Origin of the sequence: Streptococcus ovuberis (assembly GCF_012396585.1) — a bacterium.
Classification (GTDB): Bacteria; Bacillota; Bacilli; order Lactobacillales; family Streptococcaceae; genus Streptococcus; species Streptococcus ovuberis.
This window is the reverse complement of sequence record NZ_JAAXPR010000010.1, coordinates 1-57,671: the sequence shown is the minus strand read 5'-3', so window position 1 is coordinate 57,671 and position 57,671 is coordinate 1. Positions and strand designations below refer to the sequence as shown.

The following is a 57,671-nucleotide window of genomic DNA, read 5'->3' as shown; positions in this document are numbered from 1 at the left end:
TGCCCCGACCAAATTAGCCTCATTCTTGAGTGTCGTTGGAAGGATAGTCAGTTCTGGAAGGTTCATTTTAAGGACGGGATTAGCTTCTAAGATGGCAAGGTATTGATTTTTAATTTCTTCAATGACAATTGGTTGGGAACTAATTCCACCGCCGATAGCATAGGTTGTTAAATCCAAAAAAGCTTGTAGATTTAAGATGAGATAAGCGATCTGTTGACAATAGTCCCTAAATATGGCAAGAGCCTGCTCGTTTCCAGATAGAATTGCATCAAACGCTAATCGTCCATCTTTGATGTCTTGATTACCCAAAGTTTTATTGATTGTTTCGATCATTCTAACGGCAGAACCAGCCATACCTATCATTTTCTCAAAACCAGGCTTACTCAGATCGAGGGTTCCAAGACTAAGTTCGCCGGCTTGAAAATGTGGCCCCATGCGGAGCTTGCCATTTAAGACAACACCACCTCCAACACCTGTCCCTAGGACAATGACGGCACCGTCATGAACCCCTTTGAGGCTACCTAGCCAAACTTCGGCTAAAGCTGCAGCTTTGGCATCATTTTGAAGAGCTACTTTTATGCCGTAACGCTCTTGGATAATTTGTTTCAAAGGAAGTTGATCCAGATAAGTCAGTGCTCCTCCGAAATAAATCACGCCAGCCTCTGTATCGACCTTGCCAGGAATACTAAAAGCAATCCCTTGGATAGTTGTTTTTAAAGACTCTATAATGGCAAAAATAACCTCCAAAAATGCGTCTAACGATCCTTGAGGGGTTGGGCAAGTACTGGTCTCTCCAATAGACCCATTTTCCTGGATTAAGGCATATTTGATCTGGGTACCACCAACATCAATGGTTAAATAGTGAGACATAGTCTACTCCTTTGTATTTCTGTTTTTGTGTATCTGGTAATGAATTTAAATGACTGCTCTTTTAAGCACTTATTCTGTTTCTTTGAGATAACTTCAATAGGTTTCTATCAATCGTTTTTCTGACTAAATTGACTTATGAGAGGAATATATCCACGAACATAAAGCCTCACTGGCATTCGTCTTAGCGTAATCTTGATGAGACTTTAGGGTCTGGTGCCTCTTAACTATAGATTGGTTACCACTCCTTTCTCTACTTTTGATAAATCTATTATAGCAAAAATAGAAATTATTTTTGCTATAAGTTAAATCAGATTGCCTTGTTTTTCCTTTGCACGAAAATAGAGAAGTAGGCCTTTTATGAATTGCCTACTTCTCTATTTTTTAATAAGACCAAATTTTCCGAGCTAGTACCACTTTATTCTTTCTTTCTCTTTGGGAGAAAGAAGGTTAAGCTAGCTGTAAAAATGCCTAAAACTAAAGAAATTAAATGATTACGATCACCTGTTTTAGGAAGAGACTTAACTTCTTCTTTAGCTTCAGTTTTGGTGCAATTCTCTTCGTTTATAAGAAGAGAATTTGATTTTTTAGGCACCGGTAACGGTTTAAGGACATTTAAAGCAGACTTGCTCTCTACCTCCAACGTTTGTTCTACGAGAGCATCCGTTTTAGGGTGTGTGGTTTCCGTTGGTATAGTTATTTCTCTTTTTGGCGTCATCTTTTGGTCAGCTTCTTTGGGGATTCTATCTTGCTTAATCTTGCTTGAAGACCATGTCAAGTCCAATTGCTGATAACGATTCCCTTTTTGAACCTGCAATCGTGCAAAATGCATACCATCTGGTTGATTCCCTAATACGAAGTCCACGAGCTGAATGCTGTAATTTGGAATGAGACGAGTCAACTCTTTCATGAGTGCTGTTTCACTTGTAATGCCTTCTCCGTTAAAGTTTTCAAAGAGCGAGCGGACATCTAAGGTGCTGGTCACTAAGGTAGTCGCTTTAGTTTTTGGCTTGTCAGGATGTGATTGTGTCAGGTCTTGGTCTTCCTGTTTAACAGATGGATCAATTTTAACCTTAAAGTTATAAGTTTTAGTATTTTTGAGGTGATCAGAGACTTTAATGTTCACATAATCTCCATCTGTAAGTTGCTTTTCGTAGACCCATTGACGCTTATTATGGTGATAAAAGTCTCCAAATTCTCCAGGTTTGAGTACACTGTCTACCATATCACCATTGATATACAGTTTCCATCCTTCTTGTCCATCCTCTATTGTTCCAGATAACTTGACCTTACCATCTGGTGTCAAAATGGTACCATCGCGGTCGTCATCATCTGGAAGAGTAATGTTTTGAGTATTAAAAGTGAGTTTAGGGATCTGGCTATCCAGCTTCACAGCATAACCACGAGAAAAAATTCTTTTATCCCCGTTATAAACGGTCACATTTATTTGATTTGACCCATCAAACACTGGAACCTTAACTTCTCTAAGGTAGCGCTGTTGCTTCGGATCATATTCGTAAGTCTTAGACCAAGTTGGGTCAGTAAATCCGATACCTTTAGTAGCGTTATTCAATGGATTGGTATTGGTGACATTAACGCGCTGACCTTTTTTGATATGAAGTCTGTAAATCCGATAATATTGTCCTTCTTCTTCATGCCAAATTTTACCACTACGATTTCCTTCTAAATAACCGAGTGTATTATCGTCGTCATGAAAATCAGAACCACTCTCGAATTCGTTTGGGTCTTCTTGCTCTACTTCCTCTTCAACTTCGTCCTCTTCTTCAAAGTCAATTTTATCTTCTAAATCGCTATCCTCCTTTTTATCTAGTGTAGCCAGACCATACCGACGTCTACGCCATTTCCTTGGTCTAGAAGATTTGCTAAAATCTTCTTTAATGTCTTCTGCTGCTGTGCTGTAAGATACTTCCAACTTTGTCAAGTCAAAGGTTGTTTTATTGTCACCATAATCCACAGCGGTTAATTCGACATTGTCATTAATATCACTTTTATCAATATGATAATAACCATCTGAAGAAGGTTCAATCACCTTAATAGTATCTCCGTCTTTTTCTAAGGTCACTCGCTGAAGATTTGGGTCTGTGATTTTCAAAATCACTTTATCTTTTACGTCATCTTTAACAGCAACAGCTGGCGAGGTATTGTCAATCTTAAACGGAATGTAAGTATACTGCCAAGGTCGACCTTCTTCTAAGCGCGCTCTGACACGAATATAGTATTGTCCTTCTTCTAGAGGGATCTCATCGTTTGTTTTGGGATCAAAGACCGTCCCTGTCCATTCTAAATCAGGATCAGGCTCATTATAAGGTTCTAAGTAATGTTGAAGCTTTTCTTTATGAGCGCTGTTTAAAAATTTTAGCGGGTAGTGACTCCTTTTTAAAACCTTCAAAATCTTGGCTGAGGACTCGTCATTAGAATCGACAATCTCAACAACAGTCTCTTGTGCATGACGCATAGCCATCAATCTCAGGCGCATTTTAGCTTGATCGCTGATACCACCTCGCGATTGCAGGACATAAAGCTTAGAATCGGAGGTGATTTGAGAGGGATCTTTTTTCCATTGCTCATAATCAGTTCCTAAAGGTACATAGTCAAAAACCTCATGGCGACCTGTCGGATAGCCTTTGACAAAACCAGTCATCTTAGTTTTACTATCTTTTTCCCAAGCTGGAGGATCAATAATTTTTTCATCATTCCAATTGCCAAAAAATCCTGTATAAGGAATATTGAGGTCAGGTTGTCCTGAATTTAGGGATTGGAAATAGATATATCCCTCAACAAACTCATTTTTTTCTGCTTTGCCAACTTCTAGCGTCATTGGTAGTGTCACCTGACTATTTGGAGCGATTGTAATCATTCTAGCCGTTTTGAGATTGGCCCCCTCAATCCTACGTGAATGAATTGTTTCTATTGCTTGCGTTTGACCATACATTTGACGACTATGAGGATAAAGAACACTTCCTAAAACATGACCTGGTTTGATAAGGAAGGTCTGTGTCTCATTAGACAAATTTTTCATGACTAATGAGAAGTCTTTTTTAGTTGTTTCAAAGTCTTTTAGAGAAACAGCGCCTTTATTATTGTCAAACGTAACTAAAACATTAGTTTTAAGAGCTTTTTCCACATTGACAGCTCCCGCACCTTGCCGTCTTGGTGAGTATTCCAAGATGTCCTTTCCTTCTGGGACAGTATAATCTTGAAGGACATCTGTTGTGTTCTGGAATAAAATTTTATTTAATTCTGGTAATGATAGACCTTCGATCAATTGGCCACCAGTTTTTAGCAAGGTTTTGGTATGAGGAAGTAGCATAGCGCTGGCTCCGGCGACATAAGGAGAAGCCATGGATGTGCCACTAAGATTAAAGTAACTGTTTCCGTTACCGGTCGAGTAAATATTTTCGCCAGGAGCAACCACGTCTGGTTTCATCTCTAGTGTCCCTGCCACTCCCCATGAGCTAAAACCGGAAATACCTGGATGATCGAATACTTTTGTAAGAATTGGCTGAGTCTGGAAAATTAGTTCTTCTTTTTTGGGCTGTTCCTGTTTTTTTAGGTAATCCTTCAAAAGGGCTCCATCTTTTTCAGAGATACTCACTGCCCATGTTTTTTGAAATTGTCCCTTATAGTCATCTAGAAGAGTACTCCTGATTTCGGGAACAGTCTGATAGTTCCCCAGAGTGGTTGGGCTAGCTGCATTAATTAGAATAATGCCTTTAACATTTTTGCGCATCAAATCGGTTAGCTTGGTGAATAAATTCTCCTGATCCCTCCGAACGATAACAATTTTATCGGCTAGGTCTGGGAGGTTTGGAGATGCTTCTAAATCATATAATTCTTCTTGAATTTTAAATTCGTTGCTTTTCTTTTTGTCGAATAAGCTATAGTTATGCCAGTTAATATCTTCATAGGGGAGATCTAAATCACCGATCTTTAAATGAGGGAGATGCATATGGGTGTGATAATATGAGCCGACACCAATGACATGAGGGTTTGCTGCTACGGCAACAATAGCAGAATCATCTTTTTGTGGATAGGCAGAATCAACACGTCTATCAAAGGTATTGCTTGTATTAGATGATCCTGCATTTCCCATTGATGCTGTGATAATAATTCCTTTTTCCGCAGCTCTTTTAAAGGCTTCATACCAAACATCATCTTTTTGGCCGGTACCATCGCTACCGATACTTAGACTAACAATGTCAGCTCCTCTTTTAATAGCATCTTCTAAAGCAAAAAATTGATGATCTTCTTGAAAACCTTCAACATTAGAGTAACTCCAAGTTCTGTACGCTAAAAGTTGAGCGTTAGGTGCCATTCCTTTAAAACCATCCAGTTTGTTCCCAGCAAGTATGCCCGCAATGTGCATCCCATGCTCAGATGAATTATCTAATAAGTCATTGTCTCCGCCCATAAAGTCAAAGGCAAAGGGGACCTTACGGTTAAACCCAGGTGCTACTTCTTTTATCTTTAAGTCTTGATCAGTGACATCATCGTCTATTCGCATGATTTCATGATTTTTATCAATCCCGGTATCAATTGTTGCAATCACAACACCACGCCCATCTAAGGGAAGAGCACCTTGTGTTGCTTGTTGTTGACGAATCGTTTGAGCTTGATCACTCAAATGCTTCAGCTCCTTAGTACCCTGGGTGTTAGGATGCATTTCATTAGAGTGTTCAAAAGATAGCTCATCCCTCAATGTGTTTTCGTCTGATGGTGACAATTTTCCTTGTTCATGGCTCCTTTCAACTGAGAATAAAGCTTGGTCCGTTTTAGAAATCGAATCATTAACAGAATCCTCTCTTGTTGAAGAAAGTTCTTTAAGCACAGACAGTTTCTCTGTGCTGACTTCAGATACATCTTCTGGACGGCTATTGTAGCTAGCAACGATTTCAGCTTCTTCATTTAAAGTGTCAGCCTGAACCCGATGGTCTGTTAGGGCAGTGGTTAATAAGACCATTGCGGAAGTTGTTAATAGTACTGTTTGTTTTCTCGTTTTTGGGATATGTTTATCCATAATTCCTCCTATTGATTTTAATCGTTATTAATAACATTTTTTCTGATTGTTTTACGGTTTCTTTCTCCTCCTCACTAGTTAATCACTAAAAGTATATAGCTAAAGAAGCTAATCTATCTACTCTTTAACTATCATATCGCGAACTCGCTAAAATTTCAAGAAAAAATTAACCTAGGTTAATAAAAAAATTAAACAAACAAAATGGATGTGAAATTTCTGTAGATTGCTTCAGATTAGTGACGTTAAAAAAGCCTTACCACCTTGGGCAAAGCTTTTTGTCAAAAGGTTATGGTTGAGGTTGGTCCACTGCTACTGCTCCTTCAGAAACAGTTGTAGCTGGTACTGGTCCTTCTGTAATAGGGTCTTGTTGCTGACCGGTAGTTGGTATATGATTTGACCAGGCACCATTACTCACGCCAAGATAGACATGATAAGCCATTGGAATAGGAGTTTCATACTCACTTTGTTCAACCACTGTGCCACGTGGCTGGGCAGAATCAACCCAATAAGTCTCATAAGTCACTTCTGCAGAACGTGATTGAAATTCGTCGAAGAAATATTTGGCTAGTTCGCTGGCATTTTTTCCACGTAAATCTTTGAGATATGGGGTCCCTTGAGAATAAATAACCACGACATTTTTACTTTCTTTTTCTGTCAATTGCTTGCCCGCTTCAATGCTCTGAGAAATAAGAGTACCGTAACGGAGATTGGGATTGAACTGGTATTTGACCGTAACAGTCAGACCAGGTGCATTGCCAGCAACATCTGGCGATAATGTCGCAAAATCTGGGACAGCAACCCCCTTGCCTGCCGAAACAAAGACCTCAAAGGCATCCTTTTTAGAAATCTTATCTCCCGGCTTTAGAGACTGGGACAGAACATTTCCGATAGTTGCTGTCTCATTAGCCTGATCTGTATAGGTGACTTTAAGCTCATTTTTCTTGGCCCAAGCTTCAACATCTGTCTTGGTCTTACCTGCAAAGTCTGGAATTTCGATATTTTTTTCGAGCTTTTCTTGACCGCGAGAATAGTATAGAGTTGCTTTGTTTCCACGTTTGTAGTCTTGGCGAGTCACGCCTGATGAGGTGATGTCTAAGCGGATAAAGTGATCAGCATCAACCGTTTCATCAAATTCTCGCTTAAGAATTAAGTTTTCAGCTTTATGCTCTGAAATCCATTTTTCAGCTTGAGAAGTGGTCATCTTGGCGAAGTCCGGTAAGGAAAGAATCTCATCAGGATCCGCTCCGAGTGACACCACCAGGTTGATTGTTCCACCTTTTTTGACAGATTTTCCAGGTTTAACAGCTTGGGAAATAACCTGATTGACATCTTGTTCCAGACTAAATTTCTGTTCTAAAGAAAAGTCAACGTTATGCTTGACACCCCAAGCCCTAGCATCTGTTACAGGTTTACCAGTAAAGTCAGGCATAGTCACACGAGTCATTTTAAAATAAAGAAAGACGCAGGCTAAGAGGCCCAGCAAGCCCAAACCGCTCCAAATCAGGTACTTTCTTTTCTGACGCTTGTGATAAGTTGGGTCAAGTTCATAGTCATCACTGACTTCATATCGCTTTGTGGCGCGCGTCGGACGTGGTGGTCGAGAGGGACTGATTTTTGACGGAGCATCCGATACAGGTTGATCTGCTCCACTCATAAGGCTATTGAGTGCACCTGTTGTTGGATGAGTTGGTTCTGCTGATTTGGTTTCTGGTTTCGCTTTTGCCCCCTCTACTGGAAATGCCTTTGGAACGACAGGCTTAGCTTCTTCATTTGAGTGTTCTTTTTGATCATTTTCTAGCAGCTCATCGTAATTCTGACCAGAAAATTTGGATAGAAAATCACTCATGCCTACTTAGTTTTCCTTTATGTAAATAAAGAATTTGATCGCTTTGATCCGCGATTTCCTTGGCATGGGTCACGACGATGACGCACTTTTGATGCTCGTGAGCTAGTTTTTTGAAAATGTTGACAATTTCAGCTTCCATTTCTTCGTCCAAGTTCCCCGTCGGTTCGTCGGCTAGGATAATGTCGACATTGGTCGCTAAAGCGCGTGCAATAGCGACCCGCTGCTGTTCTCCCCCTGATAGCTGATTAACCAAGCGATTAGCCTTAGTCTTATCAAGGCCAATATAGCCCAAAAGATTATAAGCCACATTTTCCTTGTCCGCTGGTAGGGAATTAGCTGTGATAGCCATCGGCACCAGGACATTCTCAACAGCTGTCATATAGGGAATGAGATTATATTGCTGGAAGATAATTCCGATTTTATCCCTTCTAAAGGATTGGTAGCCAATTTCCTTGATATCTTTGCCGTCATAGAGCACTTTTCCTTCTTTGGGTTCATCGAGAGCGCTCAGTAAGGAAAGAAAGGTTGTTTTACCAGAACCCGATTGCCCCAAAATGGTGTAGAAGACGCCTTTTTCAAAAGTGACAGAGGTATCCTTTAAAATAGTCCGACGTTGTTCACCGTCTTGGTAATAATAACTCAGTTGTTTCGCTTCTAATAGAGCCACAAGCAGGTCCTCCTTACATCATGATTTTCTTTGGATTGAGTCTGAGAATATAGGCCAGAGGAGCCAGGGTTGCCAAGAGAGTCGTCCCTAGACCGACAGCATACATCAAGACAATATAAAGTGGCGTTAGCGTTACCTTATAGGCGGCGATGACATCCTCAGTTGTGTAATTGGTTTGTGCGAGTGGTCCAAACATGTAATAAGTCATCCCACCATCGTTCATTGCTTGGTTCTCTAACTGCTGTTGAATCAGACTGCCAGATAGGCTATTGGCTAAAAGATTTCCGGTCAATACAGCTAAACTAACAGCTACAAATGAAATCAGGAGAACTTCAACTAGGATTTGACCAAATACTTTGCCCTTTTGTTCTCCAAAGGATAGGTAAATGCCTAATTCATGCTTACGATCACGCAGGAAGAGCAAAACGACTAATGTGATGATCAAAATCGCTGCTAAAATGGCCACCCAGAGAACGTATCCTGCCATTTTAGACATGGCCTGAACAGGAGCGGCAATTGTATCATACTGGTCAGACGAAGCCATGATGGTATAGTATTTGGGCACCAGTGGCATGTTCTCTTCTTTAAATTTAGATACATCTTCTGGTTTTTTCAACACATATACCGGGCTGTAATAGGGTGAAGTGTCTATTTCTTCACCTTGTTCTGCGATGATAGAGGATTTTTCAAAGAAAACTTGCATAATATCAACAGCTATCTGATTCGGTGCATAGATAGTGTTAGCCTGCATTTGCTCAGACATAGCTTGACTAAATTGATCAGGATTCTGTTGAGCGTTTCCAGTATTTTCCTTAGCTGCTGCTTCAGAGGACTTGCTGTCGAAGATCCCCACAATTTCGATAGGGAATTCTCCTAATAGAGTAGCGCTTGACTGGGAACTTTCCCCACTGGTGCCATAGTTAACCTCAAAATTGCCAAAATTAACGGTATCACCCACTTTAATGTTGTTCAGTTCAGCAACTTTCTTGGAAATCAGACCAACATGCTTGCCACTGTCTACTTCTTCCTGGGTCAGGACACGCCCGTCTACAAGGCTAATTTTCTTTTCCTCAATATCAAGAATATTAGGGTATTGGACACCGTGAACCGTAAAGGCGTAATATTTCTGCTCGGGAGAATTAAATCCGCCCGCACTGCCACTTTCCTCCTGCTCCTTGATAAAATCTGGAACAAAGTACTGGACTTCTTCTGAGCCAAGACTGGCTGAAGCGCTGTAATCATAGTATTTGACGTATGAAGACTGGGCAATCTGCTGAATAATGTCAGGTGTTATGCGAGAATCAAAGCTAAAGTTACTGTCTTTCGTATACTCCTTTTGCAAGGCCTCTCCATCAACTTCAATCGTCGCAACAGCTCCCATACTGTACTTGATTTTCTCCTCAACCCTTTTACTAGCTTGCTGAATGGAAATGGCACCAGCAATCACATTAGCGATGATAAACACAATAGCAAAGAGTAAGAGCGACTTGGTTTTTCGCCTACTAACACTGAGCCAGGCACGTTTTAAAAAGTTCATGATTTGTCCTCCTTATTAAGATAGGGAAATGGAAACCGGTTACAATAATTTTACACCTTTTTCGGTTGAATATCAAGGGCTCGTCTCATTTTTATGAATCAGGGGCAAATAAAACGAATAATCTGACATAATTTATTTTATGTCGTCAAAGAAACACTTATTTACCCATTTCTGATCATAAGGGCTGTCAGTAAGAAGCTCACAAGCTTTATCCAGTGATAACCAGTCGATCCTCTCCACTTCAATCCTTTGGATTGAGATGGTTTCTTTAGCCATATCTGGAATCAAAGCTTTGTAGTAATGCATGATGCACTTGATATCTGGTCTAGCCTCATAACCTAGATAGGTAAAGTCGAGTCGAAAAAGAGATAGCTCTTCAGCTACTTCTCTTGAAATCGCCTGTTCAGGAGTTTCACCAGCCAGCATGGATCCACCTGTGAAAATGTCCCAAACTCCAGGATTAGTTTCTTTGCAAAAGGAACGCTGTTGGACTAAAACCTGCCCAGTTTGGTCATAGAGCAAGGCATTGACACAACCATGGTATTGGCCGGGTTTTAACGCATTGACCCGACTTCGTTCTATTAATTGTCCTGTTTTACGGTTCTGTTGATCATAAATATCCCAGATTTCCATTAGGTTCTCCATTCATCATAGATTTGTCCAGATAAGGCTTTTTGAACAGCAATTTTCCGATCAGAGATCATATTTGTAGGCAACTTGTCAGGAAAAAACCAAGCTAGTTCGGCATTTTTGCGAGCTTCCATGATTCTTGGCTGCCCTGTGAATTGTTTAACCATAAAATAAAGATAGAGATAAGGAAAAGCATCCTCTTGCCCGACTCTGTGGACTGTATGAACAAGTTGAAGCGCCTCTGGGGTTATGTCTATGCCTAACTCCTCAAGGCATTCGCGAATGACGGCTTCCCTTGCTGTCTCCCCAGCGTCAAGATGTCCAGTACCAGCTAGATCCCAATACCCATCCATGTAGCCAGTATTTTGTCTCTTATGAAGGAGAATTTGTCCCTCCGAGTTGAAAATCATCGGAAAGATGGCAGCATAGAGTTTAAAATGGTCTTTTCTCATCTTGAATTCCTCTCTTTGGCGACAGGGTAACGGTGGTCCCCTGTTCGACCTCACTTTCGACAGTGATAGCCAGTTCTAAATCATCTAGAACCTTTTTAGCCATAAAAAGTCCTAGACCTGTTGACTTGTGGTATTTATGCCCATTAAAACCGGTGAACCCTTCGTCAAAGAGTCTGGGCAAATCTTCTGCGAGAATCCCGATTCCATGGTCCTTAATCCGAATCCCTTTCTCATAAAGTGAGATTGTAATCTTACCTCCGCGTTTGCTGTATTTGATCGCATTATCAATGAATTGACTGAGGGCAAAGGAAAGCCATTTGGCGTCTGAATTGAGGATACAGTCTCCTTCTATGTGCACAGATAAGTCCTTGGTTAGACATTGGACCCGATAATCTTTGATGATTTGGCTCACTATTGGTCTCACGTGCAAACGTTCAAAGCGAAAATCATCGGTCTTGTCTTGAAACTTGAGGTAAGTTAGTAAGATGGTCAGATAATGGTCAATAGTTTGGACCTGACTGGCTACTTGCTGAGGGTTCAATTTCTCTGTTTGAACCAAGAGATCCAAGCTGGCCAGAGGAACCTTTATCTGATGCCCCCACATCTTAATCAAGGATTTAAGCTGATTAAGTTCTTGTAAGAGCGTTTCTGTTTGTTCCTGGTTCTTTTGTCGCTCTAGTTGAAGGGCTTCTTGAGCAGCTGTGACCAAGGGACTAAACGAAGATGGTCTTTCATTGTTGGGGTTGGGATGTCTTAAAGAGTACCATTCTTTCCTAAAACGCATCAGGGCACCTAACGCGAAAAAAACGAAAAGTGTCAAAGCGAAGATTAGGGCATTGGCAAAATAAGCCATAGGAAGGCGATAGAGCCAAAAAGTGGTGAGAAAAAGACAGGCTAAGGCGACATAGAGCAGTAACCAAGCCATATATTCCTTTAGAAACTTACCAATCACGGAATCAAAAAACCTACCCCTCTAATGGTGTGAATCTCTTCAAATGCCACTTGACGCAACTTTTTACGCAATCGAGTCATGTTGACATTAAGTGTGTTTTGATCAATAAAATCATCGTTTTCCCAAAGCTTATCTAGCAATTTTTCCTTAGAAACCAATTGTCCTTTCTGGCTAAGAAGAATGTGAAGAATCTTATTTTCGGTCGGAGAAAGCTGGACGCTTCCAGCTAATCCAGAAAATTCCCCATCAAGGCTGAGCCGATAGTCGCCAAAAACCAACTCTGTTTCACTATAATCTTGGCTACGGCGTAAAAAAGCCGCAATCTTAGCCTCTAATACCGACAAGGAAAAAGGTTTAGCGATGAAGTCATCCGCCCCCATATTAAGGGCCATGATAGCGTTCATCTCCTCATTAGCACTGGAGATAAATATGACAGGAACTTTGGTAAATTGGCGAATTTCAGTCGTCCAGTAAAACCCATTAAAGTAGGGTAAGGTAATATCCATCAAAATCAAATCAGGAGCTGCTTCTTCAACTTCTTGTTTGACAGAGCGAAAATTAAGTACACTAATGACTTGATAACTAGATTTAAAATGGTCTTTTAATGATTGGACGATAACAGGATCATCTTCTACTACAAAAATCGTTTTCATACTCTTATTTTACAAAAAAGTGGCATCCTCTGCCACTTTTTGCCTACCTTTCAATGATTTTGTAATAGGCACGACTGGTTAACCGGTAAATGATGAAATAAAGGAAAATAAAGCTAGCCATCGTGATGCCTGTCATTTGCAATAAAATCTGATTGTCCAAAATACCCATTTCCCTGATAATGCGGCCAATCAGAAAGAGGGCAAAGGATACATGAGAAACACTGACGATTAACGGAAGGAAGAAGATGATCCAGACCTGGCTACTGATGGTCTTTTTGACCATTTTAGGGCTCATTCCAATCTCCTGCAAGACCTTATAGGCTTTTTTATCTTCGTAGCCCTCAGAGATTTGCTTGAAGTACATGATGAGACAGGCACCCAGCAGGAAGGACATGCCAATGATAAACCCAATGAAGATAAAGGTTCCAGTAAAGGAGAGGTTATCTTGAATACTTTCTTCTCTATTGTTCAGAATATAAGAGTAGTCTTTATCTTGGTACGTTAGGTTTTGCAACTGCTGGTACTGATCAGAGGTGAGCTGGACAGTTGTGCTATAAGAGAGGGGAAAATTTTGCTCAGCATTGGAAGCAGGAGCATAGCCCTTACTGATGGCATAATGCATTGCAAATTCGGCAAGCCTCTCCATATCCTTAACCACTATCAGAGCATAAGGCCTTGGCTCCATATAGAGGTTTTGACGAATCGAGGTCGCTGCCGTAATGGGCTTGACTGCATAAACGGTTTCTGTGCCGATAGCGATGGTTTTAGTTTTCAAATCTTTAGAAAAGGTTTGATGATAGTAGCCTACTGTATGCTCGTCTAAATCCAATTCAATCCCTTCAAGTCGCTTGTATTCTTCTGCTGTAATGATTATTAACTGCACTCGATTAACGGCCCTATAATCCTCAGCAGTTGCCAAATCTAGCACTTCCGTATTTGTAAGCGACGGATACTCGTCATAATGCAGGATACTAGACCAGCTATCAGGTTGGGGCTCTAATTTTGTTAAAAGAGCCTCTATCCCTTGAGCAGCTTTTTCCTTATCAGTGATAAAAATCTGCCGAATGACCGTATTTTTGTCCTTAGGGTACTGCTGATCAACACTAGCAGACACCATGAAGTAGATGGTGCTGGTTGCGATGAGGGTCACCATAACCATAGTGGCCAAGATAGTGATATTGCCTAAACCAAAAGCGTTTTGCTTCATTCGGTAAAGCATCTGCGAGACAGGGATAAAATGCTGGCGCTTGTAAAAATAAGCCTTGTTTTGCTTTTGCTTTTTCAAAAACCAAGTGGTGAAGCTGACAAAGAAGAGATAAGTGCCAAAGATAACCGCTAAAACGGCTAAAAAAATTAGCTTTAGATAGGCTTCATTGAAATTAACGGGTTCTTTGACTGCAAAGACATAAGCTGTCACAATGAGGATTATCCCAAGTAATCCTAAAATGACATTGCCCTTAGGCTCTTTTTCCCCTTTACGGCTAGTAGAGAGCATATCAAGAGACGACAGTTGGCCAATCTGCCATCCTGTCAGGGCGATCAATCCGCTAAAGAGCGTTACAAATAAAAGGATAGACAGATGGTAGCCGCTCGGTTGAATGACTAGATCAAAACCCTCCATTTGTAGGAGATTGACTAGAATCAGATAAAGAAACTTGGCCAAGACAGTAGCCAGTACTATACCAGAAAGAATAACGCCAAAGCCAACCAGAGCTAGCTCAATACTGGCAATCGTTGCGATCCGCTTACGGTTCATACCAAGAACATTGTAAAGGCCGAATTCCTTGAAGCGCTGTTTAATCAAAAACCGATGACTATAGGTCACAATGATAGCAGAAAATATCGCAATGACCCAAAAGGCAAACTGCAATAAAACCGGTGTGGTCCGTCTCGCCTGAACTTCTGGCGATAACCAAATCAAGTTAATGGTGTTTAGCAAAACAAAGAGCGTAACACTGGATAAAATAAACGGAGCATAAGTTTGGTAGGATTTTTTCAAATTCCCCAAGGCAAGTTTTAGGAAGAACATTTACTCACCTCCTAAAAGACTGGTCATAGCGAGTGAAATGGTCTTGTAAAATTCCGTCTGCGTCTGGCTACCACGGTAGAGTTGATGGAAAATCCTGCCATCTTTAATAAAGAGAACACGCCCAGCGTGACTAGCTGCCATACTAGAATGCGTCACCATGAGAATAGTCTGCCCTCCAGTATTGATGGCCTCAAAGATCCGCATTAAGTCTTCTGAATTGCGATAGTCCAAGGCGGCTGTCGGCTCATCAGCTAGAATCAGTTGCGGATTGGTAATCAGAGCTCTGGCAATGGCTACGCGCTGTTGCTGACCACCAGAAAGCTCAAAAGGACGCTGATCTAATAAAGCTTCAATCCCTAGTTTACGAGCTAAGTCTGGCAGGCGCGCTTCCATTTCTTGGGGAGGCTGATTACTCAAGACTAGAGGCAAGAAAATATTATCTCGGATAGTCAGATTATCCAGCAAGTTGAAATCCTGAAAGACGAAGCCTAGGTTGTTAAGGCGAAAATCAGCTAACTCGCCTTCCTTGATATGGCTAATGCTCTGACCATCGAGAATGACCGTCCCTGAACTCGGCCGATCCAAGGTGGCTAAAATGTTGAGCAGGGTCGTCTTCCCTGATCCAGACTCTCCCATGATGGCGACAAATTCGCCTTTTTCGACCTGAAAATGAACATCCTGTAAGGCCTGAACCTCCGTCTTAGAAAATCGTGTCTTGAAAACCCGTTTCAGGTGTTTGGCTTGTAAAAACATGTCACTTCCTCCTTAGCTAGTCCTTCTTTTACTTATTGTAGCAAATTTATAGTTCTATTGTAAGGGATTTCGGTGACTATTGCACTTACAGCTTCTGTCTGTTGACTTACAAAATTGTAAGAATAAAGTATTTAGGAAACATGTTAGATAGATTGATGGGTGAAGGAAACTTTAGCTTTGTAACCGATTGCCATTTTGGGTATTTTATGTTATTCTTATGAAAGAAGACATTGTTTTACAATATACTAGGAAGGGAATTGAAGCGAAGATGAATGATAATCGAAAATTTCTAATTACCGCCATAACCTATTTTCTCCTTATGGCCATGATAAAGCATCTTTTTCACTTAGAAAATCGCTGGTGGATTTCCATTGGTCTTCTGATTGGGACTTATCTGGGTCACAAATGGTTTAGCAAGAAATAAGACCATCCAATACTAAAACACAAGGAACGGTTGACTTGATACATGACAAGCCTACTGCTTCCTTGTGTTTTTTCTTGTTTATAAATTCTGTCTCGCTTAACCTCTTTTCACAGAATAGCCTGAGAAATCCCAAACCTCACTAACGAGTCCCTCGTAAAATTCTGGCTCGTGGCAAACCATGAGAATACTTCCCTTATAGGCTTTTAAGGCGCGTTTGAGTTCATCCTTGGCATCCACATCCAAGTGATTGGTTGGCTCATCCAAAATAAGAACGTTACTTTCCTTGTTTTGGAGTTTACAGAGGCGAACCTTGGCCTGCTCACCTCCACTTAACACGCGGACATTGCTTTCGATATGCTTTGTGGTCAGACCACACTTGGCAAGAGCTGCGCGGACTTCAGCCTGATTCATGTAGGGGAAAGTGTCCCAGATCTCATTGAGGCAAGACTTATCAATATCACCAGACATCTCCTGCTCAAAGTAACCAATTTCGAGAAACTCTCCGCGTTCAACCTGACCCTCTAGAGGCTTTATTAGTCCCAACAAACTCTTGAGCAGAGTCGTTTTCCCGATACCATTTGATCCTGTAATAGCAATTTTTTGCCCGCGCTGCATTTCTAGGCTCATGGGCTGAGTTAGCGCCTGATCATACCCAATCACCAGATTATCCGTTTTGAAAATGTAGCGCCCTGGTGTCCTCGCTGGTAAGAAATGAAATTCTGGCTTCGGACGTTCTTGCACCAATTCAATCATTTCCATCTTGTCTAGTTTCTTTTGGCGAGACATGGCCATGTTACGAGTAGCAACCCGTGCTTTATTTCTAGCAACGAAATCTTTGAGATCTGCAATCTCCTTTTGTTGGCGATTGTAAGCCGCCTCTATCTGAGCCTTTTTCATCGCATAGACTTCCTGGAACTTGTCATAGTCTCCAACATAGCGGTTGAGTTGCTGGTTATCCATATGGTAAATCAGGTTAATCACACTATTGAGGAAAGGAATATCGTGGGAAATCAAAATAAAGGCATTTTCATAGTCATTGAGGTAACGGCGGAGCCATTCAATATGTTCAGCATCCAGGTAGTTCGTTGGCTCATCGAGAAGCAAGATATCAGGCTTTTCCAACAAGAGCTTAGCCAGCAAAATCTTAGTCCGCTGTCCTCCGGATAGTTCTGTGACATCTGAATCAAGGCCAAAAGCCATAATTCCTAAGGCGCGTGCAACTTCCTCAACCTTGCTATCAACGATGTAAAAATCGTTTGTTTCCAAAAGATCCTGTAATTCGCCGGTCTCTTCCATCAACTCAGCCATTTGAGCATCATCAGCCTCTGCCATTTCCATATAGACTTCTCCGAGGCGTGCTTCATATTCGTAAAGATAGGCAAACGCGCTACGCAAGACATCACGGATGGTCATCCCTGGTTCCAAAACGGTATGTTGGTCTAAGTAGCCAACACGTACACGCTTGCTCCACTCGACCTTGCCTTCGTCTGGTTGGAGTTTACCTGTGATGATGTTCATAAAGGTAGACTTTCCTTCGCCATTGGCACCAATAAGGCCAATATGCTCCCCTTTTAAGAGACGGAAAGATACATCATCAAAAATCGCACGCTCTCCAAAACCGTGGGTTAAATGTTCAACTGTTAAAATACTCATAATCTCTACAATCCTTCTGATAATCTGGCTAGTCAATCTAGCAACCTCTACTATTTTACCCTATTTTACTAGTTTTGTCTGGACAAATTTTCAAAAATGTTTCCCTAAATTAAGAAAAACCTTCCACTGGGAAAGGTTTTTCTTATAAGAATCACTCCGCCATGATAATGGCAAGAACGATATAAATACCAATTGCCGTTCCTCCAAAAAAAGCACCGATGATAAAACCAAGACGAACATTTTCTGATTTCATTCCGAAATACTCTGCTAGCCCACCACAAACCCCTAAAAATCTCCTATCGGTACGCGAAACAACTAATTTTTTGTTCATGTCAATTCTCCTTTTCTTTTTGTATCATTATTAAAACACAACGATATTCAAAAGCAAGTCAAAACTAGACTGCAAAGCTTACACTTTTGCAAGGTTACCAAAGTCCTTTAAATGCGTATGTCCCCTTATGATGATTGAGAAACATGGCCAGTTCCCCAAGGGAATTAGGCGCTCGTGTCCCTACCCCGAAAGCTAATAATTCGATGTTGACATAGTAAGCAAGGCGTGCCACGATAAGAGTCGGTTCTTCTCCTTTTTCGAGCGCCTTGGCTGCCTCAAACAGAGCTTCTTGGCAGTTCTGCGTCAGTTGATGACGGTCATGGTTGTAGACTGTGGCGACCAATTGGAAGAAACGTTTGCGATCAATGGGAATCACCTTGAACACCCCCCTTAAATAGAATAGTTTTCTATAAAGTTAGTCAAATCTCCCAATGCTCGTTCTGCAATGGCTTCGTAGCGTTCTTTTTTATCCCGAATCCGTGGCCCTTCTAGCTCTTTGATAATGCCAAAGTTAACGTTCATCGGCTGGAAGTGCTTGCTCTCAGCATGGGTCACATAATAAGGCAAGCTGCCGATGGCAGTTGTCTCTGGGAAGAAGGCGGGTTCTTCTCCTTTGAAAAGGCGAACGGCATTGATGCCAGCCACTAGACCACTCGCTGCTGATTCAACGTAACCTTCTACCCCTGTCATCTGGCCAGCAAAGAAGAGATTTGGTTGCTTGGTTGATTGGAAGGCTTGGTTAAGAAGGTTTGGAGAGTCCATGTAGGAATTTCGATGCATGACACCGTAACGAACAAACTCTGCATTCTCAAGTCCTGGAATCATCTGGAAGACCCGTTTTTGCTCGCCCCATTTGAGGTGAGTTTGGAACCCTACAATATTATAAAGACTACCTGCTGCATTGTCCTGGCGAAGCTGGACAACTGCATAGGGGGTCTTAAACTCACCGTCTCGAGGCCCCTTATAGTCATCAGGGTATTCCAATCCAACGGGCTTCATCGGGCCGTAAAGCATGGTTTTGACACCACGTTTAGCCATAACCTCAATTGGCATACATCCTTCAAAGTATTTCTCTTTTTCAAAGGAATTGAGTGGTGCTTCTTCTGCAGTTATCAAGGCTTCATGGAAAGCCAGAAATTCTTCCTTGGTCATGGGACAATTAAGGTAAGCAGCTTCTCCTTTGTCATAGCGAGACTTGAGGTAGACCTTGCTTCTATCAATCGTATTCACATCAATAATCGGTGCTGCTGCGTCATAGAAATAGAACCCATCCCCACCATTGAAGGCATGGATTTTAGCAGCCAGAGTATCGCTGGTCAAGGGGCCAGTCGCAATCACTGTTATTGCGTCTTCTGGAATTTCTGTCATCTCCTCACGAATCACCTCGATCAGTGGGTGGTTGTAAAGCTCTGCTGTCACAGCTTCCGCATACCCTTCACGGTCTACCGCCATAGCTCCACCAGCTGGAACACGGTGTGCTTCGCCATTGCGCAGGATAATCGAATCAAGTCGCCGCATTTCTTCCTTTAGGAGACCGACTGCATTGGTCAAGCTATCCCCACGAAAAGAATTTGAACAGACCAACTCGGCAAAATTATCTGTCTTATGCTGAGGGGTTGGTTTGACCCCGCGCATTTCGTAGAGTTTAACAGGGATACCTCTTTTAGCAATCTGGTATGCCGCTTCCGAGCCAGCTAGGCCAGCCCCAATCACATTAATGTATGTCGCAGTCATGATAATTTCCATTTCTAATCTTATTTCAGTCTAGTCTATTTTACCAAAAATTCTGTTATAAAAATAGTTTGAGGTGCTAGAGTCAGGTCAGAGATGACGTCCTTTGACTCCCTTTTGATGCGCATTGCCCTTAGTCCCGAGTAGCAAACAATGATGATATGGCACTATTGTCCATAGAAGACAAACGGACAGAACCAGTCTTAAAAAGAGACCGGAAAACAAGTGAACTGCCCCAAACCGTTAGATTTTGTGTCCAACTTTTGGGATACAAGTTCACAAGTCCGATCTCTAAAACAATTGTAGAAAAACCTGTTTAACACAGCGGGAATTAACGATTTCCGCCACTTTTCAGTTTTAAAAACATCCTGACAAATGAGGTAAACATGGTTTGCCTGGCTTCTTCCTCAGACAATCATCCCCTGACTCTTGCCCATACTTGCATCTCAAGACTATCGCAAAGCGATCTAGGATAGCCTGTTGCAGCATACATAAGACTTTAAGGAAGAAATAGTATCGTTAAGCGTTTTTTCCTGCTCCTAGGCGCTTAGATGTTAAAAACATCATTCAAGTTTTCAGCCATAGTTGGGTGGGTGAAAATTTGATTTTTAAGATAGGTATAAGGAATTTTGTTATCCATAGCCATAGTGATCAAGTTGATGATTTCCTGTGAACCAGCACCAAAAAGGGTCGCTCCCAAAATCAACTGACTCTGTTTATCAATAACCACCTTGTAAAGACCGCGCAAATCGTTGTTGACATGAGCACGTGGCATGTTAGCAACAAGCAAAGAGTTGGTGAGAACATCGTAACCTGCTGCGAGGGCTTGAGCTTCTGTCAGACCAACTCGGGAAAGGGCTGGCTCGATAAAAACAGTTGACGGCACCTGGCCACGGTCAGTTCTCTTGTAATCGTAGGCGCCTGTTAATTTCCCAAAGACCACACGAAAATCGTCTAGAGAAGTATACGTGAATTGGAGGCCACCATTAACGTCACCCACGGCATAAACACCAGGAACGCTTGTCTCACAGTAATCATCCACTTGGATAGCGCCACGGTCGGTCAATTGGATACTAGTGGTTTCCAGTCCCAACCCTTCTGTCGCAGGCTTGCGGCCAGTAGCATAGAGCACCGCATCAAAATGGTGATCTTGATCATCAGCTGTCACCACTACATCAGCTCCGCTATTTTTCACGGCGGAAATAGCTGAGCCTAGGTGGAAGCTCACCCCATCTTCTTCCAGGTAGGTCTGAGCTAACTTGGCTACCTCTGGCTCATCACGACCAAGTAAAGCTGGCGCTGCCTCAAAGACTGTTACTTGGCTACCTAGTTTGGCATAAAGACTCGCAAATTCCAAGCCTATATTTCCCCCACCTATGATCCCAAGACGAGCTGGACGTTCAGACAAATTTTGGATGCCTGTACTGTCGTAAACACCCGCTGTTTCCAAAAGACCTGGGATTGGTAGGACATTGGAAACAGCGCCTGTGTTGATGACAATGTTATCAGCAGTCAACTCCTGTTTATCCTCGCCAGCACTCACCTCAACCACCTTATCTGCCACAAAACGAGCCCGGGCATTGTAGAGGTCTACTCCTGTGCCCGTCAAGACAGCCTGATTCTTACCACGCAAGCGGGTAACGACTGTCTCCTTTTGTGCCATAGCTGTAGCAAAGTCCCAGTTGTTCTCAGCAGCAACGATCAGAGTCTTGGTCGGGATACAGCCGATGTTAATACAGGTACCTCCATACATGCTAGCATCCTGTTCAATGAGTGCGACCTTCTTACCGGCTGTCGCCAGTTTGCCAGCCAAGGTTTTACCCGCCTTACCAAAACCAATAACCAATAAATCATAATGTGCCATTTCTAAACTCCTTATATTTATTCTCATTTCATTCTAACAAAAAATCAGACATGTGTCTGATTTTTGCTACCATTTGACTATTTTATCATAAACAAATCCATGCAGCTACCATAACCGTTAGAATGCTAAATAAAGAGCCGATCAAATAGTATTCCGCAAAGGCTGGATTTTCTGAAATTTTGTTGTAGCGGGCGATAGATTTGGCTGTGAAGACAAGACCGATGGAGGCGAACTGGCCAAAGAGAATACAAACACCCATCACCAACCGTTCCAAGGTTCCAATGGTCGCTCCTGCTCCAGTAATTGTCTGTTGCTCTTCCTGTTTTTGAAAAACTTGATTGTCATTTAAGATAGATTTGACTGGCTGATATTTTGCAAAACAAATCCTAAAAACAAGATTGGCTGGTTTTGTCACTAAGAGGAAAAAGAGCACAATACTTGGCAGTTTTGCCCATTCTCCTAAAGTCATCGCTAACTTAGCACCAGCCTCAGATAAACTGAGAGCCAGACTCACCGAAATAGCCAGATGGATAAATTGATCCATAGTAAAGTACAGGCGTTCCGAAAAATAGCCTTTTACAAATGGTTCAAGACCATCAAGGAAGGCATGGCTACAGATAATCCATATAACTTCAGGCCAGGCCACCGGTTGATAGAGGCCCAAAAGAATTAAGGGCCAAGCCACCTGACAGAGATGGCCTAGTAGATAGAACTTATTCTTTTCGTTAAGTTCTGCCAGTTTCTGGGACTGGAAATGGAAATCGGACAGCACATGGCAGATAATAAAGAGAGCAATAAAAGGATTGACCACCAAAAAGTGTGACAGACTGAAAGCAGACATTAATTGCCCTCCTGACTACGCGCAATGAGTTCCTGCACTGCATTTCGGCATCTAAAATAAATTTTAGCGCCACTGCTTTTGAGACGTTTCGTAAAGGCGCTTTCATTTAATTTCAAATAATCAGCAACCCTATACTGTTCAAATTGTTCTTGATAGATTCCCAGCTCAATCAGGGCCTCAAAAACCTCTTCTTGACTTGGTCGCCAACTGCTCTTTATGTGCTCCGAAGCTGCTAATAAGGCGTTAGCCTGTTGGGACAGCTGAGGATTTTCCAGAATTAGTGCGATTTGGGTATTGCCATAGTCATTTTTTTTATGAACAGTCTCTATTGCCTGGCGAGCCCTCCAATAAGCCGGCCCATCTGCTCCAATACTTTGTTCTGGATCAATAGGTGTTAAAATTTCTCCCGCTCCAAGTCCAAACCGTATTTTGTATGGTTTCATCGCGAGAACCAACTCATCAACCAGCTTAAAAATGGGAGCATCTAACTGAAATAATCCCTGAAACTCATCTCCCAAAGTAATGGTTAATTTGGAAACCAAGACGTCTTGATACTGATGATTCAAGCTATGAAGACAAGTCTCCAACTTTTGTTGGACAAGAGAACGGTCAAGAATGTCCTTAGAAGCAATAAAATCACCGATTAAGGCTAGATAAACCATTTGCCCCTCCTTTTACTGTCCATTATAACAGACATTTTGGAAAATGTCTATTATAATGGAAATTTTTAAAAATGTCCGTTAAACCCTCCTTTGGCTAGTAAGCATTGCCTAGTCCCTTTTGAACAGAAGTGTTTGCTTGATTCTCTATAGATTTAGCAATCAATAGAGAACTGCTGTGCCTTCGAGATAGAAAGAGACAAACCCGATAGAGTTTGCCTCGAATAACTGTTCAAATACTCTGGACACCCCTAATCTTACAGAGGCAGACTTATGCTGAGTTAAGCCTTACTTTGAGTCTCTTTATAATCGCAATCTGTATTCGAACAAATGACTTGTTTGCCTCCCCCACGAATGGCCTTTTCGACTAGGAAATGGCCTGATTTAGGACAGCTACGGCCAACAGGCTTATCCCATGATGTAAACTCACAATCCGGGTAACGGTTGCAACCATAGAAGATGCGATTTCGTTTGCTCTTACGTTCAATGATTTGCCCCTGATTGCAGGTTGGGCAGACCACACCAATCTCTTTGGTGATTTGCTTGGTGTTGCGGCAATCAGGAAAATTGCTGCAGGCATAAAACTTGCCAAACCGACCAAGCTTGATGACCATGGGATGGCCACACTGATCACAATCAAAACCGGCAGGCTCGTCTTTGATTTGGATTTTTTCCATTTCCGCTTCAGCTTTGGCCACATCCTTCTCAAAAGGTTTGTAAAAATCATCAATCACCTTCTGCCACTGAGCCTGACCAACTTCCACAGCATCTAGCTTGTTTTCCATATCTGCTGTAAAAGTGATGTTAACAATATCTGGAAAGAATTCTACGATCAGTTGATTGACAATTTCACCAAGTTCAGTGGGTTCAAAGCGTTTTGAAGCTAATTTGACATAGTAGCGTCGCTGAATGGTCTCAAGAGTCGGCGCATAGGTTGATGGCCTGCCGACACCATTTTCTTCCAAAGCTTTAATCAAGGTTGCTTCGGAGTAGCGTGCTGGTGGCTGAGTAAAGTGTTGTTCTGGCTTAGTGCTGGTACGTTTGACAACATCTCCAACTCCCATCTCTGGCAGCATCTTATCCTTATCTGTGTCATTGTAGACAGCCAGATAGCCGTTAAATTTAACCTGACTCCCGTTAGCTGTAAAGGTGACACCGTTTTGAGAAAGATTGACCTTCATGGTATCGAAAATTGCAGCGGTCATCTGACTAGCTACAAAACGATTCCAGATCAAGGTATAGAGTTTGAGCTGGTCCTTGTCAAGATACTTTGCAATGCTCTCTGGTGTCTGAAAAACATTGGACGGACGGATAGCCTCGTGGGCATCCTGAGCACCACCAGCATTTTTAACACGACTTCCATGTTTAGCATAAGAGCTACCAAAACGCTCGATGATGAAATTGGCTGCTTCACCTTGAGCCACTGGACTAATACGAGTAGAATCCGTACGCATGTATGTGATAAGACCTTGACTACCATTTCCTAGATTGATGCCTTCGTAGAGTTGCTGAGCAACCATCATGGTCTTACGAGTTCTAAAATTAATCTTGTTAGCCGCATCCATCTGAAGGGTTGAAGTGGTATAAGGCAACGGCGCATTTCGGCGACGCTCCTTCTTCTCAACTTGATCGACCGTGAAATCATCACCCGTGATACGGGCTAAAACGTCCTTGACTTGGTCGTTGTTCTCCAGCTTTAGCTTTTTACCATCAAGACCATAAAAGGCCGCCTGGAAAGTTTTACTGCCTTTTTTAAAAGTGCCATCAATCGTCCAGTATTCTTCCGGTTTGAAGGCCTTGATTTCATTCTCCCGGTCAATAATTAATTTGAGCGCAACCGATTGAACACGCCCAGCTGAAAGCCCCTTTTTCACCTTTTTCCAGAGAATCGGTGAGATGGAATAGCCCACAATGCGGTCAAGGACACGACGTGCCTGCTGAGCATCTACTAAATCCTGATCAATTGTCCGAGGTTCCTTAAAGGCATTTTTGACTGCATCTTTAGTGATTTCGTTGAAAACGACACGGTTTTTGTCCTCAGCATCCAAATTAAGAATATGTGCCAAATGCCAAGAAATAGCTTCTCCTTCGCGGTCCGGGTCACTTGCTAAATAAACTTTATGTGCTTTTTTAGCTTCTTTTTTCAGGTCATTGATTAAGGGACCTTTGCCACGAATATTGATGTACTCCGGCTCATAGTTATTGGCAAAATCAATGGACATAGAGGACTTTTTCAAATCACGGATATGCCCGACAGAAGCCACAACCTTGTAGTTGCGTCCCAAGTACTTTTCAATCGTTTTAGCCTTGGCTGGCGATTCCACAATGACCAAGTTTTTCTTAGTAGTCTTAGTGGCTTTTTTCTTCGTTGGTTTCGTTTTTGTTGCAGTTGTCAAAATATCATCCTTTGTGAGGAAACTGAGAATGGCCAGTAATCTCGTTCATTCTTGCTTCCATTTCATATTAAACTCCAATAGATATTAAACTATTTTTGATACCCTGTCAAGAATTTTCTGCTATGTCTTTTCTAAATACCCGTCAAAAGCAGCTCTGCAACTTATTTGAATTAGTGAGATGAAAAAAGAGGAGAATACTCCTCCTCAAATACTTTTATAAGCGCCCCCGCTGCAGTCAACTATTTATCTCTAAATACAAGAAGGTACGAATCTGCCCTCCTAGTATTCATCGTAAAATCTTTCAGATTGTCGACAGCTATCTTCTGAATAGAAAACCATGTTTTGTCATCATATCGGATATTAAAATCATCGTCACTTCCCATATCAATAGGAGTCATTTCTTCGTGATTCAATTCAAACAGCTCTTGATCAGCTCCTTTTTCGATTTGTTTACGAGAAGCCATGAGATAGATTGTTCCACTAAATTCATCAGTGAGTGTATATTGTTCTTGATTAGGTACATACAAAACCTTATCTTCTATACTCTGTTCAAGAGGTGATAATTCTTTAGCGACTTCGTTTTTAACTTGTTGCATTACTTCCTTATCAACACTGGTATAAGTACAAGCACTCAGAAGATAAATACCCACAACTACTATACTAATCTTAGACAAATAACGCATGAAATTTCTCCTTTTTATTAGTGATATAACCGGATCTCATTAAGAGACCTTTAATTGTCATTAATGACATATTCCAGAATATCTCCCGGTTGACATTTTAAAACACGACAGATATTTATCAGGGTGTTAAATCGAATCCCTTTAGCCTTTCCAGTCTTTAAGATTGATAAATTAGCTTCTGTAATTCCAATTTTTTCCGCTAATTCTTTAGAAGTAACTTGACGATCCTTTAAGATTTTATCTAAATTGATTTTAATCGTTTCCATTGTTAGATGATCTCATTATAGTCTGTTTCAACCTGATAGCCTCTTTTTAAAACTAAGATTCCCAGACAAGAAATTCCGATTAGAATGAGGTGAAACCAATAATCTTGAAAGGTAAAATCGGATAACTGGCTCACATTATTGATCTCTATCACCGAAAATCCCACCTTGGCAATCATCTGTAATAAAGTAATCGCGATGAGGCAAAATAAAATTCTATAAAGTAAGTGAATATTTTTTAAGATAAAGATTCTATCATCTCTCATTTCTCTTAAAAGTGACTGTGTACAAATCGCCACATAAATCATCAATGAGACGATGACTATGGCAAGTAATAATACCAAAATGACTAGAAAGTTCGAGACTGATTGAAAGTTTCCTGGATAACCCTGTGTTAACGAGGCCTCTATTAAATCTCCTCTGAATATCGCCACTAACAAGCCTAGGCAGATTCCTCCTGCCAGGAAAGTCAAGAACCATTGACCTATCTTAGCAATTAAAATAGCCATTTGAAAAATAGCACTTCTGACCATTTTCAACCTCCAAATTAAGTGTTTAGCAATTGATTCAAAAAAAGACATTATAAAAAGCCACGACTTGCGTGACTTTATCCTTATAAACTATCCCCGTTCCAGATAGAATTTTTAACGATAACATAGTTGACCTTGGTCAAGCTTTCTAAGTCCTTGCCGCCAGCATAGGAAATGGAAGATTGGAGATCTTGTTCCATTTCAATCAAAGTGTTAAAGATGCTACCTTTGGTTGGCAGTAGGATTTTCTTCCCTTCGACGTTTTTGTACTCGCCCTTTTGGAATTGGGAAGCTGAGCCGTAGTATTCTTTGAATTCCTTACCATCAACTTCGATCGTTTCTCCTGGGCTCTCATTGTGACTTGCAAACAGTGAGCCGATCATGACCATGCTCGCTCCAAAACGAATAGACTTCGCAATATCACCGTGTGTCCGAATGCCACCGTCTGCAATAATTGGCTTACGGGCAGCCTTGGCACACCAGCGTAGGGCAGCCAATTGCCAACCACCAGTCCCAAAACCAGTCTTGACCTTGGTGATACAAACTTTTCCTGGTCCAATTCCGACCTTCGTTGCATCCGCCCCTGCATTTTCCAATTCGCGAACCGCTTCCGGCGTCCCAACATTTCCTGCAATCACAAAGGTATTAGGCAATTCCGCCTTGATGTGCTTAATCATGTTAATCACAGAATCTGAGTGACCATGCGCGATATCAATGGTGATAAATTCAGGTGCATCGTCTTTTAAGGAGCGCACAAAATCATATTCATACTCTTTAACTCCAACTGAAATAGAAGCAATGAGACCTTTTTGGTGCATTTTAGCAATGAAAGGTTTGCGTTTGTCTTCCTCAAAGCGGTGCATGATGTAAAAGTAACCTTCAGAAGCCAAATGCTCCGCCAGGTTCTCATCAATAATGGTTTGCATATTGGCTGGAACAACAGGAAGTTTAAAACGATGTCCACCAAAGGTAATGCGCGTATCAGCTTCAGAACGACTCTTGACAATACACTTATTAGGGATCAATTGGATATCTTCGTAATCGAAAACAGGCATATCAAACATGGTTTCCACCTCAATTTTAAGAAAATGACCTACCTATGCAAATGCATCGCTACGCTTCTTGGGCGCTTCCATGATTTATTTTACCGCAATAATCGGCAAAATAACAGAAAATGGTTTTAAAAAAGAAATAAAGTTCGTAAAAATCGAACTTTATTTCGATTATACAGTTTTAATCCGTCTCACTCCGAAGGTGCGAGACAAATAGCGTATGTCCCTAGAATTGAATTCTGACGAATGACCGATTTTGGATTCCAACCTAGTTGAGGTTGACTCTAAAAGACGCTGAAACACATGTATTAGAGCCTTACTCAATCGCTGTGTTTTACTTCCTTACGATAATAAAATGAAGAAACTAGGACGTTTATCCCAGTCTCATCTTTTTCCTTTTAATTGTCGGACTTCTTCCTCGGTCAGCTGGCGAAATTCTCCGGCCGCAAGATGCTCATCTAAGACGAGACTGCCCATCCTTATGCGTTTAAGGTGGGTTACCTGATTACCTAGTGCAGCAAACATACGCTTGACTTGATGAAATTTGCCTTCCTGGATGGTAAGATAGGCAATATGGGGGATGTCGTCTTGCCAATCAATCCGCGCCGGTAAGCAGACATAGCCATCTTCCAAAACAACACCCGCTTGCATTTTTTCTTTATAATCTGGCTGACAAGGGGCAGCTAAAGTAACCTCGTAACATTTGTCAACATGCTTTTTAGGAGAAAGCAGGTTATGATTTAAGTGACCATCGTTAGTCAACAGCAAAAGCCCCACCGTATCCTTATCCAAACGTCCAACAGGAGCTACCCGATGATAGCGAGCAGGGAGAAGATCTAAAACAGTCCGCTCTTGAGGGTCTTCTGTGGCCGAAATCACACCAGCAGGCTTGTTGAGCATCAGGTAGTCAAATTCACTGTAAACTAGCACCTCGCCATCAAGACAAATCTGATCTTCTTGCTCATTGACAGCCAGGTCTGATTTTTTAGCAACTTGACCATTCACTGTTAAGCGTTTAGCTTTGACCATAGTCTTGGCCTGACTACGTGATCCTGCTCCTACTGCTACGATAAATTTATCTAATCTCAAGCACTGCTTTCCTTTCTCTATGCTATTTTCCGTTCTTTAGAAACCTTATTCCTCAAACTGATAAAGTTGCGGGTACTGATCGCACTCTGGATTTTTGGGGTGGCAGATGGCGCGGCCAAAGTAAATCATAGCCTGATGAGCGGCTAGCCAACGCTCTGGCGGTAAGATATCCATGACCCGTTTTTCAATTTCCAGCGGTGTCGCGGATTGTTTAACAATCTGATGGTGTTTACAGATTCTTGATACATGTGTGTCAACCGCAAAGGCTGGAATACCAAACCCAACACTTAGAACCACATTGGCGGTTTTTCGTCCAACGCCGGATAAGGCTTCTAATTCTTCACGCGTTTGTGGCACCACACCATCATGCCTATCTAAGAGTTGTTGGGCACATTCTTTTAAAAATTTAGCCTTGTTGCGGTAGAGTCCTAATCTCGAAATATACCTTGCAATGTCAGCCACATCTGCCGCTGCCATGGCTTGAGGAGTTGGATAAGCTGCAAATAAGCCAGGGGTTGCCTTGTTAACCGCCGCATCGGTTGTTTGAGCGGATAACAGGACTGCACAGACCAATTCAAAATGGTTTCGGAAGTCCAAACTTGGCTGAGCATCTGGGAATAGGGCAATAATTTCTTCAATCACATGGCGGGCTTTTTTCTTGGATAAAACCATGGAACCTCCTTCGTAGTATTTCCTATACTCATTATACCATAGCGACCAGGCGTTTAGAAACGCGAGGCTTCCCCTTTATAGAAACTAGGAATCCTCTGCTCAAACTTTTGATACCAATCCAGCACAGCTTCTGCTCGTTCTATCATGGTTTGAACTTGTTGCTCACCAAAGGGTATGGCCCAAGGGATGGAACCAATGACGTCTGTCGCCATGTAGAGAGCCATTAGACCCCAAAACTTTTCTGGAATCTGTTTTTCCTTAAAATAACCATGGATAAGTCCCGTCGCAAACTCTTCTGAAAGTTGAGCATTCCATATCATGCGATTAAACTCTTCGTACGGATCACCAATTTCTAACGAGCCAAAGTCAATAACGACAAGCTCATTAGAAGGGTGTTCGATCATTAGATTGCCCACATGGTAGTCACCGTGGCATAAACTTTGCGGACGATGTTGAAGCAAGTAGCTATGATTCTCAATAAAATCGATAAAAAGAGAGCCATCTGGATACAGGGTGTGAACTTCTGAAAAAGCAGCTATTTTTCGATTGATTTTAGCCCTATAGTGCTCTTCCCAATTGAGTGGTTTCTCATCAATCGGCAGACTATGAATGTCCCTTAGGTAACTTCCAGCCTGTATGCCGTAAGCATAAAGTTCTTGAGCGGATAAGGTAGTCGCAAGATCTCGAAAATCTTTCCCATCAATCCAGTTGTACAGGCTAAGCATTTTATCTTCCTGAAACGCAACCTCTAACAACTGAGCTTGTTTTAATGAAGTGGTCGATAGATCCCTCAGGTATTTCATCTCTAATCGTTTACGTTCCGCAAAGGATAGAGGGGAAATTTTCAAGAAATAGGCTTGATCACCAACTATTTTGTACTTTTTTTCTGAAGAATAGCCTTTGGTAATCTCTTGCAAATTCGACAGATCTCTTTTTGATAATAATGACATAACGTAACATCCATTCTAGTCGTTTGTATTTACAATACTGAGTTGTGTTTTCAGGTAATCAACGAATTGCTCTTTTGTAGAATGACGGATAATATACTGGATAACATCTTACTGGTTACTGGCCACAATCTTGGCATTTTTCGCAATACTATAGAAAAATGAGTACTAGATACTATCGTCGCTTCTGCTATAATGTCTTATTGGTTAGACCAAAAGAGGTACTTTTGGGCTTTTTTATACCAAGAATTCAGCTGCTAAGAAGAAAGACGTGCTAATCTAATAAAATAGATTTGACAACATCAATTTTATGGGTTTGGACCACTAGATGAATGGTATTTCCTAGATACAGCTTGCTTTGACCATTGACAACCTCCACATGACCAGGTGTGCCTTGACCAGTAATCAAGACGCCATCTGGTAATGTAAGGTCCGCCACACGTCTTCCTGCAATCTTCTCAGATACTGGAATTTCAATCAGAGTCACTCTAGTAGTTTCATTGGCATGTTCTGGAAGCATTTTTTCTAACATCGCTTCATAAATTGGCACTCCGTGACATAAATCCATGACAATATAAGACGACAACATCACAATTCCAATCGGCATCAATTGCTGCATATCCCCGACCATCTCCGTAACCAGTACAATCCCTGTTAGGGGAGCCTTTGAAATGGCCCCAAAATAACCAGCCATCCCCAGTACAATAAAGAGTGGTAAATCTTCTGATACGATTAGACCTAATCCCAGCAGAACATGGCCAATCAGCAAGCCTAAGACAGAACCAAGAGCCAATATCGGCAAGAAAATTCCGCCTGGCAAACCCGAACCATAGCTTAACATGCTCATACAAAAACGAATAACAAAGAATACCAGTAACATCGTTAAACTTGTCTGCGCGTGTGGTAAATGAACGATTAGCTCATGGCCGCCGCCTAATAATTTAGGAAACAATAGACCAATTGGCATAATGAGTGAAAATGGGATGAGTGGATAGAAATCGGGTGTTAGCTGAAGGGCATCTCCCATTTTTTTGTAGAATTTGGGCATGGCTAGAATGACACGTTCGTAGACATAGCCAGCAAGTCCAAGAAATGCTCCAGTTAAAATCAAAAGCCAATATTGGTGAAAATCCAAAGCAGGTAGCGAAATCGGAAGATGCAAGGCTGGCGACAAGCCAAACATCCATTGAGAAACAGCATTAGCAACGAGGCTCGCAGTCAAAGTCGTTATCCAGACAAGACGGGAAAAATGGCGGTATACCTCTTCAATCACAAAAAGCAAGCCCGCAATGGGCGCGTTAAAGGCTGCGGATAAACCAGCCGCGGCACCACTTGCTATCAAAACCCTGGTTTCTAACGGACTTAGTTTAAAGTGACTGGCCACTCCTTTAGCCGTCATAGCCCCTAACTGAATGGAGGGACCTTCTCGCCCTAACATGAGTCCGCTTGAAATAGCTAACATACCACCCATAAATTTTCGCCACAGAATTTCCCACCAATTCGAGGTCATCAACCCTTTTAATTCCCCCTCTACTTGGGGGATGCCTGATCCGCGGATGCCCTTTTCTCCTTTGGCTAAAAAGGCTATAAAAAGAGTCAGTACAAAATAGCCTACTGCAATAGCAAAAAGCACGAACAGATTTTGTCGTGCCATTTGATAAAGATGGACCAGCCATTCAAAACTATGTCCGATAAACAATCGAAATAGGCTAACCACTAACCCAACTGCCAAACCAACAACAATCCCTCTCAAGACAGAGACCAGAATGGAGCTGGAGGCATAGTTAAATTCTTTGTTTGATTGTTCCATTTTTTATTCCACTATTATTTCCGATACATTTTAAACTGAAGGTACAAATCATTGTAATCTCCGAGTAACTCTTTACCCAGGTTATCGTAAACTTCAAGATTATCCAGTGTTTCACCACTTGGGTAAAAAGCCTGATCCTCACGGGTCTCTTCATCTAACATTGCTTTTGCAACGTTATTCGGCGTTGAATAACCGACATATTCAGCATTTCGAAGAGCGTTTTCTGGACGGAGCATAAAACTGATGAAGGCATGTGCTCCGTCAATGTTTTTAGCTGTTTTTGGGATTACTATATTGTCAAACCAGAGGTTGCTCCCTTTTGAAGGAACGACATAAACCAAGTCTTCATTACCATCTAGCATCTCGCTAGCTTCCCCTGAAAAACTGACTGCCACCGCAGCTTCTCCTTGAATCATATAGCCCTTGATTTCATCTGCAACAATGGCCTTAATATTAGGCGTCAATTGATAGAGTTTTTCAGCGGCTTCATGCAATTCGTTTGGATTTTGTGAGTTGAGGCTATAGCCTAAACTCTGTAGCCCAATGCCCATTCCTTCACGAGCCCCGTCAATCAACATAATATTGTTGCGGTACTCTTCTTTCCAAAGATCTTCCCATTCAAGCGGAGCTTCTTTAACCATTTTGGTATTGTAGATGATGCCAAGCGTTCCCCAGAAATAAGGAACAGAGAACTTGTTTCCTGGGTCAAAAGACTGATTGATAAATTCCTTACCAAGATTTTCCATTCCTGTGATTTGATGATGGTCAATCGGCAACAGCATGTCTTCTTCAATCATTTTAGAAATCATGTACTCAGATGGGACAGCAATGTCATAAGTCGTCCCTCCTTGCTTGATCTTGGTATACATCGATTCATTTGAATCAAAAGTTTGATAATCGACTTGGATACCTGTTTCTGCCGTGAATTCTTTCAGTAAATCAGGATCAATGTAATCTCCCCAGTTGTAAATCACCAACTTGCCAGTGCTACCAGAATCCTTCTGGGCAGACATGGTGAGGCTCAATCCTGTCAAGAGGAGAATAATCGTTAAAACGCCCACAAAAAATGATAGCAATCGTTTCATTAAATGTCCTCCTTTTCACGCGAAATAAAGTAATATCCGATAACCAGTATAATCGAGAAAAGAAAGACCAGAGCTGACAGGGCATTGATTTCAAGGGAAATCCCTTGCCGGGCTCGAGAGTAGATTTCTACAGAAAGCGTGGAGAAGCCATTTCCCGTTACAAAAAAGGTCACCGCAAAATCATCCAAAGAATAGGTAAAGGCCATAAAATAACCTGCAATAATTGCGGGTGTTAAGTAAGGCAGCATAATTTCACGAAACATCTGGCTTCTGGTAGCTCCCAAGTCAAATGCCGCTAGAATCATATCGTCATTCATTTCTTTAAGTCTTGGCAAAACCATCAACACTACAATCGGGATAGAGAAGGCCACGTGGCTCAATAAGACGGAGACAAAACCTAGTTGGAAACCAATCATCGTAAAGAGAATCAAGAAGGACGCCCCAATCATCACATCAGGCGCAACCATTAAGATATTGTTAGCAGATAGGAGGCTCTCCTGATACCGTCGACGCAACTGGTAAATATAGATGGCACCAAAGGTACCGATAATAGTGGCAATCAAGGAACTTAAGAACGCTAGAAGAAAGGTTTGCGCAACAATCAACATGAGCCGACTATCGTCAAAGACCGCCTGGAAGTGCTCCCAAGTAAAGCCTTCAAAACCATTCATAGTCCCACCACTATTGAAAGCATAATAAATCAAGTAAAAAATGGGTAAGTAGAGAATGAGAAAGACGATGATTAGGTAGATATTCGCAATTTTTTTCATCCTTTAGCCCTCTCTTTCGTCGCCCACATGATCAGAAGCATGGCCAAAATCAAAACCACTCCAATCGTTGAACCCATCCCCCAATTCTGGGTGGTCAAAAAGTGTTGCTCTATGGCTGTCCCTAGCGTGATGACACGGTTTCCACCAATCAAACGGGTCAACATAAAGAGGCTGAGTGATGGGATAAAGACAGCTTGAATCCCTGATCTAACCCCATTCATAGAAAGAGGGAAAATAACCTTGGTGAAGGTCTGCCAATTGTTAGCACCTAAGTCTTTACTGGCTGCAATCAAGTTAGGATCCAAATCATCCAAAATATTAAAGATAGGCAACATCATGAAAGGCAACTCAATGTAGCTGGCGACAAAAATAAAGGCAAAGTCTGTAAACAAGAGTTGCTTTGGAGCTAATCCTAAAAAGCTCAGAAATGAATTGATGGCTCCGCTATTGCCAAAAATCCCAATAAAGGCATACGCCTTGAGCAAAAGGTTAACCCATGTTGGTAAGATGATGAGCATCAACCAGAGCTGCTTGTGCTTGAGCTTGGTCAGAAAATAAGCGGTCGGATAAGCAAGGACCAAGGTCACTAGAGTGATAATTCCTGCATAGAGAACCGAGTTTAGACTCATCTTGAGGTAGGTCGCATTAGGCGAAGTAAAGTACGTTTGATAGTTGGATAGGGTAAAATTCCCATGAATATCAAAGAAAGATTGCCAGATGATAAGCCCTAGTGGCACAAAGACAAAGAAGACTAGCCAAAGCCAGTAGGGCAAAGAGAGAAGACTAGAGGTTTTCTTCATCACGTTCCTCCTCGATGGCATTAATCAAGCCTTCTTCTGGCTCTTCGATTTCAACATATTCTTCAATACGGGCATCGAACTCTTCTTCAGTTTCATTGAGGCGCATGATGTGGATATCTTCCGGTTCAAAATCCAGTCCAATGACTTCGCCGACAATTGCTTTACGGGTCGAATGAATCATCCACTCGTTGCCCAATTCATCATAGGCAATAATCTCGTAGTGCACACCGCGAAAGAGCTGGGTATCTACCTTCACCTGCAATTTCCCTTCTTCTGGCAAGGTAATCTGCAAGTCTTCCGGTCTAATCACGACTTCGATCGGTTCATTAGGCTTCATCCCACCGTCAACCGCTTCAAAACGTTTGCCGTTAAATTCTACGAGGTAGTCTTCGATCATGATGCCTGGGAGGATATTGGACTCCCCAATAAAGGTCGCTACAAAGTGGTTAATCGGCTCATCATAGATATCTACAGGGGTTCCAGACTGAACAATTTCGCCTTCATTCATGACAAAAATCCAATCACTCATGGCAAGGGCTTCTTCTTGATCATGCGTCACAAAGACAAAGGTAATCCCCAAATCCTGTTGCAGTTCGCGCAGTTCGTATTGCATTTCTGTACGAAGCTTCAAATCAAGCGCAGACAAAGGTTCGTCCAAAAGGACTACACGCGGGCGATTGATAATGGCACGTGCGATGGCTACCCGCTGACGCTGCCCACCAGATAGCTTCTGAATGGAACGGTTCTCATAGCCTTCCAAACGCACCATCTTCAAGGCTTCCTTGACACGTCGCTCGATTTCAGCTTTTTCCACCTTACGTAATTTGAGCGAAAAGGCCACATTTTCAAACACAGTCATATGAGGAAAGAGGGCGTAAGACTGAAAGACCGTATGCACATCTCTTTTGTTGGTCGGCACATCATTGATCCGCTCGCCATCTAGATAAACATCCCCACTAGTCGCATCCAGTAGGCCTGCAATAATGTTTAAAATCGTTGATTTCCCTGAACCAGACGCTCCTAAAAGTGTGTAAAACTTTCCTTCTTCCAGTTCAAAGTTGATATTTTTAAGCACAACCGTCCCATTATCTTCATAGACTTTAGAGACGTTCTTAAATGCAATGATCGGCTGTTTTTCAGTCACGGCTGCTCCTCCTTTTTTTACTAGTCATTAAAGACTAACCTTCTCCAATGATACGCACTTCACGCTCTAGTGTAATACCTGACTGCTCCTGAACCTTAGCAATCACATGGTCAATCAAAGCCTCGTAATCTGAGGCAGTGCCATCAGCGACATTAATCATAAAACCAGCATGTTTTTCTGACACTTCAACCCCACCTATACGGTAACCCTTGAGGCCAGCCTCCATGATTAACTGACCTGCAAAATGTCCGACAGGTCTTTTGAAAACAGACCCACAAGAAGGGTACTCCAATGGTTGCTTCAATTCACGCAAATGGGTTAAACGGTTCATTTCATGTTGAATGGTTTCATAAACGCCTGGTTTTAAGGCAAATTTTGCGGAGATGACGATCGCACCATTATCTTGGACGATAGAATGGCGGTAACCGAACTTCATGTCCCGACCGTCAACTGTCCTGATTTCACCATCTTTGTTCAGAAGCTGAGCAGACACCAAAACCGCTGATATTTCACCGCCATATGCGCCCGCATTCATATAAACTGCACCACCAATAGATCCTGGTATGCCACAGGCAAATTCAAAGCCTGTCAACGAATGGTAAAGGGCAATCCTTGTGGTTTCAATCAGATTAGCCCCTGCTTCTGCCTCAATCGTATAACCATTGACGGTTACCGTGTTGAGCTTATTAAACATGATGACAAAACCACGGATTCCTTTATCGCGAATAATGATATTACTCGCATTTCCCAGAACCATCCAGGGAATCTCGTGTTCATTGGCATAGCGGACAATCTTGGCCAGCTCATACTTGTTTTTAGGGAAAAACAAGACATCCGCTGCCCCTCCCACCTTGGTGTAGGTATAATGCTTTAAGGGTTCATTTTCTTTAAAGTCGATTCCTTCAAAAAACGACTGTAGGTTTTGATAATGTGACATGATGATTCTTTCATTGAAAATTTGGCATAGCCTCTACCATTATACCAGAAAACTGAAGAAAAATCGAAAAAATACCACCCAATATTCATTTACTGGGTGGTTTCGGTTAGTCTTCTGTTAGTGGATGTGTTACAAATTTATTAGCATTGTCTTTAAGGGCTCCAAAGATAGTTAAACCTGCTGTAATCAGTGTAAAGGCAAATAACATCAATAAATTAGTGGTGTAGTCTGTCATATCGATATATTCTAAAGTCTTCAATTCTGACAGACCTTGGAAGGCTGTGATGATATCAATTTCAGCTACGCGAGCAACTAATAGTGCCCAATCTAATTCATTGGCAAAGTAAGTCATCGCCACAACAATCACTAAACAGATAACGGCTGCAACCTTAGAGAATTTTTTTGCTAGAAGCTCATATCCCTTAACCGTTGCAATCCCCATTACAATTCCTGAAAATGCTGCGACGAAACCTAATTGTCCTAAGATGACAATTAAGGCTACTCCAATCAAAGAACCTAGGAATGCACCTACAGTACCAAGGATATAATTTTCAGAGCTTTGACCGTATAATTGTTCAGATGTATCCAGATTCTTTACGTATTGCGTGTAAGCATTCTCCGATAAAATCCGTACAGCTCCACTAACTGTATAGATACCCAAGTCACTTGTTTGCCCTGTGTCTTCACAAGCTGCTACAAATCCGTGATCTGTCAAAAAGTTTATTAAAGACTCTAGAGCCTGCTGGATGTCAGCAGGCCTCTTCCCCTTTGTAAGTCGATGCCGGAGGAGAGCTGTTATCTTATACTGTTTAGCTGACACCGCTGTGATAGACTTATCTGAGTGAGTCTTTAGTTCTTTCCAAAGCTCTTTTGCAATCCCTCACCATTTCGAATAGCCGTTGTCGTTAGGGTATAAATCTTGCTATTCCCACTGTTTACTTCTGAAAGGTAAACTAGAAAGCCATGATAAACTCCAAAAAGAACATTTGCTTCTTGATCATAGCTCAACCCTAATTGTTGTAAGGCTTCTTGTATTATGGCTTCCAGCCAGTTTTTCTCGGAGAGAAAAATGAGAAAACCACCAGCTAAGCTGGTGGCTGATAAGGCTTCTAGCTTCCATTTATTTTTCCTAGTATAATCTAATTGTTCAGGTTAGATACAGAAAGGAAAAATAAATGGCTAAAACCAGTTATAGTTTATCACACACCAAATGGATGTGCTCTATCACATCGTCTTCACTCCGAAGTATCGTAGAAAGTCCATCTACTATAAAATTAGACAAGACCTCATCGATATTTTCCGTCATCTATGCCAGTACAAAGGAGTAGAAATTATAGAAGGGCACATGATGCCAGATCACGTTCACATGCTTGTGCTGATACCACCCAAACTAGCGATTTCCGATTTTATGGGATATTTAAAAAGTAAGAGTGCTTTGATGATATTTGATAGACATTCGAATTTAAAGTATAAATACGGAAATCGTAAGTTTTGGGCGAGGGGTTATTACGTCAGTACTATCGGATTAAACGAACAAACCGTAGCGAAGTATATTCGCGAGCAAGAGAAGGACGACATAGCTCTAGATAAGTTGAGCGTTAAAGAATACGAAGATCCCTTTTCAGATGGAGGATTTAGAACACGATAAAAGCCCGTTGTTACGGGCAATAGTCAAGTAATAGAAGCATAACTTGAACAACGTTCAGCGAGCGTCTTTAGACGCTGCTGGAGTTTAACGGCTTATAGCCGGTGTACAAGCCACCAGTTTTCACGGGTGGTTATGACTTCTTTCATTTTATGACTCCTTCGTCTCTATTCAACGTAGATCCCAACAGTATCCACTGTTAATGGAGCCAACTCTCCATCAAAACCTAACTGAGAGATTGCTTCTTGAAGACTGTCAATCTTGTCCTGCGGTGCTAGGACCATAATGGTCGGACCTGCACCGGATAAATAAGTAGCATACGCTCCATATTCGTGCCCGATTTTCTTGATGGCATAAAATTCCTTGACCAAACGTTGCCTAAAGGGTTCGTGAAAAATATCGGATTCCATGGCTTGGCCTGCGGTCGTCAAATCGCCTTTTAACAGTGCTGCTACAAGAACATTTGAAACCGCTGAGGCTGCGACTGCTTTTTTGTGAGACAGTTGATTGGGCAATACCCCTCTGCTATCTGAAGTGCGTAACTCATATTTAGGAATAAAGGCTAAAAAAGCACATTCTGGAAAGTCTGAGACAATAGCTGACACCCTTTTATTGACATAGCTAGCTACCACGAGATTGCCATAAATAGCTGGTGCAACATTATCTGGATGCCCTTCTATCTCTGTAGCCAGTTGCAATTTTTCTGCTTGACTTAACTGAAGATTTCCCAGTTGGTTGGCCAACTCAATCCCAGCCACTATAACAGAACTAGACGATCCTAATCCCCTCGCCAAAGGGATATCGCTCTCCATCTTTAAATGATGAGGTTGCAGGTCTGGCTTGATTTTTAGAGCGGTCTTGATGAGAAGATTGTACTTGTCATCTGGGACATAGGGAAGGTTGTGCTCGATATACCACTCGTCCGCTGGTTTTAAAACCTCAATGGTCAAATAGCGCGACAGGGCCAAACCAATCGAATCAAAACCAGGTCCAAGATTGGCTGACGTTGCAGGAATTCTAATTTTCATCTTATTCCCCCAACACTTTTAAGACATTATAGACTTCGATATCTGAAAGCTCTGCCAGACGTTTTGTCACTTTTTCCAGTTGAGTCTTATCAACGGAGTGGGTGACAATTACGACACGCGCCATCTGGCCATCAGCATCGCTCTGTAAAATTTGCTTGAAGGAAATCTTTTCCGCATTGAAAATTTCTGCCAAACGGAGGATCTGTCCTGGCTGGTCAGGCGTCCCAATCGCAAAATAATAACTGCTCTTGATGTCTTCTGGTTGCGCCAAAACAGCAGCTTGATGGAATTCATTAAAGCCTTTACCGACCGTTTGATCTTTCAAACGACGAGCGATCCGAACGATATCTGCCACAACGGAAGCTGCAGTTGGTTTTTGCCCCGCTCCTGGTCCATAAAACATAGACTCACCAATGCCGATGGATTCCACAAAAACAGCATTCATCACACCATTGACACTAGCTAGAGGGTGGTGCTTTGGCAAGAAAGTCGGAGTCACTTCTGCAGCTAAGCCAGATGGCGTTTCTTCGATAGAAGCCACTAGCTTAATCACATAGCCCAATTCTTGAGCCAACGCCACATCTTCTGGAGCGATATCCCTGATTCCCTTATGGTGGACATCCTCAAAAGCAATGGTCATCCCAAAGGCAAATTGGCTAAGAATCACAGCCTTATATGCTGCATCGATCCCATCCACATCGTTGGTCGGATCTGACTCTGCATAGCCTAATTCCTGAGCCTTGGCAAGAGCATCTGAATAAGACCAACCTTCTGCTACCATTTTGGTCAACATAAAGTTCGAAGTGCCATTCAAGACCCCCAAGACACGAGTAATCTTATCAGAGGTAAAGGAATTGGCCAAGGTTCTCAGAATAGGAATACCGCCGGCCACCGCAGCCTCGTAATAGAGGGCAAGACCATTTTTTTGTGCTATCTCCAAAAGCTCAGGGCCATGGACAGCCAGCAGGTCCTTGTTGGCTGTCACCACATGCTTACCAGCTTCAAGGGCGCGTTTAATAAAGGTCCTGGCAGGCTCAATCCGTCCCATCAGTTCCACAACAATCGCAATATCTGAATCAGATAAAATTTCCTCAACATCGGTGACAAAAGGATAATCATACCCCTTCGCAATCAAGCTGTCTTTTTCTGCCTCGTCCTTGACCAAAACCTTAGCAATCTCAATCGCAGACTGAGCAGTTTGTTCAATTTTTTTTGTATTTTCCTCAAGTAAAAAAGGGACACCACTGGCAACTGTTCCAAATCCCAAGAGGGCAATCTTCACTGACATAAAAACTCCTTAATTCAATTTTACTTATTATATCAGATTTTTCTGAATCTTGATAGCCACAATCCTTACTTTTGTCTAAACCTTCCCTTTTTCTGGCTTTTCCTGTTTAAAAACCTTACAATAGACTAAAAGGAAGGATTCTATATGCGACTTTACAAACTGCTCAACAAGCACCATCTGACCACTAAAAAAGCTGTCAAAGCAGCTCTGAAACAAGGTCTAGTCTCTATTGACGGACAAGTCGTGACTAATCCTCAACTCAATGTCGATCCACAAATCCAAGACATTCAGCTAAACGGAAAAAAGCTAGAAGATTCTAGCCAGGTCTACTATATCTTGCACAAGCCCAAGGGATACGTCACAGCTGTTTCAGACAGCAAACTCCCCACCGTCTTTGACCTACTCCGACCAGAAGATAGAAGAGTGGGCCTTTATCATATTGGCCGTTTAGATGCCTCGACAGAAGGCCTTCTTTTGTTGACGAACAACGGTCCACTGAGCCTGAGACTTCTACACCCTGACCACCACGTTCCAAAAACCTATCTGGTTGAGGTCAATGCTCGATTAGACTGGCGAGCTATTGACCGTTTTAGCCAGGGGATTCGCTTCAGAGATGGAAGTAAATGCAAACCCGCCCTACTGACGCTACTAGAAGACCGACCTGGTTACACAAGAGCACAAGTGACGTTATCCGAAGGAAAGTTCCATCAAGTCAAGAAAATGTTTCTGGCTGTCGGAGCCAAGGTCATCTATCTCAAGCGCTTGCGTTTCGGACCCTTTACCCTCGATGAAACACTCTTACCAGGACAGTATAGACCCTTATCTTCTCAAGAACTAGTGGCTTTAAAACCTTTCTTAGATTAGGAAGTATCTAAAAAATCGTTATCTTGCTATAATAGCTCTTTTACTTCTGAATAGCACTTGTCGTAGCCTCTTTGAAATAAAGCTCAGTCAAGCCAAGCTCTAGACCTTAGCGCTGCTACTGCTGGTTGTTTGCAACACTTATGGGAGAATTGAACAAGCTAGACTTCGTCAAAGGGACAAATTTCGGTTACTATTCTTTGCTCGCCCAACTCTTCCCTTAATCTTTAGAGCCTTCTTATTTTCCTAGTACGAGGATTCAATAAAACAGCAACTGATAAGAGTTAGCTCTAAACCCCATAAAAAGCAACCATTTGGCTGCTTTTTATGGGTTTTAAAATTTCGATCTTAACTCATCTAGAGTAACCAATTAGCGATCACTGCGCTCTTTAATCAAATAAAGGGGTCTTTTTTTGGTTTCCATAAAAACCTTTCCAAGATATTTCCCCAAAATACCCAAGCAAAGCAACTGGATTCCCCCCAAAAGAAGGATAATGGCTATCATTGAGGTCCACCCCTGTACTGCATCACCAAACAGTAGGGTCCGAATCACAATCACCACCGCTAATCCAAATGCCAACAGACAAAAGAGAATGCCAGCATAGGAAGCAAGGCTCAGTGGGATTTCAGAAAAATTGACAATTCCCTCTAAAGAATAGCGAAAAAGACTCCAAAAATTCCAGCTGGTCTTGCCTGCCACACGCTCGACATTTTTGTACGTCAGGTATTCTGTCTTAAACCCCACCCAAGAAAAAATGCCTTTGGAAAAACGGTTATACTCTGTTACTTCTAAAATCGCATCAACCATCTGACGGCGCATTAACCGAAAATCTCGCGCACCATCGACCATCTTAACATTGGAGATATGGTTAATTAAGCGATAGAAAGCATTGGCAAAAAAGGAGCGAATAGGAGGCTCGCCTTCACGTGTTATCCGACGACATCCGACACTGTCAAGACTTGGGTCCTCTGTCAATTTTGCAATCATCTTTAAGAGAAGCTCGGGCGGATCTTGGAGATCAACATCCATAACGGTCACCCATTCACCTTTAGCTTCTCTCAAACCAGCATAAAGCGCCGCTTCCTTCCCGAAGTTACGCGAAAAAGACAGATAGCCTACTTGTGGGTAGACTTGGTGTAGCTGTCTCAGTACCTCTAAAGAGCTATCGCTAGACCCGTCATTGACGAAGATGTAATCAAATTGAAAGTCAGGCCAACACTGTTCTTGGATCGCTTGCATCGCTTCAAAAAACAAAGGAATGGTTTCTTCCTCATTGTAACAAGGGACAATTACTGAAATAGTTTTGTTGTTTTCCATATGACCTTTCCTCTCATTTCGGCAACTTAACTGATTTTAGGCTCGGCCTATTGCTCCAACCCAAGGCTGATAAATATAGGATCTGTGGTAAAAATTGAATCAGGTAGCGTGATTTTCCACCTTCAAAAATTTGCAGGAAGAGCAAGCCACCAAATAAGGACAAGGCCAACCAATGCTTATCCATCTGATCTTGAGGCTTCCAAAAATAAAAGACTAAGCCTAATGAGACACCAACCCAGACGAATTGAATCAAATAGTCATAATATTGGAATTTTGGCTGATCCGTGTAAATCAGGTAGTCTCTAATGAGTTGAGCCAAAGGATTACTCTCTGTCTTACTTGCTAACGGGCTGAGATAGCTGGATTTCTCACGAGAAGCAGATTTGTAAATCCAATTCAAATTGCCCTGACCAGTGGTCAGAAACTGTTTATGAAGGCTATGCGCTAGGAAAGTATCTAGGGAATATTCTCTTAACCGGCGTTTGATCTCTTGAATTTGGTTTTGGTTGTTAAAGAGTCCACTGTTATAGTTGTCTCTCTGATCTTCTGGAAGGTATTGTTTTAGGCCATCTTTCATGTCTTTTTGATCTGTTCCTGAATAGGTCAGCCCTAGATTGACAAACGTCAACCAATTTTTAGCCAAACCTGGATCCGTTTTGATGACGACTTCTGTTTGCTTGGCTTGATAGAGGGCAGTTAGACCAGAGCTCCCTCCCAAAGTCAATACCATCAACCCAAGAACGATAAAAGTCTGCTTCCACTGCTTTCCAACAAGGAAAACCAAGGCAAAGGCTAAGCAGGGAATAAGGATTGTAGGCCTAAAGGCCAATCCAACCCCAGTGACGATTCCAAGAACCAGACTAGGCCATTTGATACCGAGCGATCGTTTTTCATCTAAGAGAGACAAGATCAGGTAACTTTGGACTGCCAAGAAAGGAAGAATCAAGACATCTGTATACATGGCCATAAATTTGGGAGTCATCCCAATCAAGAGGTAATAAGTAAAAAATACCCTATCCGCTATAGTTTGATTCCAAAAGCGCTGAGCACTTTTATAAAATCCCCAACCAGATAAATGAACATAGACCAAATTTAAAAACTGCAACACCCAAATCGTCGCTTCTCCCAAATGTTTGTAAGCAAAACGTTCATAGAGAAAAAGCATCAGATTATTAGGATTGCGCGACAGATAGCTTGAAATTTGCTCATCAGTTATGTGGCCGATAGCTCCATTAAAGACGACTGCAGCATCAGAACGAATCATCATATTCGCTGAAAAGAGGAGCAAAAGCTGGTAGACCAGAGTCATAGCTACTATTTCCTTTTTATGAGCGACAAGCCAGCTGCCCACCGTTCTCAGACTGCCTCTCTTCAGCACCAAAGCCAGTAAGACTATGAGAGGGACAGTTAAAATCCAAGGAATAGATTGGTATTTAGTGTCAAGTTTGTTGAACCACCAAAACGTCGATAGGAGCCATAATATGCTGATAATGAGCATGAAAAAAGACAAAACTTTGAATAGGCTCCGAATCTGTTTTTCAAAAACGGTCATATATTTTCCTCCAGACAACTTCTTATTCTACCAAAAAATTTTTAAATCTACCAATTAGACCCTCACCTCATGCCAAATGTATGACAAAAGACATGCAACACTTTTCGGTCACCCGCCTCTTGTTAGAAATGTTTTTAAGAACACCTTAATCACAGTGGGCATCTTTTCATTTCAGTAGTAAATGGTTAGCCAACACTTTCTCTTAGTAAGAAAAAAGAACCGAGGACCTGCCTCCGTTCTGCATTTTGAAGTATAAGAGATGCCAACTCCTGCTGAAACATTGTCAATCTTGCCAAGTTTCTTGATTGGATTTAAATTTCTCTAGAAGTTCTAAGCCTTTTTGATCAATATACCCCATAGCTTTGGCCTGATGGATTAAATGACTATAGGTCGTGAGTGTCACCAAAGGGAGGTTTACTCCCTCAAAAGCTTGACTAGCTTTAGCTAGCTCATAGGTAAAAATAGCCACTACTCCAAGGACTTCTGCGCCTTCTTTTTGGGCTGCCGCCACAGCTTCCAAGACAGAGTCACCGGTTGAAATTAAATCCTCAACGACAACCATCTTCTGTCCCTTTTGAATGCGTCCTTCTACCTGATTACCCGCACCATGAGTCTTGGGCTTACTTCTGATGTAAGCAAAAGGCAATGCCATCTTGTCCGCTATAAGCGCCCCGTGAGGAATACCTGCTGTCGCCGTACCCGCAATCACTTCTACCTCAGGGAAATACCCCTGTATTTTAGCAACAAAACCTTCCGCAATAGCGTTACGAACATTCGGATAAGCCAGAGTCACCCGATTATCTGTATAGATAGGAGATTGGATCCCCGAAGCCCATCTAAAGGGAGCGTTTGGTCTGAGGTAGACTGCTTCAATTTCTAGCAAATGTGAAGCGATTTGAGTTGCCAATGTCATAAGATTCTCCTTTGCTTTTTAGTAGTCTTTCATTTATAGGGCATTCCAAGCAGTATACACAGCATAATAGGCTCTAAGGGGATCATCCGCTTGGGTAATCGGTCGGCCAATCACCATATAATCTGAACCAATGCTCCGAGCTTCATCTGGCGTGACGACCCGTTTTTGATCACCTTTGCTCGAGCCGATAGGCCGAATACCTGGCGTCAAACAGAGAAAATCTTCGCCCAGCAAAGACTTGATTCCTTTAACTTCTTGGGCAGAACACACCACACCATCAAGGCCAGCTATTGCGGTTTGCTGAGCGTAATGAGTAACCGATTCAACTAAGCTGGTCTGGATATTCTGATCTGCCCGCATCTGTTCTTCAGAGGTTGAGGTCAATTGCGTAACAGCTAGCAATTTAGGCCCAAAGCCCAATCCTTCACGCGCTGCCTTCATCATCTCAACCCCACCAGCAGCATGAACATTGGTCATATCCACCCCTAATTCTGCAAGAGCAGCCATGGCTGATTTCACTGTATTGGGGATGTCGTGTAGTTTCAAATCCAAAAAAACACTATGACCCAGATTTTTTACAAGACGAATAATGTCAGGCCCTGAACTGTAATAGAGTTCCATGCCGATTTTCACAAAGAGCTTTTCCTCAGCTGGAAAAAGTTTTAAAAACTGTTTCACTGCCTCAGCATTTGGAAAATCAAGGGCGATAATAGGACGCTTTTCTCGCATCATATCAAATCCTTTCTAGCTATAAAAAAATACCCCGCTAGGAGGCAGGGTACAGAGAAATAGGCAAACAATTGCCCTAGTTATCTGATTCCTTCTCAGCCTCTCTGGACCAACTTAAAGGTTAATAGCCTAACTCTACCATTTTCAACAGCATTTTGTCAAGTTAAAAAGGAATTTTGTGAACAACTTAGGCATTTAAAAGTTCTCCTGGAATTTTGGTAACCTGAAACATAATTTGAACAGGTAAAAACTCTTCATGGTCATCGTTTGTCACCCGCTTTTCCAATAATAGTGGTGCATCATCTTCTTAAATAGACAGCAATATCGCACTGTTGGCAGAGATATCCGAGGTGTTCTTTTGACATTTGTGCATCTATGGCAATAATAGCATTAATTCCCCTAGTTCTTTCTTTGCTTGGTATCATCATCCTGTTTTGCATTTTCTGATAACAACCATTTCTTGATGCGTTGGTTAGACCATTTTATCACTTTTAGCAGGAGCTCCCTATTACAAATCTTCCAAAATATGATAGAATAGGGCTATGAGAATACAACAACTACAGTACGTTATCAAAATTGTCGAAACAGGCTCTATGAATGAGGCCGCCAAGCAACTCTTCATCACCCAGCCCAGCCTATCAAATGCTGTCCGCGATTTAGAAAATGAGATGGGAATTGAGATTTTTCATCGTAATCCTAAGGGCATTACTTTGACCAAGGACGGGATGGAATTCTTAGCATATGCCCGCCAGGTTGTCGAACAAGCTGACCTTTTGCTGGAACGCTACAAGAGTCCTGGCACTCAACGGGAATTGTTTAGTGTGAGTTCCCAACACTATGCTTTTGTCGTTAATGCGTTTGTCAGCCTCTTGAAAAAAAGCGATATGACCCAGTATGAACTCTTCTTACGCGAGACCAGGACTTGGGAAATCATTGATGATGTCAAAAACTTTCGCAGCGAGATTGGTGTCCTTTTTCTCAACTCATACAACCGTGATGTCCTAACCAAGATGCTGGAGGATAGTCATCTAGCCTACACTACTCTTTTTATGGCTAAGCCCCACATCTTCGTGAGCAAGAGCAATCCATTAGCTAGTCGTGAGCAGGTCAGTCTCCAAGATTTAGAAGATTTTCCTTATCTCAGCTATGATCAAGGGATTCACAACTCCTTCTATTTTTCAGAAGAAATTATGTCAACTGAGCATCATAAAAAATCCATTGTTGTGTCTGACCGCGCCACACTCTTTAATCTCTTGATAGGTCTGGATGGCTACACCATTGCAACAGGTATCTTAAACAGCAACCTCAACGGTGACAATATTGTTTCTATTCCTCTGGATTTGGACGACCCGATTGAGCTAATCTATATCAAGCACCAAAAGGCTAATCTATCTAAAATGGGGGAACGCTTCATCGATTATTTGCTTGAAGAAGTCAAATTCAACTGATTTATGGACTGCCTCAGGGAGTGATATCCAAGAGTATAAACTCACTTGTTCCTGCAATCATCCTTCTGTCTTCCTATGGCTTACTGAGCTCTGATTGACTAGAGCTGTCAGACCACTCAAAAATCCCGTCTCAAAAGAAAGAGACGGGATTTTCTTAAGCCTTGCGGCCCGTATTTAAAAAGAAAGTCATCATAGGCTGGGCCAGCCAGATTACTAAAACACAAGCCAAGGTTTCCCCAAACCAGGACAAGCCGTTAACAGAGAGGGAATAAAGGACAGCGCTCTGGCCTTCAGGGGCATATTGTCCCCAAAAGACAAAGCCTGCGATAAAGTGGATAATATAACGCGCAGTCGTTCCTACCAATACGCCGATCAAGCTATAGGCCAAGATCTGACCCGAGGCCTTCTGAGCCCGCGCCTTATCCACCCAAGGCTTGGCTAAACCAGCCAAACCAATCACAGTAAAGGCTATAAAATACTCCAGAAATCCTTGCAGAGGACTTAAAATACCGCTTGCTGCTTCTCCCGTCACGACCTTTAAAAGGCCCCATAAGAAACCAGCTGACATTCCTGCGCCAACTCCCCGACGGAAAGCCACTATGAAGATTGGAATCATCTTAAAAGAAAATGAAATCCACGGTCCTAATTGCATCGGCTCTGTGAAAATATCCAAGACCATAGCCAAAGTAGCAAAAATAGCGACTTCAGCTAAAAGTTGAATACGATTTTTAGACATCAAAAAACCTCCTGTAAACCCATTCTTATAGTAGCCTTATCAGCTACTAGTTGAAACACAGTCTTGTGTGACTATGTCTCGCCAACATTGCCACAATCAAAACTGCAGAAGGTTTCAGAAGGTCAAATTCTGTGCTTCTGCCACATCCCTACGCAAGTCCTAACTTGATCAGGTGATAAGAGTTTAGGCGAACGGCCATTCTCAGCAAACTGCTCCTCTTGTGACGATTCTATTGTACTACAGATTGACGCTTTTCACAAGCTTTTTGCTTAAGCGTTTACAAGTCTCTTCAATGCCTTTTCTGATTTAACCTCAGTTTCCTCGCTTTCTAAAGAAATAATAACCTAATAAACCAGTAACAAGCACTACTCCTAGAATAAGCGCAACAGAAGGTTTAGATGCTGACTTAGATGTCTCTTTAGCAGCTGTCTGAACGTGTTCTTCTTTTTTAGTTTCCTCTTTTGGAAGCTTGGCCATCATTTCTTCTTCTAGAGTTCCCATCTTATTAAATAGTTCCTCAGACCGCTTCAAGCTGTCTTCTGTTACTTCCTGACTAGCTTCCTCAGCAGAAAGATTAGCTGTCGCATAATGTTTGTCCTGTTCTGCTTGATGCGTAATCATTCCCTCTTCCAATCCTTGGAAGTACTTCAACGTCTCTGTGCCAAACAGCTCTGGGTGATCCATCGTCATCTCATCAATGTGTTTAGCCACCCAATACCAAGAGGTTTTATCATATTCTAAAGTTTGTGGATGGAAGGCCTTGTAAGTCTCAGTGATGTTGCCATAGAATGGAATATAAGGGGTATTTCTTGAAGTCCCCAGATTCAACCATACGATACCGCCAAATTCTTTTGGCAATTCTGGCTTGATCTGGTAGATATGGGCATCAATGACATTCTCGTTTCCGAGAGGATACTTATAGACTGCCTCTTCTTTGGCATCACCACTACCGCGGCGTCCTTTTTCGTTGCGTGGCAGTAGATCATTTGGTTTAAATTCTGGCAGATGCTCAAACCGATTGCGCTGAATAGCCATAGCATCCTTGATAGAAAATTTCTTATTAGGGTCAGACGGTGTTCTGAGTAAATCAAAAGTCTCATCGTCATAAGTCACATCCGCATCTGGGTCTAATAACTTGATCCCAGCATAGACCCTTGAACGGTCTCCTTCGGCGTAATTTTCAGGTCCATATGACTTGGCAATGTGGAATTTACCCCCAACCTCTTTATAAGAACCTGCTTCCTTGGCGACTTTTTCAACGTCCTTAGAAGCGATAACATTCTCCTTGTCAGTCAGATCAACATGGCCTAGGAAATAAGTATTAGGAAAGACAGCATACTTGTCCTCTGGGAATTTAATAGCCACATACTGATGCCCAGACAAAATTTCCATATACCAGAGTTCATTCTGGTCAGCAATCATGATGATATTTCCTTCAGCAGAACCCTTTTCATCAATGACTTTGGCAACATATTCGATCCCTTCGCGGGCGGTCTTCACTCGAGGGAGTATCAGAGAAGTCATGATAGCTTCTGCCAAACCATTTTTGACTAGAGGGTCTACGGATAATACTTTTTCATTAGGAATAGCAGTGACGGTTGCTGACATGGATACGCCATGTTCGTTAAACCCGTGGGCATCAAAAATGCCTTCACCCGTTCCCCGACTAGCGTCAGGTGCAGAAATGTATTTGTATTCTTGAGCTTGTCTTGGATAAGTAAAACCGTTTGACTCATCTTCAATCCTATCGTTTTCGGAATAAGTTTGTGCTGGCGTTACAATAAAGTTCTTGTTATGGTAACCAGTCACCACTTCTCCGTCCATCTCAACAGGGAACGGGTAATCTTCTGTCCGTCCGTACAAGGTCGATCCATCCTCTGTCAAGCCTTTCCCGATGATAAAGGCTGAACAAGCTTCTACTGTGAGTCCTTGAAAAGCTAATAACAGTGTTAGACTGAGACAAAGTCCTTTTTGGAGTTTCTTTTTCATCATTTCATCATCCTTTCTATAACGTTTGAATTGACTACAGCTGCCCTATGGAGAACCTTTAGGATAAGTTAGCATGTCCCTCCTCCTCTCTCAAAAGTGATTCTTCCTTATAAATATGATATCGCTTTCACAAAATAACTTTCTATAATCAATCACACTTTACTTGTTATAAAAACCACAAAATCATCTACTTTTTTTATTTTTATCTATTTAATGGACTTTTTTCGTTTTTTATAAGATATGAGAGATCTTTAAATAGATTATATACAAAAAAAGTTAGAGAAATTTTCTCTAACTTTTTTGCACTTTTTTGATCCTGCGTTTGCGGTCAGCATAACTATACATGGAAAACCCTTCTCCTAAAACTTGGTGAACGTCTGAAACAGTTACAAAGGCAACAGGGTCAATCTGATTAACCAATTTTTGCAGATGAATAATCTGATTGTTGTTCACCACGACATAGAGGATCCTTTTTTCTAACTGAGAATAATACCCATGAGCATGAAAGACTGTGATTCCTCGGTCAATTGTTGAGGCAATTTCTGAAGCAATTTGCTCATGATGATCGGAAATAATTAGGACAGACTTCCTTGGATTGAGACCTTCGGTCATATATTGCAAGGTTCTTCCTAAAATAAAAACCATGATCAAGGTGACAATCAACCGTTCTAAACCGATAATATAAGTTGAGGACGAAAGGATGATCAAATCACACAACATGAGGCCACCAGCAAAGCTGATACCTAGGTATTTCCGCATCATCATGGCAATAATATCTGTCCCAGCGGATGTCCCATTTCCTCTCAAAATAAAGCTCAGTCCGATACCTGCTAAAACTCCTCCCGCAGCAGCAGTTACGAGGATATTATCGGAATAAAAGACGGGTGTTTTGAGATTATTCATAAACAGGCTAAGCATAGTCATGGCATAGATTGTAAATAACAGAGTCTTCTTTTCCAAAAAACGCCAACCTAAAACCAACAAAATTGAATTGATGATAAAATTCATGGTCCCAATTTTCATTTTAAAGATGTAATAAAGCAGGATCGAGAGACCAGTCACACCACCGCTCCCAAAGTCATTAGGGACGATAAAGCTATTTACTGCAACAGCATATAAGGCTGCACCGATGGTTATAAATAAAATCGAGACCAAAAACTCCGCCAGAGTCAGATCAAATTCATGTTTTAGTTTAGCAATCATAAATTATCAATCATCCTTTCACAGGATAACATTATACCATACGGAAGGCTATTTAAGGAAATAGAAGAGTTGTTTCACAAAAAAATTGAAGGAATTCCTTTTATTTTTCTGGAATCCTTCAATCTGGTATGCCGACCATAACTGACTATTTTTTACTCAGGATAGATAGGACAGAATCACTCAAGTGATACTTTCGAAACAATTCCTGATTAAGGTGATCAAAATAGAAGGGGCCGCTATACGCGATGCCAGTTAGTCTAGCTAATTCTACTAACTTTTTCAGAAAAGTTTGAGAAGAGAAATTGGTAGTCTGTTTTAAAGCTTCCTCATCAAATGGTCGGATCAAATGAGCTAAGGGATTGCGGACAGAACGTTCCAGCTCTCGAAGAGTCACCACTGCATCCTTAATGGGATTTGAAAAATCCAGAAGCAAAATCAACTCCGCTAAACTATTTGATGTGACAGCAGGCCCTGTTTTAAAATGGCGTAAGACAGGATTGGAAGATTTGGCTAACACCTCTTTCTTCCAAACATCGTAACGGTCGTCCTTATTATCCAAAATATAGGTCTTTATCTCTGGGATTTTGGAGGACAAAAGGCGCATAAACAGACGATAAATGACCGGTGAAACGGCTCTGATAAAATCAATGATCTGTCCCTTTTTTAGCTTAGCTTCAAGATCCAAAAGATAATTGGCGATCTGCTCCTCATCAGCTCCCTGATTCATCACTTGAGCGCTTTTTAAAGCAGGCTCAATATTGAGTTCTAGCCTTTCCTTCAAGATATAAAGGTCATCCAACAATTCCTTTGGCACCTAATGGATTTTATTGGCAAATTGATAGGCAATATCATACTCATAGAGGTGAACCAAGAGAGCCAGCGTGTTTTTTTCACTGATATTCATCAACCAATCAAGGTTTCAAGACCTACCTTCATCATATCAGTGAAGGTGTTTTGGCGCTCCTCAGCAGTGGTATCTTCATCCGGATGTACCAAACTATCCGAAATGGTCATAATACCAAGCGCCTGCACTTTGTGTTGAGCAGCCAAATAGTAAAGAGCTGCCGCTTCCATCTCGATGGCTTTAACACCAAGCTCACCCAATTTCATGTTGCGTTCAGGCATGTTTGAGTAGAACACATCAGAAGACAAAACAGAGCCCACATGAGTTGTCAACCCCATGTTTTTGGCAATGTGATAGGCCTTATCCAACAAGTCAAAGTCCGCAATTTGTGGGAAATCATATTCTGGGAAATCGTTGCGAATGATGTTGGAATTGGTCGCTGCAGCTTGTGCTAAGACCAATTCACGGACATGGACATTCGGGTCAATGGAGCCTGCTGTTCCCACACGAATCAGTTTTTTCACGCCGTAGTCGACAATGAGCTCACGCGCATAGATGGAGATAGAAGGCATCCCCATCCCTGTCCCCATGACAGAGACACGGTGCCCCTTGTAAGTTCCTGTATAGCCAAACATATTGCGGACTTCGTTGAAGCAAACTGCATCTTCAAGGAAGTTTTCTGCGATGAATTTGGCACGGAGAGGATCTCCTGGAAGTAAAATCTTATCGGCGATGTCGCCTGGTTTTGCTGAAATATGGATACTCATATAAATTCCTTTCTAGGTATCATTTTATAATTTTATTTTTTTATCAGTTCAATTTGAACAGGTTTCTGAATTTCGATAAACCAACCCTCTGGGATATTAATATCTTTGGTTTCATCAACTTCCAATAATACATCTTACAACTCCGCTAAAATAGCTTTAACAAGTCCTTTGAAATCTTCTTTGATGCGTGTGGTCACTTCGACCACTTCTTCGTGGTTCAGTTCTTCTTGGAAACCAGCGGCATGGTTGGTAATACATGAAATACCAAGCACTTTAAGACCTGAATGGGCAGCGATGATGACTTCTGGAACAGTTGACATGCCGACAGCATCAGCTCCTAATGTCTTGAAGGCACGAATTTCAGCAGGTGTCTCATAAGTTGGACCTGAGCAACCAAGGTAGACCCCTTCACTGAGTTGAATACCAAGCTTCTCAGCAACTTCATAAGCAACCTGACGGTATTGTGGCGTGTAGGCCTTCGACATATCTGGGAAGCGTGGCCCAAATTCATCTAAGTTTTCACCAATCAAAGGATTGGTGCCAGTCATATTGATGTGGTCGTTGATGAGCATCAATGTCCCAGGACCAAACCCAATACCACCTGCCGCATTGGTAACTACGACACTATGACAGCCCAAAGCCTTCATGACACGCACTGGGAAAGTCACCACTTCCATCGGATTGCCCTCATAGAAATGGAAACGCCCCTGAAGCGCTAATACTTTGCGTCCAGCCAAGTCACCGTAGACCAGCTTGCCTGCGTGACCAACGACATGCGACTGCCCCCAGTTGGGAATATCTGCATAGTCAAGGACGATGCTGTTTTCGATTTCGTCTGCCAATTCTCCTAAGCCTGAGCCTAAAATCAAGCCAAACTCTGGTGCTGTGATTCCTTTAGCTTGCAAAAAATCACGCGTTTCATAAATTTTTTCTAATAATGTCATAAATTTTCCTTTCTCTCTTTACAATAATGTTTCTACAAGTTCAATCGGGCGACAAAGTTTTGCCCCTTTTTCAGTAACCACAATCGGACGGTTGAGCAAGGCAGGTGCTGTTGCAATAGCTGCAATCAACTCTTTATCCGATAACTTCTCATCTGACAATCCCTGTTCCTGATAGGCAGGAACATCTGTTCGCATCACCTCTCGAGGAGAAACAGCTAATTTCGCAAGCAAGTCTTGCAATTCCTGCTCTGTGAGTGGCTGTTCGAGGTAGGAAACTACTTCCACCTCTACATCCTGCTTCGTCAGCCATTCTAGCACTGCACGAGACTTGCTACAATATGGATTGTGATAAATAGTCGCTTGCATACGCTTCTCCTGTCTATTTAGTCAAAAATGTTACAATTTTCTCTACTGTATTGCCATTCCTGATGGTCATCTGACCGTAAAAATCTTCCTTGATCAGTTGCTTGTGATAAGCTGTTTTGAGATATTCCTTCTCCGAATTTTTCCCCCAATAAATCCCAAGTCGTCCAAAGTAAACCTGCTCATCCCCTAGTGAAAAAGTTTTGATTCTTTCCACTACAGGAAGTGAATCTAGCCCCTCTGTATAAAAGAGGACATCCTTACGAGCGAGATCCTCCTGCCACCAGTCAGGAAGATCAACAATTTCTTTTAAAAAATCCGATTTCTCTATCAATGAAAAATGCTGGATAAAAGGATAAGCTTGCTCAAAATACGTTCTCAAATATTGACAGACTTCTTGACGAGGCCGGTCTGATCGAAAGAATAGATTACCACTATTGATATAGGTGCTCACATTCTGAAACCCAAGAGCGACAATCCCTGCTCGCCATTCACTCATGACGACCTTATTCTTACCACCGACATTGATGCCTCTGACCAAAAGTACGTAAGTTTTCATTCTACACCAATTTATCCAAGAAGCTTTCTCCAATCATGGCCTTGTCCACGTCGAAGTTGTCAGCGATGGTTGCAGAGATGTCGGCAAAATGCCCTTGTGGGATGACACCGTTGCCTTTGAAAGCAGGGCTATAGGCCAAGAGTGGGATATACTCACGGGTATGGTCTGTCCCTGCATAGGTTGGATCATTGCCATGGTCAGCTGTAATTAACAGTAAATCATTTTCACGCATGGCTGCGATGATTTCTGGTAGACGTCCATCAAATTCATGGAGACAATCACGGTAACCGTGGGCATTGCGGCGATGACCATACAGAGCATCAAAATCGACCAAGTTAGTAAAGGAGAAGCCTTTCTCAAACTCAGGCAAGCCCATGGTATTGATTAAGGTATCCACACCGTGGTTGTTGTCCTTATTGTGTCCCATGTCATTGGTGATGCCTGAACCATTGAAAATATCGTTGATTTTCCCAACGGAATAAGTCGGCACGCCTGCGGCTGCAAGCTTGTTCAAAACCGTATCTTCAAATGGCGATACCGCATAGTCATGGCGGTTAGCCGTACGGGTAAAGTTGCCCGGAGTCCCCACATAAGGACGAGCGATAATCCGACCAAGCAATGCAGGACGCTCCAGCGTAATGGAACGTGCATACTCACAGATGCGGTAGAGCTCCTCCAGCGGAATGATGTCCTCATGCGCCGCAATTTGTAGCACAGGGTCAGCTGACGTGTAGATAATCAGCTCGCCTGTCTCCATCTGACGCGGTCCAAAATCATCAATAACCGCTGTTCCAGAATATGGCTTGTTGGCTTCACGAATGACCTTGCGACCTGAAAATTCTTCGATCTTGGTCAGAATTTCCTCAGGGAAGCCATCCCAGAAGGTATCAAACGGTTCGGTAATGTTGAGCCCCATGATTTCCCAGTGACCGGTCATGGTATCTTTACCGAGTGAGACTTCTTCGAGTTTTGTCACATAACCTGTTGGATTACTTTCGGCTGGAACTGTTTGAAGTGCCTGTGGACGAGGGATATTCCCCAGACCAATTTTTGCCATGTTAGGCACATCTAGCCCCACTGTTTTGGAAATATGCCCCAGCGTATCAGACGCGCCATCTGGCACACCGGCATTGACAAAGTTATTGGCATCGGGTTGCGCCCCAATTCCTACTGAGTCTAAAACAATTAAATGAATACGGTCAAATGTTGACATTCTTTCTCCTAATCTAGGGTGGTTACGGTTGGCACCCAAAACCTATAATTTTTTGACAAATTTAAACATCCAAAGTGCGAACACCCTCTGCCCCACCGACAATCACCTTGTTGACCATTCCGTTAAACAAACCGTGTTCAACGACGCCGACCGTCGCATCCAATTCTTGAGCCAGTACCTTTGGATTTTCGATCTTTTTCAAGTCAAGATCAATAATAAAATTTTGCATATCCGTCACAAAGCGCTTCCCATCTTTTTCACGGAAAGTCGGTTGATAGCCTTTGGCTTTAAAGTGACGAAAGAGGTTTTCAGCACCATACTGGACGACTTCGACGGGAAGCTTAAAGGCACCTAACTGTTGAACCATCTTACTCTCATCCACAATCCAGATGTATTCTTTGGTATATGTCGCTACTACCTTCTCCATGAGAAGTGCGCCGCCACCCCCCTTAATGCCGTTGAAAGATGGATCTATTTCATCCGCCCCATCGACTGTCAAATCAACCGAGATTACCTCATCAATCCCTTTAAGAGGGATGCCTAGCCTAGTTGCTTGAGTACTGGTCACACTGGATGTCGTCACTGCTGTGATTTGTAACCCTTCCTCCTTAACCCTGCGCCCCAGCTCTTCAACAAAATAATAGGCTGTAGATCCTGTTCCTAGGCCAACAATCATACCGCTTTTGACATATTTCGCTGCTTCAATGCCGACTAATTCTTTAAAAGCTGTCATTTCAACCTCCGTCTTTGATATATTTAGCATTATATCATTTTTTCCGAACTTTTGACAGCGCTAACTATTATCTATCCAATCTGGAGATTTAGACTTCGTTTTAAGGAATCAGTGAGCTTTATCTTACTTTTCTTTAAGAGAGCTCTCCCCTGAAAAAACTTTCAAAAGCCATCTCATAATCATGACCACCCGTCAAACGGGTGGTTTGAATAAGGGCTATAAGCCCACATCACCAGCCAGCGCCTAAAGACGCTGGCTTTCACTTTGTTCAAGCCTAACCGCTTTTGACTCGTCACTCGCCTCTTTAAGAGGCGTTAGTATTACTTGCCATTATCCCTAAAGGGATCTTCGTATTCTTTCACACTCAAGAATCAAGTGCGATGTCATGTTAATTCGCCTTCTTATTTCTAAGCTCATGAAGAAATCATCCACT

At 42.1% G+C, this 57,671-nt stretch carries 51 protein-coding genes, 2 pseudogenes and 1 riboswitch (1 of these 54 running past the window's edge); of the genes and pseudogenes, 3 read left to right on the top strand and 50 right to left on the bottom strand.

Features of this window, described 5'->3' with window-relative positions; translation table 11 throughout:
• From HF992_RS06700 to HF992_RS06540, 33 genes are all read right to left on the bottom strand, one after another.
• Positions 1-870: the 5' portion of an ROK family protein gene (locus HF992_RS06700; RefSeq protein WP_168549283.1), read on the bottom strand. The gene continues 27 nt to the left of window position 1, outside the view; only the first 870 of its 897 coding nucleotides appear in the window; it begins with the start codon at positions 868-870; the stop codon falls past the left edge of the window.
• A 415-nt stretch (positions 871-1,285) separates the two neighbouring features.
• The gene (locus HF992_RS06695; RefSeq protein ID WP_168549282.1) at positions 1,286-5,905 is read right to left on the bottom strand and encodes a S8 family serine peptidase; all 4,620 of its coding nucleotides are present in this window, start codon (positions 5,903-5,905) and stop codon (positions 1,286-1,288) included.
• A 286-nt stretch (positions 5,906-6,191) separates the two neighbouring features.
• Positions 6,192-7,751, bottom strand: coding sequence for a PASTA domain-containing protein (locus HF992_RS06690; protein ID WP_168549281.1), 1,560 nt, complete (start codon positions 7,749-7,751; stop codon positions 6,192-6,194).
• The gene (locus tag HF992_RS06685) at positions 7,744-8,418 is read right to left on the bottom strand and encodes an ATP-binding cassette domain-containing protein (RefSeq protein ID WP_168549280.1); all 675 of its coding nucleotides are present in this window, start codon (positions 8,416-8,418) and stop codon (positions 7,744-7,746) included. Before HF992_RS06685 ends, HF992_RS06690 begins: the two co-directional genes overlap by 8 nt.
• A gap of 13 nt (positions 8,419-8,431) precedes the next feature.
• The gene (locus HF992_RS06680) at positions 8,432-9,955 is read right to left on the bottom strand and encodes an ABC transporter permease (protein WP_168549279.1); all 1,524 of its coding nucleotides are present in this window, start codon (positions 9,953-9,955) and stop codon (positions 8,432-8,434) included.
• 132 nt (positions 9,956-10,087) lie between these two features.
• A complete protein-coding gene (locus HF992_RS06675) occupies positions 10,088-10,588 on the bottom strand; it encodes an NUDIX domain-containing protein (RefSeq protein WP_168549278.1) in 501 nt (166 codons plus the stop codon).
• Positions 10,588-11,037, bottom strand: coding sequence for an NUDIX domain-containing protein (locus HF992_RS06670; RefSeq protein WP_168549277.1), 450 nt, complete (start codon positions 11,035-11,037; stop codon positions 10,588-10,590). The genes HF992_RS06675 and HF992_RS06670 overlap by 1 nt, the downstream gene beginning before the upstream one ends.
• The gene (locus HF992_RS06665) at positions 11,018-11,962 is read right to left on the bottom strand and encodes a sensor histidine kinase (RefSeq protein ID WP_210729438.1); all 945 of its coding nucleotides are present in this window, start codon (positions 11,960-11,962) and stop codon (positions 11,018-11,020) included. The genes HF992_RS06670 and HF992_RS06665 overlap by 20 nt, the downstream gene beginning before the upstream one ends.
• A 23-nt stretch (positions 11,963-11,985) precedes the next feature.
• Positions 11,986-12,642: a response regulator transcription factor gene (locus HF992_RS06660; protein ID WP_168549275.1), complete on the bottom strand. Its 657-nt coding sequence runs from the start codon at positions 12,640-12,642 to the stop codon at positions 11,986-11,988.
• A 43-nt stretch (positions 12,643-12,685) separates the two neighbouring features.
• The gene (locus HF992_RS06655; RefSeq protein WP_168549274.1) at positions 12,686-14,671 is read right to left on the bottom strand and encodes an ABC transporter permease; all 1,986 of its coding nucleotides are present in this window, start codon (positions 14,669-14,671) and stop codon (positions 12,686-12,688) included.
• Positions 14,672-15,424: an ABC transporter ATP-binding protein gene (locus tag HF992_RS06650; protein WP_168549273.1), complete on the bottom strand. Its 753-nt coding sequence runs from the start codon at positions 15,422-15,424 to the stop codon at positions 14,672-14,674.
• 520 nt (positions 15,425-15,944) lie between these two features.
• Positions 15,945-17,501: an ABC-F family ATP-binding cassette domain-containing protein gene (locus HF992_RS06645; protein ID WP_168549272.1), complete on the bottom strand. Its 1,557-nt coding sequence runs from the start codon at positions 17,499-17,501 to the stop codon at positions 15,945-15,947.
• Positions 17,502-17,652: 151 nt separating this feature from the next.
• Complete coding sequence (locus tag HF992_RS06640; RefSeq protein ID WP_168549271.1) at positions 17,653-17,832, bottom strand: PspC domain-containing protein; 180 nt, start codon at positions 17,830-17,832, stop codon at positions 17,653-17,655.
• Between the two features lie 94 nt (positions 17,833-17,926).
• Positions 17,927-18,208 (bottom strand): hypothetical protein, encoded by a 282-nt coding sequence (locus HF992_RS06635; RefSeq protein WP_168549270.1) that lies wholly within the window; start codon positions 18,206-18,208, stop codon positions 17,927-17,929.
• 14 nt (positions 18,209-18,222) lie between these two features.
• On the bottom strand, positions 18,223-19,566 hold the full coding sequence (gene trmFO, locus HF992_RS06630) for a methylenetetrahydrofolate--tRNA-(uracil(54)-C(5))-methyltransferase (FADH(2)-oxidizing) TrmFO (protein ID WP_168549269.1): 1,344 nt from the start codon (positions 19,564-19,566) through the stop codon (positions 18,223-18,225).
• 544 nt (positions 19,567-20,110) lie between these two features.
• Positions 20,111-21,427: an FAD-containing oxidoreductase gene (locus HF992_RS06625; protein WP_168549268.1), complete on the bottom strand. Its 1,317-nt coding sequence runs from the start codon at positions 21,425-21,427 to the stop codon at positions 20,111-20,113.
• 85 nt (positions 21,428-21,512) lie between these two features.
• Complete coding sequence (locus HF992_RS06620; RefSeq protein WP_168549267.1) at positions 21,513-22,268, bottom strand: DUF3307 domain-containing protein; 756 nt, start codon at positions 22,266-22,268, stop codon at positions 21,513-21,515.
• Complete coding sequence (locus HF992_RS06615; RefSeq protein ID WP_168549266.1) at positions 22,268-22,930, bottom strand: SatD family protein; 663 nt, start codon at positions 22,928-22,930, stop codon at positions 22,268-22,270. Before HF992_RS06615 ends, HF992_RS06620 begins: the two co-directional genes overlap by 1 nt.
• Before the next feature lie 278 nt (positions 22,931-23,208).
• Positions 23,209-25,326 carry a type I DNA topoisomerase gene (topA, locus tag HF992_RS06610; RefSeq protein WP_425505594.1) on the bottom strand — a complete coding sequence of 706 codons (2,118 nt, stop codon included), beginning with the start codon at positions 25,324-25,326 and terminating at the stop codon, positions 23,209-23,211.
• Between the two features lie 236 nt (positions 25,327-25,562).
• On the bottom strand, positions 25,563-26,006 hold the full coding sequence (locus HF992_RS06605; protein ID WP_168549264.1) for a hypothetical protein: 444 nt from the start codon (positions 26,004-26,006) through the stop codon (positions 25,563-25,565).
• A gap of 50 nt (positions 26,007-26,056) precedes the next feature.
• Positions 26,057-26,272 carry a helix-turn-helix domain-containing protein gene (locus HF992_RS06600; RefSeq protein WP_168549263.1) on the bottom strand — a complete coding sequence of 72 codons (216 nt, stop codon included), beginning with the start codon at positions 26,270-26,272 and terminating at the stop codon, positions 26,057-26,059.
• Positions 26,273-26,274: 2 nt separating this feature from the next.
• The gene (locus tag HF992_RS06595) at positions 26,275-26,802 is read right to left on the bottom strand and encodes a hypothetical protein (protein ID WP_168549262.1); all 528 of its coding nucleotides are present in this window, start codon (positions 26,800-26,802) and stop codon (positions 26,275-26,277) included.
• An 80-nt stretch (positions 26,803-26,882) separates the two neighbouring features.
• A complete protein-coding gene (gene guaC, locus HF992_RS06590) occupies positions 26,883-27,863 on the bottom strand; it encodes a GMP reductase (protein ID WP_168549261.1) in 981 nt (326 codons plus the stop codon).
• A gap of 372 nt (positions 27,864-28,235) precedes the next feature.
• On the bottom strand, positions 28,236-28,940 hold the full coding sequence (locus HF992_RS06585) for a pseudouridine synthase (RefSeq protein ID WP_210729437.1): 705 nt from the start codon (positions 28,938-28,940) through the stop codon (positions 28,236-28,238).
• Positions 28,941-28,985: 45 nt separating this feature from the next.
• On the bottom strand, positions 28,986-29,612 hold the full coding sequence (gene nth / locus HF992_RS06580; protein ID WP_168549260.1) for an endonuclease III: 627 nt from the start codon (positions 29,610-29,612) through the stop codon (positions 28,986-28,988).
• Between the two features lie 53 nt (positions 29,613-29,665).
• Entirely contained in the window at positions 29,666-30,562 is an 897-nt protein-coding gene (locus HF992_RS06575; protein ID WP_168549259.1) for an aminoglycoside phosphotransferase family protein, read from the bottom strand.
• A 271-nt stretch (positions 30,563-30,833) separates the two neighbouring features.
• Complete coding sequence (locus HF992_RS06570) at positions 30,834-32,369, bottom strand: ClC family H(+)/Cl(-) exchange transporter (RefSeq protein ID WP_168549258.1); 1,536 nt, start codon at positions 32,367-32,369, stop codon at positions 30,834-30,836.
• Positions 32,370-32,383: 14 nt separating this feature from the next.
• The gene (locus tag HF992_RS06565; protein ID WP_168549257.1) at positions 32,384-33,454 is read right to left on the bottom strand and encodes an ABC transporter substrate-binding protein; all 1,071 of its coding nucleotides are present in this window, start codon (positions 33,452-33,454) and stop codon (positions 32,384-32,386) included.
• Complete coding sequence (locus HF992_RS06560) at positions 33,454-34,224, bottom strand: ABC transporter permease (protein WP_168549256.1); 771 nt, start codon at positions 34,222-34,224, stop codon at positions 33,454-33,456. Before HF992_RS06560 ends, HF992_RS06565 begins: the two co-directional genes overlap by 1 nt.
• A complete protein-coding gene (locus HF992_RS06555; RefSeq protein ID WP_168549255.1) occupies positions 34,221-35,027 on the bottom strand; it encodes an ABC transporter permease in 807 nt (268 codons plus the stop codon). The genes HF992_RS06560 and HF992_RS06555 overlap by 4 nt, the downstream gene beginning before the upstream one ends.
• Positions 35,008-36,168, bottom strand: a complete 1,161-nt coding sequence (locus tag HF992_RS06550) for a polyamine ABC transporter ATP-binding protein (protein WP_168549254.1) — start codon at positions 36,166-36,168, stop codon at positions 35,008-35,010. The genes HF992_RS06555 and HF992_RS06550 overlap by 20 nt, the downstream gene beginning before the upstream one ends.
• Positions 36,169-36,202: 34 nt before the next feature.
• Entirely contained in the window at positions 36,203-37,105 is a 903-nt protein-coding gene (murB, locus tag HF992_RS06545; RefSeq protein WP_168549253.1) for a UDP-N-acetylmuramate dehydrogenase, read from the bottom strand.
• Positions 37,106-37,211: 106 nt separating this feature from the next.
• Positions 37,212-37,820 (bottom strand): hypothetical protein, encoded by a 609-nt coding sequence (locus tag HF992_RS06540; RefSeq protein WP_168549252.1) that lies wholly within the window; start codon positions 37,818-37,820, stop codon positions 37,212-37,214.
• A 460-nt stretch (positions 37,821-38,280) separates the two neighbouring features.
• Between HF992_RS06540 and tnpA the strand changes: the two are divergent.
• Positions 38,281-38,753, top strand: a pseudogene (tnpA, locus tag HF992_RS06535) (IS200/IS605 family transposase).
• A gap of 164 nt (positions 38,754-38,917) precedes the next feature.
• Here the strand turns inward: tnpA and thrB are convergent.
• Together thrB and HF992_RS06525 are read right to left on the bottom strand one after the other, a co-directional pair.
• Positions 38,918-39,778, bottom strand: a complete 861-nt coding sequence (gene thrB, locus HF992_RS06530) for a homoserine kinase (protein ID WP_168549251.1) — start codon at positions 39,776-39,778, stop codon at positions 38,918-38,920.
• A gap of 1 nt (position 39,779) precedes the next feature.
• Positions 39,780-41,066, bottom strand: a complete 1,287-nt coding sequence (locus tag HF992_RS06525; RefSeq protein ID WP_168549250.1) for a homoserine dehydrogenase — start codon at positions 41,064-41,066, stop codon at positions 39,780-39,782.
• A gap of 144 nt (positions 41,067-41,210) precedes the next feature.
• Here HF992_RS06525 and HF992_RS06520 point away from each other — a divergent pair, with 144 nt between their 5' ends.
• Positions 41,211-41,930 carry a pseudouridine synthase gene (locus HF992_RS06520; RefSeq protein WP_168549249.1) on the top strand — a complete coding sequence of 240 codons (720 nt, stop codon included), beginning with the start codon at positions 41,211-41,213 and terminating at the stop codon, positions 41,928-41,930.
• A gap of 367 nt (positions 41,931-42,297) precedes the next feature.
• Here HF992_RS06520 and HF992_RS06515 read toward each other — a convergent pair whose 3' ends face one another.
• The 4 genes from HF992_RS06515 to pyrF all read right to left on the bottom strand — a co-directional run bounded on the left by HF992_RS06515 (position 42,298) and on the right by pyrF (position 46,439).
• Positions 42,298-43,245 (bottom strand): glycosyltransferase family 2 protein, encoded by a 948-nt coding sequence (locus HF992_RS06515; protein ID WP_168549248.1) that lies wholly within the window; start codon positions 43,243-43,245, stop codon positions 42,298-42,300.
• 13 nt (positions 43,246-43,258) lie between these two features.
• Positions 43,259-44,554, bottom strand: a complete 1,296-nt coding sequence (locus HF992_RS06510) for a glycosyltransferase family protein (RefSeq protein WP_343032960.1) — start codon at positions 44,552-44,554, stop codon at positions 43,259-43,261.
• A 526-nt stretch (positions 44,555-45,080) separates the two neighbouring features.
• On the bottom strand, positions 45,081-45,710 hold the full coding sequence (gene pyrE, locus HF992_RS06505) for an orotate phosphoribosyltransferase (protein ID WP_168549246.1): 630 nt from the start codon (positions 45,708-45,710) through the stop codon (positions 45,081-45,083).
• 33 nt (positions 45,711-45,743) lie between these two features.
• The gene (pyrF, locus tag HF992_RS06500) at positions 45,744-46,439 is read right to left on the bottom strand and encodes an orotidine-5'-phosphate decarboxylase (protein ID WP_168549304.1); all 696 of its coding nucleotides are present in this window, start codon (positions 46,437-46,439) and stop codon (positions 45,744-45,746) included.
• Positions 46,440-46,981: 542 nt separating this feature from the next.
• Between pyrF and HF992_RS06495 the strand changes: the two genes are divergently transcribed.
• Positions 46,982-47,887 carry a LysR family transcriptional regulator gene (locus HF992_RS06495; RefSeq protein ID WP_168549245.1) on the top strand — a complete coding sequence of 302 codons (906 nt, stop codon included), beginning with the start codon at positions 46,982-46,984 and terminating at the stop codon, positions 47,885-47,887.
• Positions 47,888-48,041: 154 nt separating this feature from the next.
• Here the strand turns inward: HF992_RS06495 and thiT are convergent, their stop codons facing one another.
• The 11 genes and pseudogenes from thiT to HF992_RS06440 form a co-directional block, all read right to left on the bottom strand.
• The gene (gene thiT / locus HF992_RS06490) at positions 48,042-48,623 is read right to left on the bottom strand and encodes an energy-coupled thiamine transporter ThiT (RefSeq protein ID WP_168549244.1); all 582 of its coding nucleotides are present in this window, start codon (positions 48,621-48,623) and stop codon (positions 48,042-48,044) included.
• A 128-nt stretch (positions 48,624-48,751) separates the two neighbouring features.
• Positions 48,752-48,852, bottom strand: a riboswitch (TPP riboswitch).
• Between the two features lie 83 nt (positions 48,853-48,935).
• Positions 48,936-50,612: a C69 family dipeptidase gene (locus HF992_RS06485; protein WP_168549303.1), complete on the bottom strand. Its 1,677-nt coding sequence runs from the start codon at positions 50,610-50,612 to the stop codon at positions 48,936-48,938.
• 291 nt (positions 50,613-50,903) lie between these two features.
• Positions 50,904-51,815, bottom strand: a complete 912-nt coding sequence (locus tag HF992_RS06480; RefSeq protein ID WP_210729435.1) for a YitT family protein — start codon at positions 51,813-51,815, stop codon at positions 50,904-50,906.
• A gap of 145 nt (positions 51,816-51,960) precedes the next feature.
• Positions 51,961-52,629 (bottom strand): hypothetical protein, encoded by a 669-nt coding sequence (locus HF992_RS06475; protein ID WP_343032959.1) that lies wholly within the window; start codon positions 52,627-52,629, stop codon positions 51,961-51,963.
• A gap of 89 nt (positions 52,630-52,718) precedes the next feature.
• Complete coding sequence (deoD, locus tag HF992_RS06470) at positions 52,719-53,426, bottom strand: purine-nucleoside phosphorylase (protein WP_168549243.1); 708 nt, start codon at positions 53,424-53,426, stop codon at positions 52,719-52,721.
• Positions 53,427-53,560: 134 nt separating this feature from the next.
• Positions 53,561-54,370, bottom strand: coding sequence for a purine-nucleoside phosphorylase (locus HF992_RS06465; RefSeq protein WP_168549242.1), 810 nt, complete (start codon positions 54,368-54,370; stop codon positions 53,561-53,563).
• A gap of 18 nt (positions 54,371-54,388) precedes the next feature.
• Positions 54,389-54,736, bottom strand: coding sequence for an arsenate reductase (glutaredoxin) (arsC, locus tag HF992_RS06460; protein ID WP_168549241.1), 348 nt, complete (start codon positions 54,734-54,736; stop codon positions 54,389-54,391).
• Positions 54,737-54,749: 13 nt separating this feature from the next.
• Positions 54,750-55,292 carry a DUF1697 domain-containing protein gene (locus HF992_RS06455; protein ID WP_168549240.1) on the bottom strand — a complete coding sequence of 181 codons (543 nt, stop codon included), beginning with the start codon at positions 55,290-55,292 and terminating at the stop codon, positions 54,750-54,752.
• A gap of 1 nt (position 55,293) precedes the next feature.
• The gene (locus tag HF992_RS06450) at positions 55,294-56,505 is read right to left on the bottom strand and encodes a phosphopentomutase (protein WP_168549239.1); all 1,212 of its coding nucleotides are present in this window, start codon (positions 56,503-56,505) and stop codon (positions 55,294-55,296) included.
• A gap of 61 nt (positions 56,506-56,566) precedes the next feature.
• Positions 56,567-57,238 carry a ribose-5-phosphate isomerase RpiA gene (rpiA, locus tag HF992_RS06445; RefSeq protein ID WP_168549238.1) on the bottom strand — a complete coding sequence of 224 codons (672 nt, stop codon included), beginning with the start codon at positions 57,236-57,238 and terminating at the stop codon, positions 56,567-56,569.
• 320 nt (positions 57,239-57,558) lie between these two features.
• Positions 57,559-57,626, bottom strand: a pseudogene (locus tag HF992_RS06440) (IS200/IS605 family transposase); the annotation flags it as partial.
• Positions 57,627-57,671 lie beyond the last annotated feature (45 nt).

Excerpts from the sequence above, each read along its gene's own strand:
- HF992_RS06695 (WP_168549282.1), bottom strand. The coding sequence starts at position 5,905 with ATGGATAAACATATCCCAAAAACGAGAAAACAAACAGTACTATTAACA.
- HF992_RS06690 (WP_168549281.1), bottom strand. The coding sequence starts at position 7,751 with ATGAGTGATTTTCTATCCAAATTTTCTGGTCAGAATTACGATGAGCTG.
- HF992_RS06680 (WP_168549279.1), bottom strand. The coding sequence starts at position 9,955 with ATGAACTTTTTAAAACGTGCCTGGCTCAGTGTTAGTAGGCGAAAAACC.
- HF992_RS06675 (WP_168549278.1), bottom strand. The coding sequence starts at position 10,588 with ATGGAAATCTGGGATATTTATGATCAACAGAACCGTAAAACAGGACAA.
- HF992_RS06670 (WP_168549277.1), bottom strand. The coding sequence starts at position 11,037 with ATGAGAAAAGACCATTTTAAACTCTATGCTGCCATCTTTCCGATGATT.
- HF992_RS06665 (WP_210729438.1), bottom strand. The coding sequence starts at position 11,962 with ATGGCTTGGTTACTGCTCTATGTCGCCTTAGCCTGTCTTTTTCTCACC.
- HF992_RS06660 (WP_168549275.1), bottom strand. The coding sequence starts at position 12,642 with ATGAAAACGATTTTTGTAGTAGAAGATGATCCTGTTATCGTCCAATCA.
- HF992_RS06655 (WP_168549274.1), bottom strand. The coding sequence starts at position 14,671 with ATGTTCTTCCTAAAACTTGCCTTGGGGAATTTGAAAAAATCCTACCAA.
- HF992_RS06650 (WP_168549273.1), bottom strand. The coding sequence starts at position 15,424 with ATGTTTTTACAAGCCAAACACCTGAAACGGGTTTTCAAGACACGATTT.
- HF992_RS06645 (WP_168549272.1), bottom strand. The coding sequence starts at position 17,501 with ATGAGTATTTTAACAGTTGAACATTTAACCCACGGTTTTGGAGAGCGT.
- HF992_RS06640 (WP_168549271.1), bottom strand. The coding sequence starts at position 17,832 with ATGAACAAAAAATTAGTTGTTTCGCGTACCGATAGGAGATTTTTAGGG.
- trmFO (WP_168549269.1), bottom strand. The coding sequence starts at position 19,566 with ATGACTGCGACATACATTAATGTGATTGGGGCTGGCCTAGCTGGCTCG.
- HF992_RS06625 (WP_168549268.1), bottom strand. The coding sequence starts at position 21,427 with ATGGCACATTATGATTTATTGGTTATTGGTTTTGGTAAGGCGGGTAAA.
- HF992_RS06620 (WP_168549267.1), bottom strand. The coding sequence starts at position 22,268 with ATGTCTGCTTTCAGTCTGTCACACTTTTTGGTGGTCAATCCTTTTATT.
- HF992_RS06615 (WP_168549266.1), bottom strand. The coding sequence starts at position 22,930 with ATGGTTTATCTAGCCTTAATCGGTGATTTTATTGCTTCTAAGGACATT.
- HF992_RS06605 (WP_168549264.1), bottom strand. The coding sequence starts at position 26,006 with ATGCGTTATTTGTCTAAGATTAGTATAGTAGTTGTGGGTATTTATCTT.
- HF992_RS06600 (WP_168549263.1), bottom strand. The coding sequence starts at position 26,272 with ATGGAAACGATTAAAATCAATTTAGATAAAATCTTAAAGGATCGTCAA.
- HF992_RS06595 (WP_168549262.1), bottom strand. The coding sequence starts at position 26,802 with ATGGTCAGAAGTGCTATTTTTCAAATGGCTATTTTAATTGCTAAGATA.
- guaC (WP_168549261.1), bottom strand. The coding sequence starts at position 27,863 with ATGTTTGATATGCCTGTTTTCGATTACGAAGATATCCAATTGATCCCT.
- nth (WP_168549260.1), bottom strand. The coding sequence starts at position 29,612 with ATGGTTTTATCCAAGAAAAAAGCCCGCCATGTGATTGAAGAAATTATT.
- HF992_RS06575 (WP_168549259.1), bottom strand. The coding sequence starts at position 30,562 with ATGTCATTATTATCAAAAAGAGATCTGTCGAATTTGCAAGAGATTACC.
- HF992_RS06570 (WP_168549258.1), bottom strand. The coding sequence starts at position 32,369 with ATGGAACAATCAAACAAAGAATTTAACTATGCCTCCAGCTCCATTCTG.
- HF992_RS06565 (WP_168549257.1), bottom strand. The coding sequence starts at position 33,454 with ATGAAACGATTGCTATCATTTTTTGTGGGCGTTTTAACGATTATTCTC.
- HF992_RS06560 (WP_168549256.1), bottom strand. The coding sequence starts at position 34,224 with ATGAAAAAAATTGCGAATATCTACCTAATCATCGTCTTTCTCATTCTC.
- murB (WP_168549253.1), bottom strand. The coding sequence starts at position 37,105 with ATGTCACATTATCAAAACCTACAGTCGTTTTTTGAAGGAATCGACTTT.
- thrB (WP_168549251.1), bottom strand. The coding sequence starts at position 39,778 with ATGAAAATTAGAATTCCTGCAACGTCAGCCAATCTTGGACCTGGTTTT.
- HF992_RS06525 (WP_168549250.1), bottom strand. The coding sequence starts at position 41,066 with ATGTCAGTGAAGATTGCCCTCTTGGGATTTGGAACAGTTGCCAGTGGT.
- HF992_RS06520 (WP_168549249.1), top strand. The coding sequence starts at position 41,211 with ATGCGACTTTACAAACTGCTCAACAAGCACCATCTGACCACTAAAAAA.
- HF992_RS06515 (WP_168549248.1), bottom strand. The coding sequence starts at position 43,245 with ATGGAAAACAACAAAACTATTTCAGTAATTGTCCCTTGTTACAATGAG.
- HF992_RS06510 (WP_343032960.1), bottom strand. The coding sequence starts at position 44,554 with ATGACTCTGGTCTACCAGCTTTTGCTCCTCTTTTCAGCGAATATGATG.
- pyrE (WP_168549246.1), bottom strand. The coding sequence starts at position 45,710 with ATGACATTGGCAACTCAAATCGCTTCACATTTGCTAGAAATTGAAGCA.
- pyrF (WP_168549304.1), bottom strand. The coding sequence starts at position 46,439 with ATGCGAGAAAAGCGTCCTATTATCGCCCTTGATTTTCCAAATGCTGAG.
- HF992_RS06495 (WP_168549245.1), top strand. The coding sequence starts at position 46,982 with ATGAGAATACAACAACTACAGTACGTTATCAAAATTGTCGAAACAGGC.
- thiT (WP_168549244.1), bottom strand. The coding sequence starts at position 48,623 with ATGTCTAAAAATCGTATTCAACTTTTAGCTGAAGTCGCTATTTTTGCT.
- HF992_RS06485 (WP_168549303.1), bottom strand. The coding sequence starts at position 50,612 with ATGAAAAAGAAACTCCAAAAAGGACTTTGTCTCAGTCTAACACTGTTA.
- HF992_RS06480 (WP_210729435.1), bottom strand. The coding sequence starts at position 51,815 with ATGATTGCTAAACTAAAACATGAATTTGATCTGACTCTGGCGGAGTTT.
- deoD (WP_168549243.1), bottom strand. The coding sequence starts at position 53,426 with ATGAGTATCCATATTTCAGCAAAACCAGGCGACATCGCCGATAAGATT.
- HF992_RS06465 (WP_168549242.1), bottom strand. The coding sequence starts at position 54,370 with ATGACATTATTAGAAAAAATTTATGAAACGCGTGATTTTTTGCAAGCT.
- arsC (WP_168549241.1), bottom strand. The coding sequence starts at position 54,736 with ATGCAAGCGACTATTTATCACAATCCATATTGTAGCAAGTCTCGTGCA.
- HF992_RS06455 (WP_168549240.1), bottom strand. The coding sequence starts at position 55,292 with ATGAAAACTTACGTACTTTTGGTCAGAGGCATCAATGTCGGTGGTAAG.
- HF992_RS06450 (WP_168549239.1), bottom strand. The coding sequence starts at position 56,505 with ATGTCAACATTTGACCGTATTCATTTAATTGTTTTAGACTCAGTAGGA.
- rpiA (WP_168549238.1), bottom strand. The coding sequence starts at position 57,238 with ATGACAGCTTTTAAAGAATTAGTCGGCATTGAAGCAGCGAAATATGTC.